The sequence below is a fragment of the Pseudomonas koreensis genome, from assembly GCF_012986595.1.
Taxonomy (GTDB): domain Bacteria; phylum Pseudomonadota; class Gammaproteobacteria; order Pseudomonadales; family Pseudomonadaceae; genus Aquipseudomonas; species Aquipseudomonas koreensis.
Map to the genome: position 1 here is coordinate 54,012 of NZ_JAAQYM010000009.1, position 57,121 is coordinate 111,132.

Below are 57,121 nucleotides of genomic sequence, written 5' to 3' on the forward strand. Positions count from 1 at the left end.
TGCCACAGGATCGGCCCGAGCTTTTCCTTGAGCTCCAGCACCCCGGACGCGAAGAAGTTCGCCAGCGGTTTTTCAATCTCGCGCAAGCGCCGCACGTGGGTGATGAAGCGCGGCGCCTTGACGCTGAACACAAAGTCGTCGGGCGTTTCGCTGTGCCACTGGGCGTAACGTTCGGGCCGCTGCAGGGCGTAGAACGATCCATTGATTTCGATGCTGTTGACCGCCCGTGAAGCGAACTGCAGTTCGCGCTTCTGGGTCAGTCCTTTCGGGTAGAAATCCCCGCGCCACGGAGCGTAGCGCCAGCCGGAAATACCGATGTGAATCGTTGCCATGCCGCCCTCCCGTAGTCAGTCCTCGTACAGCCTGTGTCTGTTGATGACTGTGGGCGGCTCGGGAAAGTTTCGGTGGCGTTACGGACGGTACAGGCTCAGGGGCATAACGGGGGGGGCATTTGATAGTTGTTGCTGTGTTGCGCCCTTGTGGTGAGGGAGCAAGCTCCCTCACCACAAGGGTTATTGAGGCAAAAACCGAACTTGTCCGCCATTCACCGATCAGTTCCTTACAGGTTCAGCCAAGAGGGATCGGAGTTTTGATCAAGTTCAGGATCGTCATTCTGCTGGGAGCGCTGCTGTTGCTCGGCGCCAACGAACTCGAAGCCGCCGCGCTGCCGGGCGTTCCGGCCACGGCTGAAGAGCCGGCCAAACCCGAGCCGATCGTGCAGGGTGGTTTGCTCGGTGCAATCAGTACGAGCATCGACGACGTGCAGGACAAACTCGATCTCAACGAACACCTGGTTGATGCCTGGCGTCTGCGGGCCGACCGCGCGGCGGACGAGGTCGACCGGCTGGTCAATCAACCGTCGGATCGCTCGGGCTGGAGCCTCGCCGGGGATTTCCTGATGTTGTCCGGTGTCTGGCTTGGCGCCTTTGCGCTGCTCACCGTGCTCGGCAGCCTGTTGGCCAAGCGTCTGAACCAGGGCCGCTGGCTGCGTACCCGCCAGCGCAGTCAGGACCTGCTTGGGTATCTGCTGCCGTACACGCTGCCGGCGCTGATCTGTCTGCCGCTGACGCTGTACGTCAGCCACTTTCTGCCAACCTCGGTGGGCCGCGCGCTGGCGCTGTGTCTGGCGTATGCCACCAGCAGCGGCATTTTCTCCACCTCGATGTTGTTGTGCGTGGTGGTGATGTTCAATGTAGGCCATAAGCGGCCCGCCGCGCGCATCATCCGTGACTACTGCCCGAAACCGCTGTTCCTGATCGGCTTCCTGGCCGCCCTCAGTGACGCGCTGACCAGCCCGCAGATCGCCCGGCAGTTTGGCGGCAACATCACCAGCAGCATCGCGGTGTTCACCGGGCTGATGGCTTCGATCATTTTCGGCCTGCTGGTGATTCGCCTGCGGCGGCCGGTGGCGCATCTGATCCGTAATCGACCGCTGGCGCAACGCCTGAAGCAGCCGTCATTGCAGGAGTCGCTGCGGATTTTTTCCGGGCTCTGGTACTGGCCGATCGTGCTGATGGTGCTGGTCTCGGCGGTCAATCTGATCGGCATCGGCGAGGACAACCAGAAGGCTCTGCGCTGCGCATTGTTGACCACGGTGTTGCTGATCGGCACGGTGTTTCTCAGCACGATTCTGCAGCACATATTCAAGTCACGAAAAGCCGAAGCGATCCAGCGCAGCAGCGCCTACAAGGAGCGCTTTCTCAGCCTGTTGCACGCCTTGCTGCGGATCGTCATGGCGATTGCCTTCATCGACATTCTCGGGCGGATCTGGGGTGTTTCGCTGCTCGATTTCGCCCAGAGCAGTACTGTTGGGCGGGCGATCAGTAACGCGCTGAGCAGCATCGGTCTGATCTTCCTGGTGACGTGGTTGTTGTGGGTGGTGCTCGACACGGCGATTCAGGAAGCGCTGAAACCACCGGTCAGTAAACGCTCGTCGCGCCAGCCCAGCACTCGGGTGAAAACCATCCTGCCGCTGTTGCGCAACGCGATCAAAATCATCCTGGTGGTGATTTGCTCAATCACCACCATGGCTAATCTGGGGATCAATGTCGCACCACTGCTGGCCGGTGCCGGGGTGGTCGGTCTGGCCATCGGTTTCGGTTCGCAGCAACTGGTGCAGGACGTGATCACCGGACTGTTCATCATCATTGAGGACACGCTGTCGATCGGCGACTGGGTGGTGCTCGACTCCGGGCACGCGGGCACGGTCGAGGGCTTGACCATTCGCACCCTGCGCCTGCGTGACGGCAAGGGCTTCGTGCACTCGGTGCCATTCGGCCAGATCAAGGCGGTCACCAACCAGTCGCGGCAGTTCGCCTACGCGTTTTTCTCGGTGCAGTTCACCTACGACACTGATGTCGACAAGGCCATCGAACTGATCCGCGAGACCGGCGATTCGATCCGCGAAGACCCGTTCCTCAAGTACAACCTGCAAGGGCCGCTGGATGTGTTCGGGGTGGACAAGATGGACTTGAACGGCGTGGTGCTGACCGCGCAGTTCCGCACGGTGTCAGGTGGGCAATATGCGGTGAGTCGGGCGTTCAACCAGCGCTTGAAAAAGCTTGTGGATAACAGCCCGGTGGTGCATTTCGCGCAGACTTATCCACAGCAGGTTTTGTTGCCCAAGCGGCAAGAAGAAACGCCTGTTGAGCATTCGGCGGCGGTGTTGCCGCAGGAGTCGCGGACCTAGCGCGCGATTGTGTATCGGAAGTACCGGCCTCATCGCGAGCAGGCTCACTCCTACATTTGGAATGCGTTTCCCCTGTAGGAGTGAGCCTGCTCGCGATAGCGCCAGTCCAGACGATATCAATGCCGGATCAGCTTGCCGCGCACCTGCTCCATCGCAACCTGATCCAGTTCCAGCCAGACCTGCTGCTTACCGGCAATCTCGGCCGCCACCGGCAGCCCGTCGCGATACACCAGCCGATTACTCGCCAGCGCCGGCACTTTCGCCCCTGGCAACAGCGTCCCGGCGAGGTTTAGCGGATCCACCCCGCACACCGCGATCAGACTGCCGTCATGTGGTCGGCGCCGTACATCACGCAGCAACGCAATCGCCTCGGGCAGAGCAAACTGTTCGCCTGCCAGGCCACTGACAAATCGTCCGCCGCGAATCTCGCCACGGGCCTCCAGTCGATGGAACGTGCGCAGCAATTCGCGCCAGCTCGGCAGCCAGTCCGCTTCGCGCTCCAGCAGACGCCAGAACACCACGCCGTAGCGGCGCAGCAAGGTCATGGCGACGTGTTCGAGGGTTTCCGGCGAAGGCGTCTTGCCGAGTTCCAATAGCGGCCCGCGCCGCAGCAACGCCCAGCGCCCGGCATCGTCCATGCCACCGACAAACGCCCCACGTCCGCGTCGACTGCTGCGCTGCTGGCGCTTGCTCGCCGGGGTGATCAGCGCACGCAGACCGGCGAAGCTGTCGGCGTTCACCAGGCCGGCGCCGACCAGTTCCTGCAAGGCGATTTCCAGCTCGGTGCGCAGCAGGTGCGCCTCATGGGTCAACTCATCGAAAAACAGCGCGCCGTGTTGAGTCAGTGCCGCGTAGACCTTTTGGGTTTTCGGTGAAAGCTCGCTGACCGGCGTCTGCTCGGCCAATCCACTCCACAACCCGACCTGGCTGCGTGGCAGCAGGACAATCGGCGTACTGCGCAGGGCCGTGCCGCTGACTTTCTGCCGGGCGCTGAGCCGCGTCCACACCAATCTGCCGTTGCGGCACAGGTCGTCCAGCCAACTCGGTGAATAGTCCTTCAGGCGCGCCCGCAGAATGTCGCTGTCCCACGCCGAGGCCGCCGCCGGGTAGCCTTCGAACTGGCCGACAATCACCGGCAACACCGCGCTGCCCTGACCACGCGTAGCGGGGGACAGATGCTGCCAGTCAAACAGGAAACGCATGAAATCCTGCAGCGCCACCGGCTCGATCTCCCGGCGCAAACGCTTGACCGTGTAACGATGGATGCGCGCCAGCAGATGCCGCTCGCACCATTCCTCAACCGTCGCGCCCGGGGTGAAGTGACCGCGCAGCACGTAGCCTTCGCGCTCCAGTTGCGCGAGGGCCTGTGCGACTTGTGTAGCGGGCAGCGCCAGCGGTTCGGCAATCGCGGGTAACGGCAGCGGGCCAAATGCGCCGAGCCGCGCGCGGAGCACTTCGACCAGCGCCTCATCGAAGGTCCACGACTCATTGAAGCCGGGCAACGCCTGCTGCGGTGGTTGCAGCGTGGCCTGTGGATAAAGCGCCAACAGGCAAGTCAGGCGCTCTCGCGCCAGCCACAACGAGCCAGGCTGTGGATGTGTAGTGAGTGTGAGGCCGTCTTCGCGAGCGGGCTCGCTCCCACAGTTGACTGTGTTCCAACTGGCGGAACGCGGTTGAATGTGGGAGCGAGCCTGCTCGCGAAGCTTTTCTTTTGCCGTTACTGGCGGAACGGCCAAGCGGCACGCGCGACCGCTCGCAGTCAGCGCGTCAAGCCATTCGCACCAGTGTTCGCCAGCCTGAACTTCAAGGTCGCTGATGCAGGCAAGGCTCATCAACGCCTCGTGCATTTCATCGACGTTGGTCGGCGTCGGCCACGCTTGCTCGCGCACCGCGCCGATGGCGTCGGCGTCCAGTGCTCCGAGATCGTCGGTGGATTGCGGATCGCTCCAGCGCCGGTTGATCACCGCTTGCGTGCGGCGTTCTTCCAGCGGTGCGTCGTCGAGAAAGGTGTAGGGCCGCGCGCTGAGGATTTCTGCCGCCAATGGCGAGGGCGCCGGCAGGTCGCGACTGATCAATCGCACCTCGCCGCGCTCCATGCGCCGCAGCAAATGCAGCCAGCCCTCGCTGTCCATGGCCTCGTGCAGGCAGTCATCGAGGGTTTGTTCCACCAGCGGATGTTCAGGGACTTCCCGTTCGCCGGCGAGGTTTTCCAGGCAGGCGATCTGGTCCGGGAACACGCTCGCGATCAAGTCTTCGCTTTTCATTCGCTGCAACTGCGGCGCGACTTTGCGCCCGCCGGTAAAGCGCGGCAACGCCAGCGCCACCCCGGCATTCCAGCGCCAGCGCACGCCGAACAACGGCGCGTCGAGAATCGCCTGAATCAGGAGGTGCTCGGCGCTGTTGCTGTGCAGGTAACGCCAGACGTCATCCAGTTCGAAACTGTGGCTGGTGGACAGCGACAGGACGATCGCATCTTCGCTGGCAGCGGCCTGCAGTTCGAAGTTGAAGGTGCGACAGAAACGCTTGCGCAGGGCCAGGCCCCAGGCGCGGTTGATGCGGCTGCCGAACGGCGAATGGATGATCAACTGGGTGCCGCCGGACTCGTCGAAAAACCGCTCCATCAGCAGCGTGTCCTGTGAGGGCAGGGCGCCGAGGGTCAGGCGTGCGCGGGCGAGATAGTCCACCAGTTGCTCGGCGCTGGCGCGGTTCAGGCCAAGGGTCGCGGTCAGCCAGTCGAGTGCCGGTTGCAGCTCGCCGGGACGGGCGCCAAGCAAGTCGTCGAGGGTCGCTTGCAGGCGCGCCACCGCCGAGGACAACTCATCGCTGCGCCCCGGGGCTTCGCCGAGCCAGAACGGTATGGTCGGTGGCTGCCCCTGCGCGTCCTCGACCCGCACCTTGCCGGCGTCCACCCGCAGGATCCGATAGGACGTGTTGCCGAGCTGAAACACGTCGCCGGCGATGCTTTCCACGGCGAAGTCTTCGTTGACGCTGCCGATGTTCAGGCCCTGGGGTTCCAGCAGCACGCTGTAGTCGGCGTTGTCGGGGATGGTGCCGCCGCTGGTGACCGCCGTCAGTTGCGAGCCACGCCGGCCCCGCAAGGTGCGGCTGACGGCGTCGCGGTGCAGATAGGCGCTGCGAATGCCCTGACGACCGCTGTAGCCTTCGGCGAGCATCGTCAGCAGCGCTTGATAGTGCTTTTCATCGAGATCGCGATAGGGCGAGGCTTGGCGAAACATTGCCAGCAACGCCTCTTCTGCCCATTCCTGACAACTGACTTCGGCAATGATCTGCTGCGCCAGAACATCCAGTGGCGCTTCGGGAATGTGCAGGGTGTCGAGTTCGCCACGGCGCACGCAGTCGAGCAGGGCGGCGCATTCGATCAAGTCATCGCGGGTGGTGGCGAACAAACGGCCCTTGGGCGTGCCGCCGACCTGGTGCCCGGAGCGGCCCACGCGTTGCAGGAATCCCGCGATGGAGCGCGGCGAGGAAATCTGGCAGACCAGATCGACTTCACCGATGTCGATGCCCAACTCCAGCGAGGCGGTGGCGATCAAGACTTGCAGCTCGCCGCGCTTGAGTCGCTGTTCGGCGTCGAGGCGGAATTCCTTGGCCAGACTGCCGTGGTGCGCGGCGACGGCGTGTTTGCCCAGACGCTCGCTGAGGTGACGGCTCAAGCGTTCGGCCAGTCGCCGGGTGTTGACGAAAATCAGCGTGGTGCGGTGTTCGCGGGCCAGCTCGGCGAGGCGGTCGTAGACCAGCTCCCAGACATCGTTGGCCATCACTGCCGACAACGGCACTGGCGGCACTTCGATGCCGAGGTCCCGTGGGCGGGCGTGGCCGATGTCGATGATCTCGCACGGCCGAGCGGTACCGACCAGAAACCGCGCCACGGCGTCGATGGGTTTTTGTGTGGCGGACAAACCGATGCGGGTCAGCGGTTCGGCGCACAGGGCCTGCAAGCGTTCGAGGCTCAGCGCCAGGTGACTGCCGCGTTTACCGGCGGCTATGGCGTGGATTTCGTCGATGATCACCGTGCGCGTACTGCCGAGCATTTTGCGCCCGGACTCGGAGCCGAGCAGCACGTACAGCGATTCCGGGGTGGTCACCAGAATGTGCGGCGCGCTTTTGCGCATGGCGGCGCGGTCTTTTTGCGGGGTGTCACCGGTGCGCACGGCGGTGGTGATCTGCAATTGCGGCAGGCCCATCTGGCGCAACTGCTCGGTGATCCCCGCCAGCGGGTTCTGCAGGTTGATGCGGATGTCGTTGGACAACGCCTTGAGCGGCGAAACGTAGACCACCAGGGTTTCGTCCGGCAGGCCGGCGGGGTTTTCCAAACCACGCTGGACCAGGTCGTCGAGTACGGCGAGGAACGCGGTTAGGGTTTTGCCGGAGCCCGTGGGCGCGGCGATCAGCGTCGAGCGGCGCTGGCGGATCAACGGCCATGCGCGCGCCTGGGCGGCGGTGACCGTCGGAAAGGTGCTGCTGAACCAGGCGCTGACGGCGGGGTGAAAGCCTGCCAGGGCCGCGTCCGTGGGGATGGGCAGATTCATGCTTAAGTTATGCGGGTGGGGGCGGCAAGATGCAAGTAACGCTGGGGATCTTGTCTGGCAGTTGCGGCCCCATCGCTGGCAAGCCAGCTCCCACAGTGATTTTTGTGATGCACGAGTTCGGCGATCAACGCTGAACCCTGCGGGAGCTGGCTTGCCAGCGATGAGGTCAGTTGCCACAGCCTAAATCCGGGGATCTACACTTTACGGGTGACGGTTGCGCACTAAACCCGCAAAATGCAACGATTCCGGCAATTATCGATGACGGTGCCACCAGCACCGTCGTTAAAGCCATCGTTCCAATCAGACTGGGCCTGCTGACTCTATGCGAATGCGCCTTATGTTACTGGGCGGCGGAAATGCCCTTGGGCAGGCGCTGATTCGCCTCGGTGCGGAGGAAGACATCGGTTTCCTCGCCCCCCGCCCGCCAGAAAACGGCTGGGATGCCGCGAGCCTGACGCAACTGCTCGACGACACCCGTCCGGATGCGTTGATCAACCTCGCCTATTATTTCGACTGGTTCCAGGCCGAAACCGTCAGCGAAAGCCGTCTGGCCGGCCAGGAACGTGCCATCGAGCGCCTGGCCGAACTGTGCCAGCACCACAACATCATTCTCGTGCAGCCGTCCAGTTACCGGGTGTTCGACGGTTCGCGGGCAACCGCCTACAGCGAAAAAGACGAGCCGGTGCCGCTGGGCCTGCGCGGTCAGGCGCTGTGGCGGATCGAGCAAAGTGTTCGCGCCACCTGCCCGCAACACGTGCTGGTGCGCTTCGGCTGGCTGCTCGATGACAGCCCTGAAGGCACCCTCGGGCGCTTCCTCGCCCGCGCCGAACAACCGGACGAATTGCTGATGGCCGATGATCGCCGGGGCAATCCGACCCCGGTGGATGACGCGGCGCGGGTGATCATTTCGGTGCTCAAGCAACTCGATTGTGCGGCGCCGCTGTGGGGCACCTACCATTACGCCGGCCACGAGGCGACCACACCGCTGGCGCTGGGCCAGGCGATTTTGACTGAAGCGCGCAATCTGCATGCGCTGGCGATCGAAGCCCCCACCGCCCAGGCGCACGCCGCGCGGCCGGACGCCGCCGAGGAACCGCAGCACGCGGTGCTCGCCTGCAAGAAAATTCTGCACACTTTCGGGATCAAACCGCGCGCCTGGCGTGCCGCACTCCCGGCTTTACTGGATAGGTTTTATCGTCATGGCTGAAGGCCCCGTTTTAATCACCGGTGGCGCCGGTTTCATCGGCTCGCACCTGACGGATGCGTTGCTCGCCACGGGCCATTCGGTGCGGATTCTCGATGATCTGTCGACCGGCAAACGCGCGAACCTTCCGTTGGACAACCCGAAGGTCGAGCTGATCGTCGGTGACGTTGCCGATGCCGCGCTGGTCGCGCACGCGATGCAGGGTTGCAGCGCGGTGGCGCATCTGGCGGCGGTGGCTTCGGTGCAGGCTTCGGTGGACGATCCGGTAAAGACGCACCAGAGCAATTTCATCGGCACCCTGAATGTCTGCGAAGCCATGCGCCTGGCCGGGGTCAAGCGCGTGCTCTACGCGTCGAGCGCAGCGGTGTACGGCAATAACGGCGAAGGTGAGTCGATCGACGAAGACACGCCAAAGGCCCCGCTGACCCCGTATGCCTCGGACAAACTGGCCGGCGAGCATTACTTCGACTTCTACCGTCGCCAGCATGGTCTGGAGCCGGTGATCTTCCGCTTCTTCAACATCTTCGGTCCACGCCAGGATCCGTCCTCGCCGTACTCCGGGGTCATCAGCATCTTCAGTGAGCGGGCGCAGAAAGGCTTGCCGATCACCGTGTTCGGCGATGGCGAGCAGACCCGCGATTTCCTCTACGTCGAAGATCTGGTCGATGTGCTGGTGCAGGCGATCGACAAGCCTGAAGTGGAGGTCGGCGCGATGAACGTCGGCTGGAATCAGGCGATGAACCTCAAGCAGATGCTGCAAGCGCTGCAAGAAGTGGTCGGCGAACTGCCTCCGGTCAGCTACGGTCCGGCGCGCTCCGGTGACATCCGTCATTCGCGGGCGAACAACCGGCGTTTGCTCGAGCGTTTCACCCTGCCGGAGCCGACGCCGATGCGCGTCGGGCTGGCGCGATTGCTCGGAAGGTGAGTTTGGGGCAGACGTGAAAAAGGCGCCTTTTTACAGGCGCCTTTTTCACGGCCGGAATTTGTCGCTAATCCTGTGGCGAGGGGATTTATCCCCGATCGATCACGAAGTGATCGTCGTCAGTTCCAAGCCTGCTCACCCAAAGCCTCATTCACCACCACGCGAATGTTCGAGTGTTGCTTAGAACTTGTAGCCCAGACCCACCATGTACACAAATGGATCGACATCAACATTCACTTTGGCACGGGTGCCCGGAGCCACGGCGTTGTTCTCGACGGTGGCGCGGGTGTTGATGTCGATGTAGCGCACCTGGGCGTTGAGCATGATGTTGTCGGTCAGCATGTAGTCGGCGCCGACCTGCCAGGCCAGACCCCAGGAGTTTTTCGCCTTGAAGTTGCTGAAGCCGTTGGACTGGGCTTCGCTGCCGACGTGCTCGTCGTAGATCCAGGTGTAGTTGATGCCGCCGCCGATGTACGGCTGGAATGGCGACGTCGCTTCCAGCGGGTAGTAGACGACGCTGAGGGTGGGCGGCAGGTGTTTCAGGGTGCCGAGTTTGCCGTTGGCGGCTGACAGCGCGGTGCCTTTGATCTTCACGTCATGCTCGAACGGGGACGCGGCCAGCAGCTCGATACCGATGTTGTTGGTCAGCATGTAGGCGAAGTTCAGACCCAGTTGGGTGTCGCTGCTCATGGTCGCCTTGCCGCCCAGGTTGGTGCCGCTCAGCGGACCCTGATCGACCTTGACGCTGGAGCTGTCGGCCTTCGGGTTGACGGTGATCGCACCGGCGCGAACGATGATGTCGCCGGCCTCGTGGGCGTGGGCGAGCGGGGCTGCGAGCGCGAGAGCAAACAGCGAAGCGCTGAGCAAGGACTTGTTCATGGGAGCTCCAAAAGGACGTTAAAAATGTCTGATGCCCTATGGTATGAAGCCAACTGATACGGTCTTTTGACTCAGCTCAATGAAACAGTGATGGCCCTGAAAGATCGCAGCCTTCGGCAGCTCCAACAGTTGAAATGCGATTCCCTGTAGGAGCTGCCGAAGGCTGCGATCTTTTTGACTTTAAAACTGCCGGAATTTACTCCGGCAGCTCATACACATAAATCTTGTCCGCCGCCATCTGATACCCGGCGTCGGCCAGTTCGCTGGTGGACGCCTTGACCTGCAACGGTCCCTCCACCCAGTACGGCTGATACAGCTCGTCGAGCTTCACCCCCAGCTCGCTTTTTACATGCACGATCTGATTCGACGGCGGTGGCGGCACGTGGATGCAGGCGCCGAAGTACGGCACCAACAGAAAGTCCGTGGTGCGCCCCTCTTCGTTGACTTCCAGCGGCACGATGTACCCCGGCAGGCGAATGTTCTGGCCGTCCAGGCTCTGCACCACTGGCGCATTCGGCATGTCCTGTTTTGCCGCTGGCGCCGACTCTGCCGAGAGCGCGTCGCCCATCTTCGACAGGTCGTGCAATGGCGTCATGTTCGGCACTTCCGGCGCGGCGTCCGGCGGGATCATCTCCGACCAGGTCAGGTCTTTCGGCGCCGCTGCCCACACAGGCAGGGCAACCAGCAACAGCAGCGCAAGCACGGCGCGGGGCATGGTGAACATCCTCATAAACGGATCGACAGGCCATCGGCCAGGGATTGGCGATACGCGCGCCAGGCCGGCACGCTGCCCATCAGCAGCGCGGCCGCCAGAATGCCACCGAGCAGCGTCCATTCATACTCGCTCGGCCACGCCAACGGCAGATACAGCCCGTAATTGGCCTGCACGTAACCCTGCGCCGCGGCGATACCGATGTACAGCAACGCCAGCCCGGCGATCACCCCGGTCAGCGCCAGAGCGAAGGCTTCCAGCACCAGCAGGCTTGCGATGTGCCACGGCCGCGCACCGACCGAACGCAGAATCGCCATCTCGCGGCGACGCTCGTTGAGGCTGGTGAGAATCGCCGTGAGCATGCCGATCAACCCGGTCAGCACCACGAACAGCGAGACCACGAACAGCGCTTTTTCCGCGGTGCTCATCAGGCTCCACAACTCCTGCAAAGCCACCCCCGGCAGGATCGCCAGCATTGGCTCGCCGCGGTATTCGTTGATTTCGCGTTGCAGGGCGAAAGTGGAAATCTTGCTGTTGAGGCCGAGCATGAACGCGGTGATCGCCTGGGGCGTCAGGTCCATGTTGCGCGCCTGGTCCGCCGTGATGCGCCCGTTGCCCCGGGCCGGCACGCCGTTGTGCCAGTCGATGTGAATCGCTTCCATGCCGCCGAGGCTGATGTGCAACGTGCGGTCCACCGGGGTGCCGGTGCGTTTGAGAATGCCGACCACGGTGAACGGTTTGTCGTCGTGCTTGACCAGGCTGATCGCTGCCACGCCGTGGGCCAGCACCAGTTGGTCGCCGAGCTTGTAGTGCAGCGCCTCGGCCACTTCGGCGCCGAGCACCACTTCGAATGGGTCGGTGGCAAACGCCCGACCATCAGCCAGTTCCAGGTGCTGCTGGCGACCGTACTGGTAATGCTCGAAATACGCCTCGGTGGTGCCCATCACCCGGTAACCGCGGTGCGAGTCACCGAGGGACATCGGGATCGCCCACTTCACTTTCGGGTTGCTGGCGAAGTGTTCGAAGCTGTCCCAGCGGATGTTGTTGGTGGCGTTGCCGATGCGGAACACCGAGTACAGCAGCAGGTTCACCGAACCTGAGCGAGCGCCGACGATCAGGTCGGTGCCGCTGATGGTGCTGGCGAAGCTGGCCTTGGCCTCGGTGCGCACGCGCTCGACGGCGAGCAGCAGGCACACCGACAAAGCAATGGCGAACGCGGTGAGCAGGGCGGTGAAGCGGCGGTTGGCCAGGCTGGCCATGGCCAGACGAAACAGATACATCTCAGACCTCGGCAGACGTGGCGGCGCGATTGAGCTCGGCCAGGGACAGGTGACGGTCGAACAGCGGCGCCAGGCTCTGGTCGTGGCTGACGAACAACAGGCTCGAGCCGGCCTCGCGGCATTCGGCGAACAGCAGGCGAATGAAGTTTTCCCGGGCGTCGTAATCCAGTGCCGAGGTCGGTTCGTCGGCGATCACCAGTTCCGGTTGGCCGATCAAGGCACGGGCGGCGGCGACCCGTTGCTGCTGACCGATCGACAGCGAGTCGGCACGACGACCGAGGAGGCTTTCGTCCTTCAGACCCAAGTGGGCAAGCAGGGTGGCGGCAGCCTGATCGACGCTGCCGTGACGCTGTTTCGCCCGTTCAGCGCGCAGTTTGGAGAAGTGGCAGGGCAACTCGACGTTCTCGCGCACCGAGAGAAACGGCAGCAGGTTGAACTGCTGGAAGATGTAGCCGGTGTGATCGACACGAAAGCGGTCGCGGGCGCCGGCACCGAGTTCGGTCAGCTCCTGGCCGAGCAGGCGAATGCTGCCGCGCCCGGGTTTCTGCACCCCGCCGAGCAGGCCGAGCAGGGTGGTCTTGCCACTGCCGCTGGGACCTTTGAGGAACAGGGTTTCGCCTGGTTCCAGGCGAAACGCCGGGATGTCCAGCAGCGGCGGGTGGCCGGGCCAGTTGAAGCCCAGGTCGGACAGTTCGATGAGTGCTTGGGTCATGGCGCCAGTTTCAAGAGTTGAACACAAACCCCTGTAGGAGCTGCCGAAGGCTGCGATCTTTTGATCTTGCTTCTAAAAAGATCAGGATCAAAAGGTCGCAGCCTTCGGCAGCTCCTACAGGAGATTTTCAGACAATCAGAATTTCAGGGCAGCCGCCTTGGCCGTGACTTCCGTACCTTGCTGGCCGCTCGGGCCGATCAGTTGTACCTGAATTTTCTGGGTCGCCGGGAAGGTATTGAAGATGTTCGCCAAGTCGAGCGTCTTCAGAGCACCCGGGGCTGCGCAGCTGAATTGATAGTGCGCGTGGATTTCGCTGTGATCGTGGTGATGCTCGTGACCGTCCTTGTCCGCTTCATCGTCGTCGTGATCTTCGGCGGCCGGCTTGTCGCCGAACAGCGGGCTTTCCAGTTCCTGGCTGGCTACTTTGCAACCCGCGGCGGCGGGCAGGTTGAACAGCGCCAGCGGGTTCTCCAGTTTCGTGCGAGCGGCCACGACCTTGGCTTTGTCGGCGTCGGTGGTGGCGGCGTGTTCGAAGCCGACCAGGTTCATCGCCGGGCTTTCCAGTTCCAGCTCCAGGGTCTGGCCGTCGAGTGCGGCGTTCAAGCGGCCAACGCCATGCTCATGGGCGCCGAGGCTGCCGTGCTCGTGGTCATGATCGTGCTCATCGGCGGCGTGGGCGATGGCCAGCGGCAACAGGGCAAACGGCAAAGCGAGCAGCAGACGACGCATGGCGGTCTCCGGAAAGTAAAGTGAAGAGTTTGTTATGTAATCTTATAACGAAAGTCCGCAGAGTTTGCCCGCCTGCTTGGCGTTGCACAAGTCCCGTGGGAGCATGCAGGTCAGAAATGTGCAGGAGCGAAGCAGATGTTGCGGATACGCGGAACCGTCGGCGCGATGCCGGTGGATTTGACGGTGGAACTGGATGACAGCGATTGGGCGAAGCTCGGCGCAGCGCTGGGGGCGCAGTCGCAGAGCGAGCAGTCGCCAGCGGCATCGCTGACGCCAACAGCGAAACCGCAGAATCAGGACGATGCCGTGTGGCAAGTTGCGCAGGACCTGTTGCGCAAGGCCGGACAGCTCAGCGGGCCGGACCTGCTGGAGCAGCTTGAGGGTTTGACCGGCAGCGCGGCAGCGGGCAAACGGCTGCTGGTGCGCTTGCGCCACAGCTCGCAAGTGAAAGTGGCGAGCGGCGGCGATACGCCGCTCTACAGCTGGATCGAGTGAGCCGCAAACGATCGCAGCCTGCGGCAGCTCCTACATGGGGCGATGCGTCACCCGTTTTGCGGATGAACACGGAGCCTGTAGGAGCTGCCGCAGGCTGCGATCTTTTGATCTTAATAAAGCGCAGCGAACACTTTACGGCGGTAAGCGGTCACCAGCGGATGATCGTTGCCCAGCAGTTCGAACACCTGCAGCAGAGTCTTGTGCGGCAAGCCTTCGCCGTAGCTGCGATTGCGGATGAACAGCTTGAGCAAGGCCTCCAGCGCCGCCTCGTATTGCTGACGCGCCAGTTGCTGGATCGCCAGTTGATACACCGCTTCGTCGTCCTGTGGGTTCTGTGCCAGACGCGCCTTGAGGTCAGCGGCATCCGGCAGGTCACGGGCCAGGCCGAGGAACTTGATCTGCGCCTTGGCACCGGCCAGTGAAGCCTTGTGCTCATCGCTCTTGACTGCGTCGAGTACGGTTTGCGCTTCGCCCAGTTCGCCGCGCTCGGTCAGGCAGCGGGCGTACAGGATCAGCGCCTTGGCGTTGCTGTTGTCTTCGTTGAGCATCACCACCAGCGCCGCTTCGGCATCGGCGTAACGGCCATCGTCAAACAGCGCTTGCGCCTGTTCGAACGGGTCGGCGGCGGCCGGTGGCGGCATCTGTACATGCGGTTCGAGCAGGGCGCGCACGGCGGATTCCGGTTGTGCACCGGCAAAACCGTCGACCGGTTGACCGTCCTTGAACAGCACTACGGTCGGCAGGCTGCGAATGCCGAAGCGGGCCACGATGTCCTGCTCGATGTCGCAGTTGACCTTGGCCAGCAGCAGCTCGCCCTGATAGCTCTCGGCAATGCCTTGCAGCATCGGCATCAACGCCTTGCACGGCGCACACCACTCGGCCCAGAAATCCACCAGCACCGGTTTGTTGAAAGAAGCTTCGATCACCGACTGGTCGAAATCGGCAGTCGTGGCGTCGAAGATGTACGGCGTTTGCTGACTCATGGGGGATCTCGTAAAAGCGTGGATGGGGCAACTATACGGCTTGGCGGGGTGTGGCCGGAAGCGGTGCAGGTTTGAGCATTGTGTCGCCTGGCAGGACGCTTTCGCGAGCAGGCTCGCTCCCACATTGGATCTATGGCGTTCACCAACCCCTTGTGGGAGCGAGCCTGCTCGCGAAGCTTCTAGTCACGCCGCGCATGGTAAAGGCTGACATGTCTGAATTCTTCCGGCTCCGCCAGATCCGGCAAAGTCATCGCCTCAAGCATTTCGATGCGCTGATACAACGGATGACGAAAATCGCGAACCCGCGAATCCGCCACCAGCGCCTCGCGGCCACGGCTGAGAAACGCATCGAGCAGCGGCAGGTTCTCGCGGTCGTAGAGCACGTCCGCCACCAGAATCAGATCGAAGCGATCAGCCTCGGCGAAGAAGTCCGTCGAATAGCTCATCTGCAGATCATTGAGTTCAGCATTGGCCCGGCAAGCGGCAATTGCCAGTGGATCGAAATCACAGGCCACCACTTCCAGCGCCCCGGCCTTCACCGCAGCAATCCCGGCAATCCCGGAGCCGGCGCCGAAATCCAGAACCCGTTTGCCACGCACCCATTCCGGGAATTCGGCCAGATACCGCGCCACCGCCAGACCGCTGGCCCAGCAAAAGCTCCAGTAAGGCGGCTCATGGAGGATGCGCCGGGTTTCGTCGGGGCTGAACTCGCGGTGCATGTTGTCGCCGTCGATCAGCCACAGCTGCAAGTCGGTGCCCGGCAATGCACAGGCCTTGAGCCGGGCATCACCGAGCAATTCACCCAGCGCGTGTTGCAGGTCGAGCGGTGCCGTCATGGTGCTTTGACAAATTGCAGCTGGCCCAGCGCCTGAGTGGTTGGCTGAGTGATGGTTTGCGACGGCAGGTGCAGGATCAACTGGCCCGACTGCGTGGCACGACCGCGCAACTCAACCCGCGCACCGGCCGGAAAAGCGTCCGGGTTGAAGCGCAGGCGAAACGGCAGGATCTGGTTGTTGCCGATCAGGCTGGAACTGGCGAGCAGGTGTTGCGGGCGCGACTTCTCGTCGATCACCAGCAGCGCCAGTTCGACTTCGGCCCCGGCCGGCACGCCTTGCAAGGTGCCGCTCAGCTCCCGTTGATAAGCTGGCAGCGGTCCAAGGTCGGCTGCCTCTTTGGCTTTTTTCTGCGCCTGTTGCGGCGCCGGTCCTGGCGTCGGCGGCTGCGGCTTGGGTTTATCGCTGCCGCAGGCCACCAGCAGGGCGAAAAGACTGAGCAAAACGAGCGGTCGTAGCGGCATTGGCAGCTCCAGCAAAATGAAATCCATGGATCAAACGATCATGGCAGTCTGTATACCGCAAACCCTATGGCTTGTCTTGCCACCGGGATGCGCTACCATGGCCCTCCCTTTTTTTGTTGCCAGCCACCATGCACTGTCCCTTCTGCGGTGCCAACGACACCAAGGTCATCGACTCGCGTCTGGTCGCCGAGGGCGAACAGGTGCGCCGCCGGCGTGAATGCCTGGCCTGCGGCGAACGTTTCACGACGTTCGAGACGGCCGAACTGGTGTTGCCGCGCCTGATCAAAACCGACGGCAGCCGCCAACCGTTCGACGAAGAAAAACTCCGCGCCGGCATGCAACGCGCCCTGGAGAAACGTCCGGTGAGCGTCGAGCGCCTCGAATCCTCTCTGGTTCACATCAAGCACAAGCTGCGCGCCACCGGCGAGCGCGAGGTCAAATCCCTCGTGGTCGGCGAACTGGTGATGGCCGAACTGCAAAAGCTCGATGAAGTGGCCTACATCCGTTTCGCTTCGGTGTATCGCCGCTTCCAGGACCTCAACGAGTTCCGCGAAGAGATCGACCGCCTCGCCCGCGAACCGGTGAAAGAATGACCCGCGCCGCCGAGCAGGCCATCCTCGACGCTCACTTCATGGCCCGCGCGCTGGAACTGGCGCGCAAGGGCCACTACACCACGCACCCCAATCCTCGCGTTGGCTGCGTGATCGTACGCGATGGGCAGATTGTCGGCGAAGGCTTTCATGAGCGGGCCGGCGAACCCCACGCTGAAGTCCATGCCTTGCGCGCTGCCGGTGAACTGGCCCGGGGCGCGACGGCTTACGTCACCCTTGAGCCGTGCAGCCACCATGGTCGTACGCCGCCGTGCGCCGACGCGCTGGTGAATGCCGGGCTGGGCCGGGTGGTTGCGGCGATGCGTGATCCGAACCCGCAAGTTGCCGGGCGAGGCTTGCAGCGTCTGGCCGATGCCGGGATCGCGACTGAAAGCGGTGTGCTGGAGGCTGAGGCGCGCAAACTCAATCAAGGTTTCCTTAAGCGTATGGAACATGGCCTGCCGTTCGTGCGGGTCAAGTTGGCCATGAGCCTCGACGGTCGCACGGCGATGGACAGCGGCGAGAGCCAATGGATCACCGGCCCGGCCGCCCGTTCGGCGGTGCAGCGGCTGCGCGCCCAGGCCAGCGTGGTGCTGACCGGTGCCGACACGGTGCTGGCCGATGGCGCTCGCTTGACCGTGCGCGCCGACGAGTTGGGCCTGGATGCCGAGCAAACTGCCTTGGCCATGAGCCGTCCCCCGCTGCGGGTGCTGATCGACGGGCGCCTGCGGGTGCCGTTGGATGCGCCGTTCTTCAAGGCCGGTCCGGCGCTGGTCGCCACCTGCATGGCGGTCGAAGAGCAATACGCCAACGGCCCGGAATGCCTGATCGTGCCGGGTGATGACGGTCAGGTCGATCTGCATCAACTGCTGATCGAACTGGCCGGCCGTGGCGTCAATGAAGTGCTGGTCGAGGCCGGGCCACGACTGGCCGGCGCCTTTGCCCAGCTCGGTCTGGTCGACGAGTTCGTGATCTTCATTGCCGGCAAGTTCCTCGGCTCCTCGGCACGGCCGTTGCTGGACTGGCCGTTGGCCTATATGAAGGACGCTGCGGAGCTGAAAATCACTGAAATCCGCGCGGTTGGCGATGACTGGCGAGTCACTGCGACGCCGGTCCGTTCGGCGAGCGTATAATTCCCGGCCATCGCCTTAGCGCTGGCTTCGTTCTCAAGGAGAACCCCATGTTTACCGGCATCATCGAATCCATCGGCAGTATCCGTGCACTGACCCCCAAGGGCGGTGATGTACGGGTGCACGTCGCAACCGGCAAGCTCGACCTGAGCGATGTCAAGCTCGGCGACAGCATCGCCGTCAACGGCGTGTGCCTGACCGCCGTTGAACTGCCGGGCGACGGCTTTGCCGCCGACGTCAGCCGCGAAACACTGGACTGCACCGCCATGAATGACCTGAAAAGCGGCAGCCCGGTCAATCTGGAAAAAGCCCTGACCCCGACCACCCGTCTCGGCGGGCATCTGGTCAGCGGCCACGTCGACGGTGTCGGCGAAGTGGTGTCGCGCAGCGACAATGCCCGCGCCGTGGAATTTCGCATCCGCGCGCCGAAAGAACTGGCCAAATACATCGCCCATAAAGGTTCGGTCACCGTCGACGGCACCAGCCTGACCGTGAACGCGGTCGATGGCGCCGAGTTCCTGCTGACGATCATTCCGCACACCCTGAGCGAAACCATCATGGCGTCCTACAAGCCAGGTCGTCGGGTGAATCTGGAAGTCGACTTGCTGGCGCGTTATCTGGAGCGTTTGCTCTTGGGCGACAAGGCCGCAGAGCCGAGCGCTGGCGGCACGATCACTGAAAGCTTTCTGGCCGCCAACGGCTACCTCAAATCCTGACTGAAGGGGGTGCCTTGTGGCGCTCAATAGCATCGAAGAACTGGTTGAAGACATCCGCCAAGGCAAGATGGTCATCCTCATGGATGACGAAGACCGCGAGAACGAAGGCGACCTGATCATGGCCGCCGAATGCTGCCAGGCCGAGCACATCAACTTCATGGCCAAGCACGCCCGTGGCCTGATCTGCATGCCGATGAGCCGCGAGCGCTGCGAGCTGTTGAAGCTGCCACTGATGGCCCCACGCAACGGTTCCGGTTTCGGCACCAAGTTCACCGTGTCGATCGAAGCCGCCGAAGGCGTCACCACCGGGATCTCCGCCGCCGACCGTGCGCGCACCGTGCAAGCGGCCGCCGCCAGAGACGCCAAGGCTGAAGACATCGTCAGCCCGGGGCACATCTTCCCGCTGATGGCTCAGGCCGGCGGCACCCTCGCGCGCGCCGGCCACACCGAAGCCGCGTGCGACCTGGCGCGCATGGCCGGTTTCGAGCCGAGCGGCGTGATCTGCGAAGTGATGAACGACGACGGCACCATGTCCCGCCGCGCCGAACTGGAAGCTTTCGCTGCCGAACACAACATCAAGATCGGCACCATTGCCGACCTGATTCACTACCGGATGATCCACGAACGTACCGTTCAGCGGATTGCCGAGCAGCCGCTGGACAGCGAACTGGGCCAATTCAACCTGGTGACCTATCGTGATTCGGTGGAAGGTGACGTGCACATGGCCCTCACGCTGGGCACCGTTTGCGCCGAAGAGCCGACCCTGGTTCGCGTGCACAACATGGACCCGCTGCGCGACCTGTTGATGGTCAAGCAACCGGGCCGCTGGAGCCTGCGCGCCGCCATGGCCGCGGTGGCCGAGGCCGGCAGCGGTGTGGTGCTGTTGCTTGGTCACCCGCTGGACGGCGACGTGCTGCTGGCGCACATCCGCGAAACCGGTGAGCAGGCAGCGCCGAAAAAACCGACCACCTACAGCATCGTCGGTGCCGGTTCGCAGATCCTGCGTGACCTCGGTGTACGCAAAATGCGCCTGATGTCGGCACCGATGAAATTTAATGCGATATCCGGTTTCGATCTGGAAGTTGTAGAATACGTGCCCTCCGAATAATGACCGGTCGTTTTCGGCATTGTTGACATGGATTCTTGTGGTGAGGGGATTCATCCCCGACGGCTGCGCAGCAGCCCCTGTTTTGGGACTGCTACGCAGTCCATCGGGGATAAATCCCCTCGCCACAGCTAATATCACTGAGGGATGCGTACGAGACGCGTCCCGGCTCTTTAAGAGAACTGACGAATGACCCTGAAGACCATCGAAGGTACCTTCATCGCCCCTAAAGGCCGCTACGCTCTGGTAGTGGGCCGTTTCAACAGCTTCGTGGTTGAAAGCCTGGTCAGCGGTGCAGTTGATGCCCTGGTTCGCCACGGCGTGAGCGAAAGCGACATCACCATCATCCGCGCACCTGGCGCCTTCGAAATCCCGCTGGTTGCGCAGAAAGTCGCCCAGAAAGGTGAATTCGCAGCCATCATCGCCCTCGGCGCGGTCATTCGTGGCGGCACCCCGCACTTCGAATACGTGGCAGGCGAGTGCACCAAGGGCCTGGCCCAGGTGTCCATGGAATTCGGCGTACCGGTCGCTTTCGGCGTCCTGACCGTCGATTCCATCGAGCAAGCCATCGAGCGTTCCGGCACCAAGGCCGGCAACAAAGGTGCTGAAGCTGCCCTGTCCGCTCTGGAAATGGTCAGCCTGCTGGCGCAGTTGGAGGCCAAGTGATTAGCGACGATAGCGATCGTTTCAACCCGCGCGATCCGAAACCTGCGGATGCCGGCAAGCCATCGAAAAGCGTCAAGCGTCGTGAAGCCCGTCAGCTCGCGACTCAGGCTCTGTACCAATTGCACATGGCCAAGCAGTCGCTGAACGAGATCGAAGCGCAGTTCCGCGTTGATAACGATTTCACCGATGTCGATGGCGCGTATTTCCGCGAAATCCTGCACGGGGTTCCGGCAAGCCGCACCGAAATCGACAACGCCCTCAAGCCTTGCCTGGACATCGAAATCGAAGAGCTGGACCCGGTTGAACTGGCGGTTCTGCGCCTGTCCACCTGGGAACTGCTCAAGCGCGTCGATGTGCCGTACCGCGTTGTGATCAACGAAGGTATTGAGCTGGCGAAAGTCTTCGGTTCGACCGACGGCCACAAGTTCGTCAACGGCGTACTCGACAAGCTGGCTCCGCGCCTGCGTGAAGCTGAAGTCAAGGCGTTCAAGCGCTGATCAGCGCTTGATATCGCAATGGGCGAGTTTGAGCTGATCCGCAATTTCTTCGCCGCCGCGCCTTGTGCGCAGGGCGGCGAGGGCGTTGCACTGGGGATCGGCGACGACTGCGCCTTGCTGGCGGTTCCCCCCGGGGAACAGTTGGCGATCTCCACCGATACGCTGGTGGCCGGCGTGCATTTCGCCGATCCCTGCGATCCGTTTCTGCTCGGTCAGCGCTCGCTGGCCGTCGCGGTCAGCGATCTGGCCGCCATGGGCGCCACGCCCGTTGCCTTTACCCTTGCCCTGACTGTGCCGACGGTGACTGCCGATTGGCTGCAAGCCTATGCCCGCGGTTTGAACCGTATGGCGCAGAGCTGCGGCATTGCGCTGGTCGGCGGCGACACCACCCGTGGGCCGTTGAGCCTGACGGTCACGGTGTTCGGTCGGGTTCCGGCCGGCCAGGCGTTGACCCGCAGCGGTGCGCAAGCGGGGGATCTGCTGTGCGTCGGCGGCGAGTTGGGCAATGCCGCTGGCGCCTTGCCGCTGGTGCTCGGCCAGCGTGAAGCCGAAGCGGAGATCGCCCAGCCCTTGCTCGATCATTACTGGTCGCCACAGCCACAGTTGGCCCTCGGTCAGGCATTGCGTGGCAAAGCCACTTCGGCGCTGGATATCTCCGATGGTCTGCTCGCCGACTGCGGACATATCGCGCTGGCGTCGCAGATGCGCCTAGAAGTTGAACGCGAGCGCGTACCGCTGTCGAACGCTTTAGTGGCGTTTCTCGGCCAGCGCGGCGCGGAGCGTGCGGCATTGAGCGGCGGCGATGACTACGTGCTGGCCTTCACGCTACCGTCCGTCGAGTTGCCGGCGCTGCTGGCCGATGGCTGGCCGATCCATGTGATCGGGCGGGTGACGCAGGGCCAGGGTGTGGTGCTGCTGGATCGCGAAGGACACGACATCACCCCGCAAATCCGGGGCTATCAACATTTTCAGGAGACACCGTGACAGATCACCCGAAACAGGTTCCGGCCGAATTCGTTCCGCCGTCGGTCTGGCGCAATCCCTGGCATTTTCTCGCGTTCGGCTTCGGTTCCGGCACCTTGCCGAAAGCGCCGGGCACGTGGGGTTCGTTAGTTGCGCTACCCTTTATCCCGTTATGGCAGATGTTGCCCGACTGGGGTTACTGGCTGATGCTTGGCATCACCATGCTGTTCGGCTTCTGGCTGTGCGGCAAGGTTGCCGATGATCTGCGGGTACACGACCACGAAGGCATCGTCTGGGACGAGATGGTCGGAATGTGGATCACCTTGTGGCTGGTGCCGGAAGGCTGGTACTGGTTGCTTGCCGGGTTCCTGATGTTCCGCTTCTTCGACATTCTCAAGCCGTGGCCGATTCGCTGGATCGACCGGCACGTCCACGGTGGCGTCGGGATCATGCTCGACGACGTGCTGGCCGGTGTGTTCGCCTGGCTGGCGATGCAGGGGCTGGTGTGGATTTTCGCCTGATCCGGATTGTCCGGCTTCAGTGAGGAGACTAAGGATGGCTCGACGCTGGCTGGCGCTGGTGTTTTTTACCTTGCTGGGCACTGTCGCCAGTGCGCAGGAAGCCGCGCCGACGCCTGCGGTCATCCATCTGGCCAGCGAAGACTGGGAAGACTACACCGCCGCCGACGGCCATGGCCTGGGCTGGGACGTGCTGCGCAAGGTGTTCGAGCCGGCCGGGGTGAAGCTGGATATCCGCACCGAGCCTTATACGCGCTCCGTCGGTCTGGCCGAGCGCGGCGAAGTCGATGCCTGCGTCGGTTCGTATAAAGACGAGGCCAGCGACCTGCTGTACCCGCGCTGGAACTTCGACACCGACCACATCTACGCCCTGGGCCTTGCCAGCAACCCGGCACCGACGCCGGAAACCCTGGGTAGCTATCGATTGGCATGGGTGCGTGGCTACGACTATCAGAATTATTTGCCCAATGTGAAAAGCTACAACGAGGTCATTCGGCGCACCGGGATCCTGTCGATGCTGACCCACAACCGCGCTGACTATTACATCGATGCGCAGACCGAAATCGATTACGTGGTCGGCCGGGCCAAGGATCCGACGCAGTTTCGCAAGACCCACATCGCCGAACTGCCGCTGTATCTGTGCTTCGCCGACACGCCGCAGGCACGGACGTTGATGGCGCTGTTCGACAAGCGCATGGAACAGTTGGTGAAGAGCGGCGAACTGAAGCCGGTGTTCGAAAAGTGGAAGCAGCCGTATCCATTCGAGTCGAACTGAGTACAGATCTTGTGTCCAGCACTGCCCCCCTGTGGGAGCGAGCCTGCTCGCGAAAGCGCTGGGTCAGGCAACACAGAGATTGAATCTGCCGACGCCTTCGCGAGCAGGCTCGCTCCCACAGGGATCTGCAATGGCCGGGTGTTATCAAACTTTTTGATCGTTATGCCCGATAATTCAGCCTAAGCGCCTGCAGGAACCTGCTGTTACAATGCCGGCCTGCGAATCTTCAGACTTTTTAGATCAGGAGCACACCGGTGCCTGTCGTTTTTGTCGCCGCTTCCAAGCTGCCAACGCCTTTTGCGCAATTCACCATGCACGGTTTTCTCGATGAAGCCACCGGCCGCGAGCACGTTGTGCTGAGCCTGGGTGATTTCGCCGACGGTGCCCCGGTCCTCGGCCGGTTGCACTCCGAGTGTCTGACCGGCGACGCCCTGTTCAGCCAGCGCTGCGATTGCGGCTCGCAACTCGAAGCGGCCCTCAAGGCCATCGCCCGTGAAGGCCGTGGCGTGCTGCTGTACCTGCGTCAGGAAGGGCGCGGCATCGGTCTGCTGAACAAGATTCGCGCCTACGAGTTGCAGGACGGCGGTGCCGACACTGTTGAAGCCAACGAGCGTCTGGGCTTTGCTGCCGACCAGCGCGACTACGCCATGTGCCTGCCGATGCTTGAGCACCTGGGCGTGAAGTCCCTGCGTCTGATGACCAACAACCCGCGCAAGGTCAAAGCCTTGACCGACATGAACATCGTCGTCGCCGAACGCGTTCCGCTGCACACCGGCCACAACCCGCACAACAAACTGTACCTGGCGACCAAGGCCAGCAAGCTCGACCACATGATGGGCAACGAGCATCAGGGCGAGGTAGACCGCGCGTGACTCGCGGTCAGGTGCGACGCCGTCTGGCAGTCGACTGGTGGAAATACCTGGCGCTGGCACTGGTGCCGCTGTTCGTTCTCAACGGCCTGTTCGGCCAGGGCGAAGGCATTCTGCCGGTGCTGGCCATGCCAATGTTCATCGCCGGCGTGGCCTCGATGTTTGTCAGCCTGAAGTTTTTCGGCCGCTACAAGCACGCGCTGATCGCCACGCAGAAAGCCCTCGATACCCCTGATGAACCGGCGGCCTGGATTGCGTTGGCGGCCCAGCGTCGTCATGCATTCCTCGCGGCGGCATTGCCGGCGTGGATCGGTGCACTGGCGGTGTTCGTCGGCCTCGAAGCGGTGCCGTTGATGCTGTTGGCGCTGTCCACAGCCGTGCTGTTCTACCTCTATCGCATTCCGCGTCAGCTCGGCTGATGCGTCGTCTGTGGCTGGCGGTTCTGCTGCTGGCCTGCGCCGGCCCGGTGCTGGCGAGCCTGCGGGTGGTGAGCCTCGCGCCTTCTCTGTCTGAAATCGCCGTTGAGCTGGATTCGGCTGACCTCTTGGTCGGTGTGCTGGATGCTGGCGAGCGTCCTGCTGCGCTCAAGGATGTGCCGTCAGTGGGGCGCTACGGTCAATTGGACATGGAGCGACTGCTCAGCCTCAAGCCCGATTTATTGCTGCTGTGGCCCGGCAGTGTCGGCCCGGCGCAACGCGACCAACTCAAACAGCTGAACATTCCGACTTACGTGGCCGAACCGCACAATCTCGAACAGCTGTCTGCGCAGATTGAAGCGATTGCCAGTCAATTGCGGCGGCCTGAGCGTGGGCTGAAACTGGCTGCTGAGCTGCGCGAGAAACTCAATGACTTGCGCCAGCGCTATCGCCGGGACACGCCGTTGAACGTCTTCTACCAAGTCTGGGACAAGCCGTTGTACACCGTCGGTGGCGGGCAGATCATCAGCGATGCGCTTGAAGTGTGCGGTGCACGCAACGTGTTCGCCGACCTGAGCCTGCCGGCGCCGCAGGTCAGTATCGAAGCGGTGTTGCAACGCAATCCCGAGGTGATTCTGGCCGGCGATCAGGCCCAGCTTGATGCGTGGAAAGCGTGGCCGCAGGTGGCGGCAGTGGGGCATGGGCAGTTGCTGTTGGTCAGCGACAAAGGCCTGGAACGTCCGAGCGGGCAGATGATCGAAGCCACCGCCAAACTGTGTAAGCTCATTCAGCCACAACGCTAATCTTGTGGCGAGGGAGCTTGCTCCCGCTGGGCTGCGCAGCAGCACCAAAACCTGTCACTCAAATCTGCCTGCCACGCCGAGCAAGCCGGATTACGACTGCTGCGCAGCCGGGCGGGAGCAAGCTCCCTCGCCACAGTTGATCAAGGTTTACCTTAGAGCCCCGGTGTCCAGGTCACGCCAAACGCCCACGCCCGACCTTCCTCGCGATAGCCATACTGACTGCCGTCATAGCTGTACAACGCGCGGCTGTAACCCTTGTCCAGCAGGTTATCCAGCTTCAGGTCCAGCTTGATCTCGCGGTTCAGCGCCCAACTGCTGCGCAATCCGACGGTGCCGTAGCCACCTAGCGGCTGGGTGTTGTTCAAATCGTCGTAACTGCCGCTGACCAATTGCCAGCTGGCGCCCAGCCCCAACCGGTCGAACTGGCGATCCAGATCCCAACTGGCCGTACGCCGCGCGCGACGGGCCAGGGTATGCCCGGTGTCGCGATCACGCGGGTCGATGAGCGCCACGCCGAGGTTGCTCTGCCAGCCGAACAGTTCCTGCTTCAGCGCCGCTTCGAAGCCGTTGATCCGGGCCGAGGCAACGTTTTCCGGGCGTGAGTGGCTGCCGAAGATGATCGCGTCTTCCAGGTCCGTGCGATAAATCGACGCTTCGAGACGGCTGGTGTCGCTCAACTGGCTGCGCCATTGCAGCTCGTAGCTTTTCGAGGTTTCCGGTTTCAGGTCCGGGTTGCTGAAATCCGGGTAGTACAGGTCGTTGAAGGTCGGCGCGCGGAAGCCTTCGCTGTAGCTCAGCAGCAGATCGTTGTCCGGGTTCAGCGGCAGGTTAAAGGTGCCGCTCCAAGTGTTCTGGCTGCCGAACTGCTGGTTGTCGTCGTGGCGCAGGCCCAGTTCTGTGGAGAAGCTGTCGGCCTGATAGCGATGCTGGATGAACGCGGCGCGGTTCCAGCGGCTGTCTTCGTTGAACGCGGTGCTGCTGTTGACCCGGTCTTGGTACCAGTCGCCGCCAAGGATCAGGCTGTTGCGCGCATCCAGGGTCAGGTCGTTCTGCCAGTTCAGCGAGTCGCGGTAGGTGTTGAACACCGTGCGCTCGTCGCTGAGTTTGTCGAGGGTCTTCTCGCGGTTCTCGCTGTGGCCGAGCTCGATGCGGGTTTTCCAGGTTTCGTTGACCCGGGCATCGACGTAGCTGCTGACACTGTTGACGTTGAAGTCGCTGTAGGGCTGCTGCTGCACCGACTCGAAGGTGTTCGTGTCGAAGCGGCCAAAGGGGTTGTCGAACTCGCTCTTGCCACGGTTATCCAGCAGATTGGCGCCGATCTCAACGTCATCGGTCAGCGCATGGCTGAGGCTCAGGCTGACGGATTTGTTGCGGTAGGCATCGTGATCGCTGTCGCTGGGGTAGGACTCGTGAGTGCGGTCGAGGCCGGCGGTGTCATCCAGGCTGGCGCCAAGGTTGAAGCGGGTTTTGTCATCGCCACCGGACAGGCCAAGGCTGCGCTCCCAGGTCTGGTTGCTGCCGAAACCGACGTGCAGACGTGGCTGCAGGCCTTGCTCGTTGCCGCGGCGGGTGAAGATCTGAATCACCCCGCCAATCGCATCGCTGCCATAAATCACCGAACGCGAACCGCGCAGCACTTCAACGCGCTCGATCTGGTCGATGTTCAGGTGCTGCAGGTTGCTGTCGCCGGAGGTCGAGCTGCCGATGCGCTGCCCATCGAGCAGCACCAGACTCTGCGCAGACTGCGTGCCGCGAATGTAGATCCCCGGCAGGCTGCCGCGCCCACCGGCCTGCGCCACTTGCACGCCTGGCACCCGCTGCACCAGATCGGTGACGCTGCTCGGTTGCAGGCGGTCGATGTCTTCGCGAGTGAACACGGTGTTGGCCGCGCTGCTGTCATTGCGCGCCTCGACCTGGCGATTGGCGCTGATCAGCGTGTCCGGCAGCTTCAGGGCTTCGTCGCGTTCGAAGGTGTCAGCGAGGGCGCTGGCGGCTGGCAGCAGGAGGAAGGGCAGGGCGAGGCGCGGGAGGTTCATGACAATCCATGGTTTATGCAAAAACCTGTAGGAGCTGCCGAAGGCTGCGATCTTTTGCTTTTGAGAAAGGTCTGGAGCTGCCGACGATCACGATCAAAAGATCGCAGCCTTCGGCAGCTCCTACAGGGGGGAGTGTCAGCGGTTGAGCAACGCCAGACGCTCACGAATCGACGCCTCGATTCCGGCCTCGTCCAGTCCGCATTCGGCCAGCATTTGCGCTGGTTTCGCATGCTCGACATAAATGTCCGGCAAGCCCAGGTGCAGCATCGACTTGAGGATGTTCTCGCGTGCCAGGAACTCGCTGACCGCGCCACCGGCGCCGCCCATGATCGCGTTCTCTTCGATGGTCACCAGCAGCTCGTGGCTGCCGGCGATCTCGCGCACCAGCTGTTCATCCAGCGGTTTGACGAAACGCATGTCGACCACGGTCGCATCCAGCTTCTCGGCGACTTTCAGTGCTTCGGTCAGTTGCACGCCGAACACCAGCAGCGCGACGTTGCTGCCCTGACGACGAACGATGCCCTTGCCGATTTCAATCGGTTCGAGGTCTTTGTCGATGGTCGCGTTCGGGCCGGTGCCGCGAGGGTAACGCACTGCCGCCGGGCCGTTGTACAGGTGACCGGTGGTGAGCATCTTGCGCAGTTCGTTTTCGTCGCTCGGGGTCATGATGACCATGCCCGGGATGCAGCGCAGGTACGACAGGTCGAAGCTACCGGCGTGGGTCGGGCCGTCTTCGCCCACCAGACCGGCACGGTCGATGGCGAATAGTACGTCGAGGTTCTGCACCGCGACGTCGTGCACCAACTGGTCGTAACCGCGTTGCAGGAACGTCGAGTAGATCGCCACTACCGGTTTGGCGCCTTCGCAGGCCATGCCGGCGGCGAACGTCACGGCGTGCTGCTCGGCAATCGCCACGTCGAAGTAGCGCAGCGGGAAGCGTTCGCTGAACGCCACCAGGTCCGAGCCTTCCTTCATCGCCGGGGTGATGCCTACCAGACGCGGGTCAGCCGCGGCCATGTCGCACAGCCATTCACCGAACACCGCCGAATACTTCGGCCCGCCGGCCTTTTTCGGCGCAGCGGCCGGGGCGTCGAGCGGTTCGAGCTTGGTGATCGCGTGATAACCAATCGGGTCGACTTCCGCCGGGGCGAAGCCTTTGCCTTTCTTGGTGACGATGTGCAGGAACTGCGGGCCCTTCAGATCGCGCATGTTGCGCAGGGTGGCGATCAGAGTCGGCAGGTCGTGGCCGTCGATCGGGCCGATGTAGTTCCAGCCCAGCTCTTCGAACAGGGTGCCGGGAACCAGCATGCCTTTTGCGTATTCTTCGGTGCGGCGAGCGATTTCCCAGGCACCGGGCAGGCGCGACAGGACTTTCTTGCTGCCTTCACGCATGCTCGCGTAAGTGCGGCTGGAAAGGATTTTCGCCAGATAATTCGACAGGCCACCGACATTGCGCGAGATCGACATGTCGTTGTCGTTGAGGATCACCAGCATGTTGGCGTTGACTTCCGGCGCGTGGTTCAACGCCTCGAAGGCCATGCCGGCGGTCAGCGCGCCGTCACCGATCACGGCAATCGCCTTGCGATCGCTGTTTTGCAGACGGGCGGCAATCGCCATGCCCAGCGCTGCGCTGATCGAGGTGCTGGAGTGGCCGACGCCAAAGGTGTCGTACTCGCTCTCGGCGCGACGCGGGAAGGCGGCGATGCCGTCCTTCTGGCGCAGGGTTTCCATGCGCTGACGACGACCGGTGAGGATCTTGTGCGGATACGCCTGATGACCGACGTCCCACACCAGCCGGTCATCCGGGGTGTCGAAGACGTAATGCAACGCGATGGTCAGCTCGATGACGCCCAAGCCGGCACCGAAATGCCCACCGGTCTGGCCGACCGTGTAGAGCAATTCCAGGCGCAACTCATCGGCCAGGGTTTCCAGCTCGGCTTCGCCTAACCGGCGCAGGCCGTCCGGCGTGTTCGCGCGGTCGAGCAGGGGCGTGGTCGGGCGCTTGCGGGGAATCTCATGAAACGTCGTGGGCATCAGGCGAATCGTTATAGGTATAAAAGATGCGGCAGTTTACCTGATGCATCGCCCCCTGCCCACGCGTTGGTCTTTTTTGGCAGGTTGGCGTTCAGTTACGCCGCTCGACGATATACCGGGCCAGGTCGCGCAAAGGCTCTGCTGCCGCGTCAAACGGTCGCAGCGCGTGCAGCGCCTGATCGCGCAGCTCCAGGGCGTAGGCCTTGGCTGCGTCCAGCCCCAGCAGGGCCGGGTAGGTTGGCTTGTCGCGGGCGATGTCGGCGCCTTGGCGTTTGCCGAGGGTTTCGGTATCGCTTTCGACGTCGAGAATGTCGTCCTGGACCTGGAATGCCAGACCAATGGCCTGTGCATAAATCTGCAGGGCCTTGAGTTCATCTTGCTCGGCACGGCCGCTGGCCAGGGCACCGAGCTTGACGCTGACTTCGATCAGCGCGCCGGTCTTGTGCCGGTGCATCTGCTCCAGCGCTTGCTGGTCAAGCTTGAGGCCGACCGAACCGAGGTCGATGGCCTGACCGCCGACCATGCCCGCCGGGCCTGCCGCATGCGCCAGCGCCGTGACCTGTTGCAGGCGGATGTCGGCGTCGAGGTTGCTCAGGCGCGGGTCGAGCAGAGCGCTGAAGGCCAGGCTCTGCAAACCGTCACCGGCGAGGATCGCGCAGGCTTCGTCGAATTTCTTGTGGGTGGTTGGCTGGCCGCGACGCAGGTCGTCGTCGTCCATCGCCGGCAAATCGTCGTGCACCAGCGAATAGGCGTGGATCAACTCCACCGCACAGGCTGCGCCGTTGGCCTGCTCGGCCTTGCCGCCGAGCGCTTCGCACGCCGCGTAGGCCAGCAGCGGACGTACGCGTTTGCCGCCGATCATCACGCTGTAGTGCATCGCCTCATACAGACGCGACAGCTCTGGCAACGGTGCTTTGAAGAGGATTTCCAGTGCCGCATTGACCCGCGCCTGGCTGGTCGCCGAATACGCTGCAATCATTCTGGCTGTTCCGCGTCGAAGGGTTCCTCGGCGAGTTCGCCATCGCGCTCCAGCAGCACTTGCACCTTCTGCTCGGCCTGGGCCAGCGCTGCCTGGCAGTCACGGGTCAGACCGATGCCCTGCTCGAAAGCGATCAGCGAGTCTTCCAGCGACAATTCACCGTTCTCCAGACGCTCGACCAATGTTTGCAGGTCGGCGAGGGACTGTTCGAAATCCAGTGCAGCTTTTTTGCGGGCCATGGCGGCGATTTCCGGTTGACGTTAAACCGGCGCGACACTAGCAGATAGGGGGTTTATGGGCAAATGAGCGGGACTTGCGCAGGCATCGCCAAGGGCCGCAAAAACTTCTGTGGCGAGGGAGCTTGCTCCCGCTGGGTTGCGCAGCAACCCCAAAACCAGCCACCGCGATTCAACAGTTGAAGCGCGTCGGGTGGTCGGGGCCTGCTGCGCAGTCCAGCGGGAGCAAGCTCCCTCGCCACAGAATTTGTGGAGCTTCATGAGCGCTATTCGGCTCATGCCCCACAGACCTGCGTGATTCTCACCGCAAATCCAGATGTATCTGATTGTTAAAAAACTGCCGAATCGCTAATCTTCGCGCCTTCTACGACCCGGTAGTCACGGGTCTTTCAGACGAACCGCAGTTTCCACCGCTGTGAAGTACCGAGGATCGGGTGCAAGGTTTCGTTCAGGCATGGCAGGAGGCATTACATGCGTTCATTTCTTTGGCTGCTGATCGGCCTGGCCTGCGCACCGGCGCTGCTGGCGGCGCCGAGCGCTGAACTGTCGGAACCGTCCGGCGGCTGGCGTTACCACGGCCTGCTCGATCGCACGGAAAACCCGCAAGTCGCTTACCCCACGCCGCCGATTGATCGCGGCATTCAGCGCAATCGCACGATGATCCAGGGCCAGCTCAAGGCCATCGGCAATCAGCGCGGGCCGCACACGCTGGCGGTCAACGGCAATCCATTGAATCTGTATACCGACGATGACGGGCGCTTCGCCCGGCCGTATGCGTTCGGCGCCGGTTCCAACAGTGTCGAAGTGCGCAGCGCCGAGGGCCAGTCGCTCAAGCGTGTGCAGTTCTATGAAGCGAATAACCTGCGCACCCCGGCGAAGATCCGTGTGGTGCTTGGCTGGGACGATCCCAAGGCCGAGCTCGACCTGCACATCATTACGCCCGACGGCCAGCATGCGTTCTTCGCCCACACGGCGCTGACCAACGGCGGTGGTCTGGACCCGGATGGGGTCGATGGCCCCGGCCCGGAAATGTTCACCATGACTGCGCCGCTGCATGGCACTTATCTGGTTTACGTCAACTATTGGGGCAACTTCGGCGACGGCGGCTATAACTTCGAGGAGGCCAGCAATCAGAACGAGGTCATCACCTCGCAAATCACGCTGGTACTCAACGAAAACACGGTCGACGAAAAACGCGAAACATTCATCGTGCCCCTGCGGGCGATCGGTGATCTGCTGCTGGTCAAGACTTTCAACTATTAAGCATCCCGCACCACGGATGAACTTCGGGTTTTGTGAACATGAGTGATAACGCTGCTTCTCCGGCCGTCCCGACACCTGCCGGCCAACCTTCCCGGCGCTGGCCGGCGCTGCTGATCGGCCTGGCTCTGGTGGCCGGGGTGGCCGGTGGTCTCGGCTGGCTGCTGCACAAGCCCAAGGTGCCGGCGGCAGCGCTGGCCAGCGACAAGCTCGGCCTGAGCCGTCCTGACGCGCTGCTGGAAACCCGCTCCCTGAGCCAGTTGCCCAAGGACCTGCTGACGGTGCCGTTCCTCAAGGCCACGCTCACCGAGGATTTCGTCTTCTATTACGAAACCCACGCCGACCGCCTCGGCCTGATCGGCAGCCTGCGGCGGATCATCTACGAGCATGACCTGAAGCTGCAGGACAGCCTGATCGAGCAGCTTTTCGATCAACCGGCGGACGTCGCGTTGTGGCGCGGTGCGGATGGCCGGCTCAAGGATTTCCTGCTGGTGATGGATCGCGGCGGACTGGCGAAACTGCTGGAGCCGCTGGCGAAAGTGGCGCTGGACGATTCGCAGCTCAGCGTTTTCGGCAGCCTCAAGGTCGGCAACGACGAGGTGCCGCTGTACCAGCTCAGCTACAACGCCAGCAAATCGCTGCTGTTCGCTTCGCGCGGCGACAAACTGGTGGTGCTGTCCAATCCGAACAAGTATTACGACCCGGCCAATGGCGAGTCCGAAGAGTCTGGGCATGTATCGCCGCAAGCGCTGGCGGCCCTGCTCAACGGCGACAAACTGTTCCCCGAAGCCTTCGGTCTGCCGGCCAAGGCGCCGGAGATCAAACAGCGTCTGTCGGTGAATTCCAGTGTGCTCGCCATGGGCTATCAACGTTTCATCCCGAACTTCGCCGGGCTGCGCTTCGACATGGACGACAAGGGCTGGCACAGCTTCCTCGCCATGGATGAGCTGGATAACCAGCCGGACTTCGATTTCAAACCGGTGTGGCAAGCCATGCCGCTGGGCGCCAGTGCCTGCGTGACCTTGCCGGTGGCGGCCGAACCGCAGAAGCCATTGTTGGTGAAACTTGGCGCGGATGAGGCGGTGGCGCAGAAACTCACCGAGCACGTCGCCGGTGCGGCTGGCCTGTGCTGGTACGCCGACTCACGGCTGTACACGCCATTGCTGGTCGCCAGCCTGAAGGACGAGGACAGCAGCAAGCTCGACGGCGACCTGGGCACCTTGTTCGGTTCGATGGTTGGCGCCTACGAGTCGAATGTCGACGAACACGCGTTCCCAGTGGTCGAGAAGCAGGAAGGCCAGAGCCATGTCTGGCAGCGTCAGGTCAGCTCCAATTTCGGCCCTTACGCCGCCAAGACTGCCGAGAATCCGGATGCGATCAGCGGCAAGGCATTCATGAAAGTCAGCCTCGCCCGTCACGGTTCGACGCTGCTGTTTTCCCTCGACGACAAACTGGTCGACAAGGCGCTGGGCACGCTCGACAAACGCTTCCCGCCGATGGCCGACGTACTGCCCAAAGACGTGCTGATGCCGATCTACTTCGGTCCGGATTCGATGGCGCAACTGATGCAGCAGGAAACCCTCGACAGCCTGCCGCAGGACATGGAGCCGGTGTTCTACAACGCGGCGCAAACCTACCTGATCCCGAAACTGCGCACCCTCGGTGGCTACGGCAAATATGCCCTGACCCTGCCCGAAGGCAGCGAGCCTGACGGCCACTGGCAATGGCTGCCGCTGGAATGGAAAGCGCTGTGACCGCATTGATCCGCAGCCTCGGCCTGCTCGCGCTGTTGCTCAGCGCGGGTGCCCGAGCCGTCGAGGCGCCTGCACTGGATCCGGCGCAATCCCAGGTGTTCCGCGCCTGGTTCGTGCGCATCGCTCAGGAGCAACTGAGTCAAGGCCCGAGCCCGCGCTGGTATCAGCAGGACTGCGCCGGGCTGGTGCGTTTCGCCGCCAACGAAGCGCTGAAGGTTCACGACGACAAGTGGCTGCGCAGCAATGGCCTGTCCAATCGCTACCTGCCGCCAGAGCTGACGCTCAGCGATGAGCAGCGCAAGCTCGCCCAGCAATGGCAGCAGGGCGGCGGCAAGGTCGGGCCGTACGTCAACGCGATCAAACTGATTCAGTTCAACAGCCATCTGGTCAGCCGCGACGTGTCTCAGGCACGCCCCGGCGACCTGATGTTTTTCGATCAGGGCGACGACCAGCACCTGATGATCTGGATGGGCCGCTACATCGCCTATCACACCGGCACGACCACCCCCACTGACAACGGCATGCGTTCGGCAAGCCTGCAGCAACTCATGACATGGAAGGACACCCGATGGATACCCGACGCAGCCAACCCCAACTTCATCGGCGTCTATCGACTGAACTTTCTCTCCCAATGACCGGTGCCCGCATGCTGCGACTCTGCGCTCGAATTCCCCTGCTGCTGGCGCTGTTGCTGCCATTGGCGACCGTCAACGCTGAAGATTCGGTGGAGCCGAGCGGCTACACGCCGGTCTCCGGTGAAAGCTTCTTCTTGCTGGCCGACAGCAGTTTCGCCGCGGACGAACAGGCGATGGTCCGTCTCGAAGCGCCGGGCCGCGATTACCGCCGCTTCCGCATGGAGCCGTATGGCGGCGCGGACATTCGCGTATATCGCATCGACAAGCCGCTGGATTTCCTCAAGCGCCAGAAAAACCTGCACCGCGTGGTCAGCGACGGCCAGTTCAAAGGCGAAGGCCTGTCCAACACCCTCGCGTACCTGTGGGACAACTGGTACCGCAAATCGCGGCGGGTTATGCAGCGCGCGTTCTCCTACGAGTCGCGCAAACAGGTCACCGAGGAAGTGCCGGAGCTGAAGATGGGCAACGCCATCGCCGCGCCGACCCCGTACGACGCACAGCCGCAATTTGCGTTGATCCCGGGCCTGCCGGTGGTCAGTCAGTTCCGCTATCCGCTGTGGCAAGCGAAACCGATCCAGCCGCCGGCCGGGGTCAATCTGGCCGGGTCCTCCAGTGAGTTCGTCAGCGTCGCCCCGGGTAACGTCTACATCCCGCTGGGCAACCTGAAGCCGGGCTTGTACCTGGTCGAAGCGCTGATCGGCAAATACCGCGCGACCACCATGGTGTTCGTCTCCAACACCGTGGCGGTGAGCAAGATTGCCGGCGATGAATTGCTGGTGTGGGCGGCGCGCAAACACGAGGGCAGTTCGGTGCCCAAGGTCAACGTGCTGTGGACCGACGGCCTCGGCGTGATGAGCAGCGGCGCCACCGATGCCGATGGTCTGCTGCGCCTGAAGCACGTCAGCCCCGAGCGTTCGTTCGTGATTGGCGAGGACGAAGAGGGCGGGGTGTTCGTCTCCGAGAACTTCTATTACGACAGCGAAATCTACGACACCAAGCTCTACGCATTCACCGACCGGCCGCTGTATCGCCCGGGGGATTGGGTGTCGCTGAAGATTGTCGGTCGCGAGTTCAAGAATGCGCGGGATTCGGTGATGCCGGGCGCCGCCGACGTCACGGTCAGCGTGCTCGACGCCACCGGCACCGAGCTGCAACACCTCGACCTGAAACTCGATTCCAAGGCCGGTACTCAGGGCCGCTTCCAGTTGCCGGACAACGCCGTGGCCGGTGGTTACGAGATTCGTTTCAACTACAAGGATCAGGCCTACAGCAGCGCCTTCCGCGTCGCTGAATACATCAAGCCGCACTTCGAAATCGCGCTGAATCTGGCCAAGCAGGATTACCGTACCGGCGAGCCGGTCAAAGGCAGTCTGGTGCTGCTGTACCCGGACGGCAAACCGGTGGCCAACGCCAAACTGACCCTGAGCCTGCGTGCCCAGCAACTGTCGATGGTCGACAACGAGCTGCAATACCTCGGGCAATTCCCGGTGGAGCTGACCAGCACCGAACTGACTACCGACAGCAAGGGCAACGCGACCCTCGACCTGCCGGCGGCGGATAAACCGAGCCGCTACATGCTCACCGTGTTCGCCAGTGATGGCGCGGCGTATCGGGTCAAGACCACCAAGGAAATCCTCATCGACCGTGGCGCGGCGAGCTTCCGCCTGAGTGCGCCGCAGCGCTTCAGTGCAGTCAACGACAAGGTCGCGTTCAGCTACGCCAACGAAGGTGGCAGCGAGCAGAGCAAAGCGGTCACCCCGAGCAGCTACAGCTGGGTACGTCTGGAAGATCAAAGCACTGGCGAGGGTAAACTTTCGGCCAGCGATAAAGGCTTCAGTCTGGCCTTCGAGCGTCCGGGGACTTACAACCTGACGCTGAAAGATCAGCACGGTCGCGTCCTCGGCGCCACCGGCCATTCGGTCACCGGCGAGGGGGTCAAAGCGGTGCCGGGCACCGTGGAAATCGTCCTCGACAAGCCCGAGTACAAGGCCGGCGATGAAGCGCTGGCGCTGATCACGTTCCCGGAACCGGTCAGCGATGCACTGCTGTCACTGGAACGCGACAAGGTCGAAGCCACCGCGCTGCTGGCCAAGGGCGGCGACTGGCTGAAACTGGAAAAACTCAGCGACACCCAATACCGCGCGCGCATCCCGGTGAAGGACAACTTCGCGCCGAATCTGACCTTCTCCGTGCTGTACACCAAGGGCGGTCAGTACAGCTTCCAGAACGCCGGGATCAAGGTGATTGCCCCGCAAATCGACGTGGCGATCAGCACCGACAAAGCGGTGTATCTGCCGGGCGATACCGTCACGGTTGATCTGACTACGCAGTTCGCCGGCAAAGCGGTACCGGCGCACCTGACCGTCAGCGTCGTCGATGAAATGGTCTACGCGCTGCAACCGGAAGTTGCGCCGACCATCGACCAGTTCTTCTACCACCCGCGGCGCAACAACGTGCGCACCAGCGCCAGCCTGTCGTTCATCAGTTACGACGTCGCGTTGCCGGGCAGCCCGGGTGCACCGGGCAAGGCCAACCGCAGCGAGCGCGGAGTGAAAGTGCTGGAGCGTCCGCGTCGCGAAGACGTCGACACCGCCGCATGGCAGCCTGAGCTGTTGACCGGTGCTGATGGCAAAACCCGTTTCACCTTCAAGATGCCGGACTCGCTGACCCGCTGGCGCATCACCGCGCGGGCCATCGCCGATGACGGTCAGGTCGGGCAGAAGAAGCAGTTCGTCCGCTCGGAAAAACCGCTGTATCTGAAATGGAGCGGGCCGAGCAAATTCCGTAAGGGCGACCAGCCACAACTCGGTGTGTTTGCCTTCAGCCAGGCCGAAAAACCGGTCAAGGCGGAACTGGTCACGCATTACGCGGGTGCCGAACAACGCCTGCCGGTGACTTTGAATAACGGCATCAACTACGTGCCGCTGCCAGCGTTCGCCCTGGCCTCGGGCGAGTGGACTGCCGAACTGGTGCAGGACGGTAAAACGGCTGACGCTCTGGCCGTACGCCTGAGCGCCACCGGTGACGGCTGGCAAGTGACGCAAACCCAAAGCCTCGACGTCGCCAGCGGCGACACCCCGTTGAGCCTGCCGCCAGACGCCACCGACATTCGCCTGCGCCTGGATGACAGTCCGCAGGCGCTGTTCCGTTCGGCCCTCGATGATCTGCTGAGCTACCCGTACGGCGGCGTCGAGCAGACGGCGAGCCGTTTGCTGCCGCTGAGCATCGCTTATCCGTCGCTGGCGTCGAGCCCGCAGATCCGCGATCGCTTGCGTCTGATCATGCAGAACAGCCGCCTGCGTCTGGTGCAAATGGCCGGGCCGTCGGCGAGCTTCACCTGGTGGGGCTTCGACGGTGAGCCGGACGCGTTCCTCACCGCCTACGCCTATTACGCCGACTGGAACGCCAGTCAGGTGCTGGAACTGACCCTGCCGCCGGAACACTGGCAGCGAGTGCTGGAGGTTTACGCCAAGCAAGCGCCGAACACGCCGCTGCTGCAACGGGCGCTGATCCTGTCGTTCGCCAAGCAGATGCACCTGCCGGTGAACACCTTGCTCAGCGGCTTGATGGATGACCTGGCGAAGGCCGGTGAGGGCAACGCCGAAACCCTGATGGACGACGGCGAAGACAGCCTGGTGATGAGCGACCCGGATTCGGCGCTCGGTCTGGCGGCGGCGCGGGTGCTGACCGCGTCGCTGGCGACCCAGTCGAAAGTCGCGTTGCCGGAAGCGTTCAATCGTCAGGTCGGCGCGGCGCAACAGCGTCTGGCGGTCAGTTCGCAGCCGTTTGCCGAAGCGCTGAACCTGTCGCTGCAGCCGTTTGATCAGGCGCGCGCGACGGCGTTGTTGCAACGTCTGCTGCCACAGCAATCGACCCTCGAACGTGCACTGGCGCTGAGCTGGTTGCAACGCAGCATCGCCCAGGCGTCGCCCACCATCGCGCTGATGCCGGGTGAAGGCTGGAAGAAAAACTACGGCGCAACCGGCGAGATGTTCTGGACGTGGCAGGGCGCGACACCGGTGCCGAGCGTGTTGTCGGTGTCCGGCACGCAGGAGCGTCCGCTGCGCGCGGCGTTGAGCTTCCAGACCCAGCAACCGGCGGTCGATCCAATGGCCGTGACCATCACCCGGCGCCTGTCGCGACTGGTGCCGGGCGACGAAGCCTTCACCTTCAAGCTGGAGCCGGTGGGCACCAAGCCGCTGTCCAGCGACAGTCTGTACCTGGACGAAGTGATCCTCACCAGCAAGGCGCCGAAACCGCTGCGCTACGGCATGCTTGAAGTGCCGCTGCCACCGGGCGCCGATGTCGAGCGCACCACCTGGGGCGTCAAGTTGCAGGGCAAGGACGGCACCGAACCGACCGCGCTGGAGAAGGCGCGCTTCGAGCCGGGTCAACTGGCGTACGCGGTGCCGGTGGATGCACTGAGCGGCGAATTGCGTCTGCGTCATCTGGTGCGTTTCTCGCAGAAGGGCCAGTTCAACCTGCCGCCGGTGCGTTTCACTCAGGTCTACGCACCGCAGCATCAGGCCCAGGAAGCGAAAGCCGCCCTCGGTCAGGTCACGGTCAACTGACATGAGCCGGCCGCTGCTGTGGCTGCTGATGTGTGTGATTCCTGCGCTGGCGACGGCGCAGGATGAGCCACTGCGCGTGGCGTACAAGGGTGAGTTGCTGTCGTTGAATCACACACAACTGATTGCCCGCGAGCCCTTGCCGTCGACGCTGGATACGCCGCTGGGCAGTCTTTGGAAGCTGTTTGTCTACGCGTGGCTGGTCGATACCGGTGCGCGCGAGCCGGCGTATGAATGTCGCGGACAGTCCAAGGAAGAAGTCTATTGCTGCTCGGCGGGGGGCAAGATCGAGCGTGATCAGGCGTTGGTCAAATCCTGCGGGCTGTACTTTGAACCGGCGCGACTGGGCATTTCTTCTGCCGATTGGCGCACGTATTGGCAGGCGCGGCAGGCGCCGTCGTGGCTGCTGGATTTGCCCTCTGTGCAACCGGCCACAAGGGTTTCGGTGGCTGAGTTATTGGGCGTTTTGTCTGTGCTGCCGGCGCAGGAACCGATGCGCCGCGTGTTGCTCGACGTCGTGTTGAATGCGGCGGACGGCAATGTCGTCGGCGAACTCGGTGGTCGCTTGCGGGTGAAGACCTGGAGCTGGCTTGGCGATCAGGATCCGCAATCGCGCCAGGGTGGTTTCGCCGGTTGGACGGCGGACGGCTCGCCGATCTGGGCCGGTGGACGTGGCACCAGTCAGATGGTTCTGCGGCATTACGGCCAAGCGTTGGCGACTGTGCTGCCAGCGGCATGGCCGGCGGAGGCGGGGCGCTGCGTCGAGGTCGGGCTGTTCTCGCGCTATCCCGTCACCCGCGTGCTGGCGGGTGACCGGGTCGTAACTTCCGGCCCGTTACAGGGTGACTACCGCGTCGAATTCGCCAACGGCAATGCGCTGGATATCCACAGCGCCGGCGAACTGTTTCTGCTCAACGACAAACTCGTCGCCAGACTGGATCGCGAAGAATACGTCGCCCGGGTGCTGGAGCGCGAAGCCAAACCCGAGCCGGCCGAAGCCGCCAAAGCTCTGGCCGTGGCGATCCGCACTTATCTGCTGCAAAACGCCACGCGCAACGGCGATTGCCTGAGCATCGACGACAGCAGCACTCGCCAGCGCGTCGCCCCACGTCCTGCTTCGACCGAGTCGCGCAACATCGCCGCATGGACCGCCGATCTGGTGTTGGCCGGCAGCACCGTCACCTATCACTCCGATCAGCCCGGCCCGGACAAACTCGCCTGGCAACAAGCGGTCGAGCAAGCCAACGCCGGTCAGCGTTACGACGCGATTCTGCTGCACGCCTATCCGCGCGCCAGCCTCAGCCGCTGGGACAACCCGGTCGCTTCCTGCGAAGCGCTGCCCGCCGCCCAGGACTGGCTGCAAAAGCAGCGTCGCGGCTGGCGTCCGACGCTGGAAAGCGAAACCGGCTACAACGAAGTCAGCACCTTCGCCGTGTGCAAACTGGCGTTCGGCCGCCCGTTCGTCGACCGCGAGCGGCAGCGCATTTACGTGCGCGGCGTGCTGACCCTGCAGGATCGCCTCGACCTGACTCACGAATATCTGCACCTGGCCTTTGAAGCTCATCCCAACGGCCAGGATGAAACCTACATTGAAGGGCTCGCCCGTCACCTCTTGCTGGAATAGACCATGACACTCCGTTATCCACAGGTCTTGCTGTTGCTCTGCGCGTTCAATGCATTGCCGATGGCAATGGCCGCCGACAGCGTCAAACTCGACACCCCGGTCGGTGGCTGGCGCACCGGCGCGCCCGAGGGCGAAGGCGAAAACTTCCGTCAGACTGTCAACTACCCGGCCTCCTCGGTCAACACCCCGGTCGGCCAGGCCAACACCGCGCGCATCAGCGGCGAAATCAAAGCCACCCCCAAGAGCAAGGAACCCGGTCGGCTGATCGTCAACGGCGTCAGCATGCCGCTGAAAATCGACGACAGCGGTCGCTTCGATCGCCCGTTCTCCTTCCCCAACGGCAGCAACAGCGTCGAAGTGCGCAGCCCCGACGGTCAGCAACGCCACCGCACGCAGTTCCTCAACGCCAGCGGCGGCGCCACCCCGGCCAAACTGCGCGTGCTGCTGTCGTGGGACAGCGACGGCACCGACCTCGACCTGCACCTGATCACCCCCGACGGCGCCCACATCTGGTACGGCGACCGCATCGCGCCCAACGGCGCAGCGCTCGACGTCGACGTCACCACCGGCTATGGCCCGGAAATCTTCGCCATGCCGGCGCCGATCAAGGGCCAGTATCTGGTGTACGTGAACTACTTCGGCGGTGGCTATCGTGGGGATGACGAAGGTGGGGAAGAAGCGGTGAAGCCGCTGACCACGGCGCAGGTGACGGTGATTACTGAGGAAGGCACGCCGAGCGAGAAGATGGAGACGTTTGTGGTGCCGATGCGGGCGGTGGGTGAGTTGACGTTGGTGAAGTCGTTCAGTTATCCCTGAGCAGGGACCTGCTCAGGGTTGCACTAGAAACCGGGCGGAATATAACCGGGCACGAACGGCACGTTGATGCACTTGCCGTGAATGATCTTTCCGTCCTCGATCCTGAACAGCACGATCTTTTTCGCCTTGTTGACGGTAGCTTCCAGTTTGCAATCCGAGCTGTGGCCGACGGTCTCGTAGTACTCGGTGTACACCATGCCGTTGCCGGTGTGATTCATTGAAGTACCGGCCGCTTCTGTGGTGGTCCAGCTGGACGATTTATACCAGGTGAGCACAGCCAGATTCTCACCGTTGGCAGCGGTTTGTTTTTTCATCGAGTCGGGTTTGCCGAACAGATCGAGCGCTTCCTGAACATCGCGTCCTTCCCAGCGCGACTGTGCAATCAAGTGGCAGCCATTGATCAGTAAAACGGCGGGCGTTATTAGCAGCGCCAATAACGTTTTAGTCCATTGGTTCATCGTGATTCCCGCCATTTACTTGTTGCCCAAGATGGAGTCGAGGTTATCCATCATCTGGCCTTTTTCCTGAATCGGCGCGAGCTTGAAGAACATCTGCTGCAAGCCCTGAATCATCTGCAGATACTCCATCTTGCCCAGCGCGATCATGTCCTTTTTATTGGGTGAGCAAACAAACTCGCTGGCGCGCTGCACCCAGAACTCCTTCGGCTGCTGCCATTGGTCATTAACTTTCAGGTTGCGCATCATGTAGGCGATGCGATCTACGGACTGGCCGTTGAGAATTCGGACCTTGTTCGTTGAACACTGAACTTCGAGGTTGTAGGCATCGATCATCGGTTTGCCGGGCTCTTCATACACCAACGTCACGGCGACCAACTTGGCCCCCTTGGTATGCTTCGACGGCACGACCGAAGTGCTGTCGGCGATATACATGATGTTTTTTTGGGGTATGCCATTGCCGTAAATGATCCACCAGTCACCAACGAGCTTCTGCTCCTCTGCCAAGGCTGAAGTGGTAGCGGTCAGGAGTGCGGTCAGTAGAACAACGGATTGTTTGAGTTTTAAAAACGACGACATGGTGCTGCTCCATTCCTTGGCGCTTTTGTAATGCACAAAAACAGAATGGAAATTTAGTGGTGAGGGTGGGCGCGGGGCAATTAGGGCGGATGTGCTAATGGCTTATTGCAATGCCTGAAGGGCGGGCATTGTCCGGTTAATTTGCCGAAAGACTCAGCTGCATCATGCCGCCGTGGTTGGCCAGCGGCCGCTCACGGGATTCGCGATACCCATCGGGATTTGCCACTGGGGGGCAAGTATTGGGTCGAGCTCGTCGAGATAAATGTGCTTTCAGGCGGGCATTAAAAAGCCGGCTTGTGGCCGGCTTCTCGGGGACTGGCTTGGTTTATTTTTGGTAAACCGCGCCAGCCTTCAAAACGTACACCCGGATCTGCGTCCGGCTGTGGGACTTGGTCAGACGTTGGTCTGCCGCGTCGGGCGTCATCTGGGCCGCGGGAGCGGGGGATGCGCAAATGTGGGGCGCAGGATACTGAGTTTTGTGGGGGATTCCCAGCCTCAACTGCGGAATAGAGCCGCTGCGGTGGTCGATATTTGTAATTTGTACTGATTTTCGGGGCCTCTTCGCGAGCAGGCTCGCTCCCACAGGGTTTGGTGCAGGGTTGAAGATCCGTATCCGATCAGAGAAACGGCACCACCGGTCGGCGTTTGCCCAGGGTCGACCACCAGAATACCCAGCCCAGAATGTGTATCCGCTGCTCATCGATCTGCGCCGCGCGGAAGATTTCGTCCGGGTGTTCGGCGCTGTTGTGGCTGCGCAGGCGCAGGGCGTTGCCGGGCATGCGGTGCAGGTATTTGATGCGTAGCATGCCGTCGTGTTCGATGGCGTAGATTTCGCCGTCGACGACCTGGGTCAGGCCGCGGTCGATGCCGACGATGGAGCCGTCTTCGATGCGTTCGCCCATGCTGTTGCCGATCATGTGCGCGCAGATGGCGTCGGTGTGGCGGATTTCCAGTTGGTCGAGGTGGGCGCGGGGCAGGCGGATGGTTTGTTCGGGGTCGAGGATGACGTGGGTTTTGCCGGCGCCGTTGGTGATCGGTGTTTCCTTGAAAAACGGCAATTCGATGTCCTTGGGATCGATGACCGTGTAGACGCCGCGGATGGCCTCGGCATCGAAAGTGTCGCCGTTGCTGGCGGGTGTTTGCAGGCGCGGAGACTCTTTGGTGCCTTCGCCGGTTTTCAGCCACTCGCTGTTGACCGACAACAGGCGCGAGACCTCTTCCATGCGATACGCGGGTACGCCCCGGGTGTACCAGTTATGAATGTTTTGGGCTTCCGTGCCCCAGAACTTTGCGAATCCCGTGGTGGTGATGTTCGCTGCTTCCAGGAGTGCCTTGAATCTTGGACCGCTAGTGTTCTTTCTCATAAACACCGAGTCTACGGCCGTGCTAGAGCGGTTTGAATAAACTGGGTGTTCAAAAAAGCTCTGTATTTTGCGACCGGATGTAAGACGTGCTTGTGGGAAATTACACACCTTAAAACTTTTATGTAGTCCGCCATAAACACGTTGTTTAAGACGACTTTTCCCAGGCACAAAAAACCCCGGATCAACCGGGGTTTTCTTCAAGCGTCATGCAGCCAGCAGGTGCTTAGCCCTTGTAGGCGGCAACCGACTTGGTGATCGCAGCACGAGCGGCGTCAGCGCCGTCCCAGCCTTCGATCTTGACCCATTTGCCTTTTTCGAGATCTTTGTAGTTCGCAAAGAAGTGCTCGATCTGCTGGATCAGCAGTGGTGGCAGGTCGGTGTATTCCTTCACGTCGACGTACAGCTGGGACAGCTTGTCGTGTGGGACTGCGATGACTTTGGCATCGCCGCCGCCGTCGTCGGTCATGTTCAGGATGCCGACTGGACGTGCGCGGATCACCGAGCCTGGAGCAACCGGGTAAGGGGTCACAACCAGCACGTCGAGGGGATCACCGTCGTCAGCCAGAGTGTTCGGGATGTAACCGTAGTTGGCCGGGTAGAACATTGGGGTGGCCATGAAACGGTCAACGAACAGGCAATCGCTGTCTTTGTCGATTTCGTATTTGATCGGCGCGTGGTTGGCCGGGATCTCGATCGCGACGTAGATGTCGTTCGGCAGGTCTTTGCCAGCCGGAATCTTGCTGTAGCTCATTGGGCGTTGCCCCCGTAGTTTGACCAAAAACACTTGGCCGGATTGACCAAAAAGTGGCGGCGATTATAGGCACATTCCTACGCCGACGCCACGTACCAGAAGTCGTGCAGCGCTTAGTCGTGCGCCTGATAGACCGGGTCTGTGGCCTGAAGTTGCCGCAGCCGGCCCAACGGATCCTGCCGGTAGAAAAGCTTCAGTTGCAAGTAGACCTGTGGATAAGCCTCGTGCAGCAGATCCGGGGCGCTGAAGAAGTATTCGCTGGTGACTGCAAAGAACTCGGCAGGGTTTTCGGCCGCGTACGGGTCAATGGCGGTTTCGACGTCGGGGTGGCGGTCGAGCTGGTGGTTGAGGTCGTCGTAGGCGTGTTGCATGACCTCGGCCCAGTCGCTGACGCGCATGTCGGCGTGCAGCGGCGGCAGGCCGTTGGCGTCGCCGTTGAGCATGTCGAGCTTGTGCGCCAGCTCGTGGATCACCAGGTTGTAGCCTTCCCAGCCACCACTTGCCATTACCCCGGGCCAGGCGAGGATCACCGGACCCTGTTGCCAGGCCTCGCCGCTGTGCTCGCCGTCCCACTCGTGTTCGACCCCGCTGGCATCGCGATGGCGTTGCGGGCTGAGGAAGTCGTCGGGGTAGAGGATGATTTCGTGAAAGCCCTGATACCAGTTCAGATCGCCGAGATTGAGCAGCGGCAACTGGGCCTGCGCGGCGAGCAGGAGGCGTTGCTCCTGATGCAGTTCGACGCCGGGCAGGGCGGTCAGGTGTTTGTCTTCGAGAAACAACACGCAGGCTTCACGCAGCCACTGGTCCTCGGCGGCAGTGATGCCGTCAAGGAAGCTCAGGTGGTGGCGCACCCGTTGCCACAGGTCGTCGGCAATCGGGTGCCTGGCCAGGATGCGCCGGCGACGCCAGGCGCTCAGTGACCACATCGGATCAGTGGGTTTCGGCTTTGGCGCCGCCGAAACGGCTGCGCACCACACCGATGATCATCGGGATCAGCGACAGCAGGATGATGCCGACGACCAGCAGCGACAGGTTCTTCTTGATGAACGGCACGTTGCCGAAGAAGTAACCCAGGGTCACCAGACCGCCGACCCAGAGGATGGTGCCGAACACGCTGAACGCGAAGAAGCGCGGATACGGCATTTTCCCGACGCCGGCGACGAACGGGGCAAACGTGCGGATGATCGGCAGGAATCGCGCCAGGGTCACGGTTTTACCGCCGTGCTTGTCGTAGAAGTCGTGGGTTTTCTGCAGGTAGTCGCGACGGAAGATTTTCGAATTCGGGTTACTGAAGAGTTTTTCCCCGGCTGTTCGTCCGATCACGTAGTTGGTGCTGTCGCCGAGGATGGCCGCGAGCATCAACAGACCGCCCAACAGGACCGGATCCATGCCACCGCCCGCCGCAACGGCACCGGCAATGAACAGCAACGAATCGCCCGGCAGGAACGGCATCACCACCAGACCGGTTTCACAGAAGATGACAGCGAACAGAATCGCGTAGATCCACGGCCCGTAGTTGGTGACCAGCAAATCGAGGTACACATCGAGATGCAGGATAAGGTCGAGCGGGTTGAAATCCATGGGGGCACCTGTGGTGACGGCCCGACTCGGCAGGCCTGTGCGGATGATTCGGGTGTAAGCCTACAGCGGGGTGTAGTTTTTCTTACAAGCCGGAAAGCTCGGGATTATACGGTCTGAGAGGTGAAAAGCGCGTTGGTTTTGTAGCGGGGGATGTCGGGGTGTGAATATTTGTCAGGCGGGCGTCGAGCTTGATGAGGGCGGTAACACTCGGTCGAGCGTCAGGCAAAAGCAAAAGCAAAAAGATCGCAGCCTTCGGCAGCTCCTACATTTGGAATGCGTTGCCCTGTAGGAGCTGCCGCAGGCTGCGATCTTTTGATTTCAGAGCTCGTCGCTGATCGGCAACACGTAGTTCTTGAACTCGGTGTCTTCCTTGAAGCCGATGGATTCGTAGGTTTTCTGCGCCACTTCGTTGTTGCTGCTGGTGGAGACGCGCATGCGTACGGCCTGGGTTTCCTTGGCCATTTTCTTCGCGGTGCGGATCAGGTTGTCGGCCACCAGCTGCCGGCGGGCGTCTTCGGCGACATAGATGTCGTTGAGGATCCACACGCGTTTGAGCGACAGCGAGGAAAAACTTGGATACAGCTGGCAGAAGCCCATCAGCTTCTTGTCGTCATCGTCGGCCAGGGCCAGGTAAATCACCGACTCCTTGCGGCGCAGGCGTTTTTCGAGAAACGCGCGGGAGGAATCCGGGTAAGGCAGGGAACCGTAGAACTCGCGATATTTGACGAACAACGGGGTCAGCAAATCCAGATGTTCGAGGGTCGCTTGAATAATCCGCATGATAGGTCTCGTCTTCAAGTGGCTGTCTTCAACTGCTCTGACGGCGATGGGAAACCCTGGCGGCCGTGCATCGATCCTGCCTGAAAGCAGCGCAGAAACGCAATGCGGAAACGGTTCAGGTTGTCGACGGGCCCAGTAGGAAGTTTCCCTTCATGTCCGCCCCGGCGTCCGACTCCAGCGTCTGAACCTGTGCTTCGTCCTTCAGATTGACCCCCGACAACTGGCGCCGGCAGGCCTCGCGCATCAGATACAGCAAGCGATGCGCCGCCATACCGTAACTCAAGCCCTCAAGCCGCACGTTGGAGATGCAATTGCGGTAGGCATCGGTCAGCCCGATTTTTGGATTGTAGGTGAAATATAAACCGAGGCTGTCGGGCGAACTCAGGCCCGGACGCTCGCCGATCAGCATCACCACCATTTTTGCGCCGAGCAACTGACCGATTTCATCACCGACGGCAACCCGGCCCTGTTCCACCAGCACCACGGGTGCAATCGACCAGCCGTCGGCGCTCATCTGCTCCTCCAGGCGAGTCAGAAACGGCACGGTATGCCGATGCACGGCCAGCGCCGACAAGCCGTCCGCCACCACAATCGCCAGATCCACCTCGCCGGGGTGCGCTTGCGCGTAATCGCGCAGGCGCTGCGCCGAGTCTTCGCTGAGTTTGCGCCCCAGATCCGGGCGTTGCAGATAGCTGTTGCGATCCGTTGCCGCGCTGTGCAGCAACAGGCTCTCGCGCCCGCGCTCGCTCAATTGCGCGCTGAGCCCGGCGTGATCGAACGGCAGATGCACCGCATCCCGCGCCTGGGCGTGGGCGAACTGGAAATCCAGCTGGGCGCTGGTCGGCAGGCTGGTGCCGGTGCGGCCGAGGGCGATGCGCGCCGGGGTCAGGCGGCGCAGCTCCAGCCAAGGGTTTTGCGGGTCGACAGGCGGTTTTTCCATAACACTCATCCCAGTTGCGCCAGCGCCTGGCGAAAGGCCGGCGGCAGGTTGTTGCCAAAGCGAACCTTGCCGTCCGCCTGGGTGAAGATGCCCATGTTCGCCAGCCATTGTTCGAACTCCGGCGCCGGTTTCAGGCCCAGGGTCTGGCGCGCGTAGAGCGCGTCGTGGAACGAGGTGGTCTGGTAGTTGAGCATGATGTCGTCGGAGCCGGGGATGCCCATGATGAAGTTGATCCCGGCTACACCGAGCAACGTCAGCAGGGTGTCCATGTCGTCCTGATCGGCCTCGGCATGGTTGGTGTAGCAGATGTCGCACCCCATCGGCACGCCGAGCAACTTGCCGCAGAAATGGTCCTCGAGGCCGGCGCGGATGATCTGTTTGCCGTTATAGAGGTATTCCGGGCCGATGAAACCGACCACGGTATTCACCAGAAACGGCTTGAAATGCCGTGCCACAGCGTAGGCCCGGGTTTCGCAGGTCTGCTGGTCGACACCGTGGTGGGCGTTGGCCGACAGTGCGCTGCCCTGGCCGGTCTCGAAATACATCAGGTTTTGCCCAAGAGTGCCGCGTTTGAGGCTCAGCCCCGCGTCGTAGCCTTCCTGTAAGACATTCAGGTTGATGCCGAAACTGGCGTTGGCCGCTTCGGTGCCGGCGATCGACTGGAACACCAGGTCCAGCGGCACGCCACGGTTGATCGCTTCGATCGAGGTGGTGACGTGGGTCAGCACGCAGGCCTGGGTCGGGATGTCATAGCGCTGGATGATCGCGTCGAGCATTTCCAGCATCGCGCAGATCGAGGCAATGCTGTCGGTGGCCGGGTTGATGCCGATCATCGCGTCGCCATTGCCGTAGAGCAGGCCGTCGAGAATGCTCGCGGCGATGCCGGACGGCTCGTCGGTCGGATGGTTGGGTTGCAAGCGGGTCGACAGGCGGCCGCGCAGGCCGAGGGTGCCGCGAAATTGTGTGACCACGCGGATCTTCTGCGCCACCAGCACCAGATCCTGCACGCGCATGATCTTCGACACGGCGGCGACCATTTCCGGGGTCAGGCCGGGGGCGAGGGCGCGCAGGCTGGTTTCGTCGGCCGCCTCGCTGAGCAGCCAGTCGCGGAAACCGCCGACGGTGAGGTGGCTGACCACGGCAAAGGCCTGTTTGTCGTGGGTGTCGATGATCAGTCGGGTGACTTCATCGGTTTCGTAGGGAATCAGCGCTTCCTGCAAGAAATGCGTGAGCGGGATGTCGGCCAGCGCCATTTGTGCGGCCACGCGTTCGCCGTCATTGAGCGCGGCGACGCCGGCCAGGAAATCCCCGGAGCGCGCCGGGCTGGCCTTGGCCATGACGTCCTTGAGGCTGTCGAAGCGATAGGTCTGGGCGCCGACGGAATGGGCAAATGCGGCCATGGGCGGTGTCCTCCAATAATTACTGCAATCTGCTTACATAGGGTTGAACCTTTGTGGGAGCGAGCCTGCTCGCGAATACGGACTGACATTCAAACATTTGTCGACTGACACTCCGCTTTCGCGAGCAGGCTCGCTCCCACATTGGATCTCCATGCACTTCAATAATGCCGGCACTGGGCGAAAGGCCCGGTGCCGGTGCAACTAGATCCCTTCGAGCATAGCGTCTGCCGGGGCTTCGGCGCGTTGTTTGGCGGTCAGCTGGAAGTACAGATAACCAGCGGCCATGAAGCCCAGGAACACGCAACCGATCAGCGTGTTGAACCACGCCATCGCCACCAGGCACACCACCGCCAGGAACAGCGCAATCGCCGGCACCACCGGGTAGCCCGGGGCGCGGAAGGTGCGTTCCAGGTTCGGTTCGGTTTTGCGCAGTTTGAACAGGCTGAGCATGCTGATGATGTACATCACGATCGCGCCGAACACCGACATGGTGATCATCGCTGCGGTCAGGGTCATGCCTTGCAGATTGACCAGACCGTCGCTGTAAATTGCCGCGATGCCGATCACGCCGCCGGCCAGAATGGCCCGGTGCGGGGTCTGGAAGCGCGACAGCTTGGCCAGGCTTTTCGGCAGGTAACCGGCGCGGGCGAGGGCGAAGAACTGTCGCGAGTAGCCGAGGATGATGCCGTGGAAACTCGCCACCAGGCCGAACAGGCCGATCCACACCAGCATGTGCATCCACGAGGAATTGTTGCCGACCACTGCTTTCATCGCCTGTGGCAGCGGATCGTTGATGTTCGACAGCTGGCGCCAGTCGCCGACACCGCCGGCCATCACCATCACACCGATGGCGAGGAACACCAGGGTCAGAATGCCGCTGACGTAAGCCTTGGGAATCGTGCGCTTCGGGTCCTTGGCTTCTTCGGCCGCCATGGCAGCGCCTTCGATGGCGAGGAAGAACCAGATCGCGAACGGGATCGCCGCGAAGATTCCGGGGATCGAACCCAGGGTGAATTCGTTGGCACCCGACCAGCCGTTGAGCACGAAGTTGCTGAAGCTGAAGCCCGGCGCGACCACGCCCATGAACACCAGCAGCTCGGCGACCGCGAGCACGGTGACCACCAGTTCAAAGGTCGCGGCGATGCTGACGCCGAGGATGTTCAGGGTCATGAACACAAAGTACGCGCCGACCGCCGCGATCTTCGGATCAAGTTCCGGGTACTGCACGTTGAGGTAGGCGCCGATTGCCATGGCGATGGCCGGTGGGGCAAAGACGAATTCGATCAGGGTGGCGATACCGGCAATCAACCCGCCTTTTTCGCCAAACGCCCGACGACTGTAGGCAAACGGCCCGCCCGCGTGTGGAATCGCGGTGGTCAGTTCGGTGAAACTGAAAATGAAGCAGGTGTACATGGTCGCGACCATCAGCGCCGTGACCAGAAATCCGAGCGTGCCCGCGGTGCCCCAGCCGTAACTCCAGCCGAAGTATTCGCCGGAAATCACCAGGCCGACGGCAATGCCCCAGAGGTGCAGGGTGCCGAGTGTGGGTTTGAGCTGTGTGGTGGAAGTCATAAGTCCTCTCTGTTTTTTATTGTTCGATCTGTTGGACTTTCGGGTGCAATGGGTTGGGTGGATGGCGGCTGTTCACGCAGCGGCGTTTTACGTGCAAATCCTGAATGACGGGTACGCAAGGGCCGTGCCAGAGCGGCCAAGCCTTGGGGTCGTGTCATAAAGGACGCCAATCGCGAGCAGGCTCACTCCTACAAAAGGAATGCGGTGCAATTGTAGGAGCGAGCCTGCTCGCGATAGCGGTCGATAAGGCGACACAGAATCATCTGTGTCGCCCTCAGGTTTTAGAAGAAGCCCAGCGGATTGATGTCGTAGCTCACCAGCAGGTTTTTGGTCTGCTGGTAGTGGTCGAGCATCATCTTGTGGGTTTCACGGCCGACGCCGGACTTCTTGTACCCGCCGAACGCGGCGTGTGCCGGGTACAGGTGGTAGCAGTTGGTCCACACTCGACCGGCCTTGATCGCCCGGCCCATGCGGTAGGCGCGGTTGATGTCGCGGGTCCACAGCCCGGCACCGAGGCCGAACTCAGTGTCGTTGGCGATTGCCAGGGCTTCGGCTTCGTCCTTGAAGGTGGTGATGCTCACCACCGGGCCGAAGATTTCTTCCTGGAACACGCGCATCTTGTTGGTGCCCTTGAGCAGGGTCGGCTGGATGTAATAGCCGGTCGCCAGATTGCCCTCGAGTTTTTCCACCTTGCCACCGGTCAGCAGCTCGGCGCCTTCGCCCTTGGCGATTTCCAGGTACGACAGGATCTTGTCGAATTGCTGCTCGGACGCCTGCGCGCCAACCATGGTGTCGGTGTCGAGCGGGTCGCCGCGTTTGATCTGCAGGACTTTCTTCATCACCACTTGCATGAATTCGTCGTAGATCGACTCCTGCACCAGCGCGCGGGACGGGCAGGTGCACACTTCGCCCTGGTTGAAGAACGCGAGCACCAGGCCTTCGGCAGCTTTTTCGATGAAGGTCGGTTCGGCCTGCATGATGTCTTCGAAGAAGATGTTCGGCGATTTGCCGCCCAGCTCCACGGTGGACGGAATGATGTTCTCGGCCGCGCATTTCATGATGTGCGAGCCGACCGGGGTCGAGCCGGTGAAGGCGATCTTGGCGATGCGTTTGCTGGTGGCCAGTGCTTCGCCGGCTTCTTTGCCGAAGCCTTGCACCACGTTGAGCACGCCCGGTGGCAGCAGGTCACCGATCAGCTCCATCAGCACGCAGATGCCCAGCGGAGTTTGCTCGGCCGGCTTGAGCACCACGCAGTTACCAGCGGCCAGGGCCGGGGCGAGTTTCCACGCGGCCATCAGCAGCGGAAAGTTCCACGGGATGATCTGGCCGACCACGCCCAGTGGTTCATGGATGTGATAGGCCACGGTGTTTCCGTCGATTTCGGCCGCGCTGCCTTCCTGGGCGCGCAGGCACCCGGCGAAGTAGCGGAAATGGTCGGCAGCCAGCGGAATGTCGGCGTTGAGGGTTTCGCGGATGGCTTTGCCGTTGTCCCAGGTTTCGGTGATCGCCAGCAGTTCGAGGTTCTGTTCGATGCGGTCGGCGATTTTCAGCAGGATCAGCGAGCGCGCCTGCACGGAGGTCGCGCCCCACGCGTCGGCAGCGGCGTGGGCAGCGTCCAGTGCCTTGTCGATGTCTTCGGCAGTGGAGCGGGGGAATTCGGCAATCGGTTGGCCATTCACTGGCGAGGTATTGGTGAAGTACTGACCTTTGACAGGCGCGACGAACTCGCCGCCGATGTAGTTACCGTACTTGCTCTTGAACGAGACTTTGGCGCCTTCAGTACCGGGGTGAGCGTAACGCATGATGATGTTCTCCTTGGCTTTGTACTTATTAGAGAAACGCGCAGGTGCGCTTGCTATAAGCGTAGAGCAAAGGTCGGGCCACTGCCGCGCAGGGCAGGCAAATCAATGCTTTGCGTGTTTTCTGTCGGACGGGCGGGCGGCGCCTGTGATGGTTTCGGTACAGAGGGGGTGACAGTTTGTACCGCTTTTGGCACAGCCTGTGACTGACCGGTCTTGCCAGCATTGCAATGCCGGCCTGCCTGGAGGATCCTCAGCCAACAGAAACCCTGTAGGAGCTGCCGCAGGCTGCGATCTTTTGATTTTGCTTTCACAGATCAAGATCAAAAGATCGCAGCCTGCGGCAGCTCCTACACGAGGTTTGCGTCGACCTTTCGGGGAGAATAATAAGAAATGCACGACAACCATTTGAGTCGCCATGCCCAACAGGTGCTCACCGTGACTCAGGGCAAACCGCACCTGCACGGGCCCGGTGCCGACCCGTCGATTGCGCGGTCGTGGCTGCGCTGTCTTGAGGACTATCACCTCGACCCGGCTCTGACCATGGCGCCCACCGTGCTCGAACACGGGCGCGTTCTCGAAAGCCGCGAGCGCCTGCAACAGGTGTTGCAGATTGCCGGCAATGAAATGAGCAGCCTGCACCAACAGCTGTCCGGCGCCGGCCATGCGGTGCTGCTGACCGACGCGCGCGGGGTGATCCTCAACTGCGTCACTGCGCCTGCCGAACGCAAGATTTTCGAACGTGCCGGCCTCTGGCTCGGCGCCGACTGGAGCGAGGCCTGTGAAGGCACCAACGGCATCGGCACCTGCCTGGTCGAGCGCCAGGCGCTGACCATCCATCAAGACGAACACTTTCGCGGCCGCCACACCGGCCTGACCTGCTCGGCGAGCCCGGTGTTCGATCCGCACGGCGAATTGCTCGCGGTGCTCGACGTGTCCTCGGCGCGCCACGACGTTTCGCGGCAGAGCCAGTTCCACACCATGGCGCTGGTCAATCTGTCGGCGAAAATGATTGAGAGCTGCTATTTCCTGCGTTGCTTCGATAACCAGTGGTTGCTGCGTTTTCACTTGCAGGCCGAATCCGTCGGCTTGTTCAGCGAAGGGCTGCTGGCGTTTGACGGGGAAGGGCGGATCAGCGCGGTCAACCAGAGCGCGTTGAACCTGCTGGGGCATATTCGCGGTGGCTTGTTGGGCAAACCGGTGGAAGCGTTTTTCGATTGCTCGCTGGACGAACTGCTCAGTCGCGCCAGCGCCAATGCCAGTGCCAGTTGGCCGCTGCGCACCCGCGACGGGCGGCACCTGTTTGCCTTGCTGCGCGGTGAGTCGCGCAAACCGGCGCCGATCATGCCGGCCGCGGTCGTGGTCAAGCCGCAACCGCTGGCGGGCATTTGCCTTGGTGACGCGGCGCTGCAAGCGGATTTCCGCAAGGCGCTGCGGGTGTTCGAACGCGACGTGCCGCTGCTGGTCAACGGCGAAACCGGTTCCGGTAAAGAAGCCTTCGCCAAGGCTGTGCATCACGCCAGCCAGCGCGCTAACCGAGCCTTTGTGGCGCTCAACTGCGCGGCGATCCCCGAGAGCCTGATCGAGAGCGAACTGTTCGGTTATCGCGGTGGCAGTTTCACCGGCGCGCGCAAGGACGGCATGCGTGGCAAGTTACAGCAGGCCGATGGCGGCACGTTGTTCCTCGATGAAATCGGCGACATGCCGCTGGCGCTGCAGACCCGTTTGTTGCGGGTGCTGGAAGACCGCCAGGTGGTGCCGATTGGTGGCGAGCCGGAAGCGGTCAACGTGCGAATCATCAGCGCCACCCACCGCAATCTGCTGGAACGGGTCGAAGACGGCAGTTTTCGTGAAGATCTGTATTACCGGCTCAATGGCCTGGAGGTCGCGCTACCGGCGTTACGCGAACGTAGCGACAAGTCGCAGTTGCTGGATTTCCTGCTGGCCGAAGAGGCGGGTGGGGAAGTGATCGTGATCGACGAACCGGCGCGCCAGGCGTTGCTGGCCTTCAACTGGCCGGGCAACGTGCGGCAGTTGCGCAATGTCCTGCGTACGCTGGCAGCGTTGTGCGATGACGGACGGATCGGGCTGGAGGATTTGCCGGCGATGATTCGTCAGGTACGGCCGCCGCTGGAGCTGAAAACGGCTGAGTCCGAGCATCCGCTGGAGGACGCCGAACGTTTGGCGTTGCTCACTGCGCTGGAGCAGACCCGTTGGCACATGACTCACACCGCCGAGCAACTGGGTGTGAGCCGCAACACCCTCTACAGAAAGCTGCGCAAACACGGCATCGCCCGAACCGGATAAATCCCCCTGTAGGAGCTGCCGAAGGCTGCGATCTTTTGATCTTGTTCTTTATAGGATCAAAAGATCGCAGCCTCGTTGCACTCGTCAGCTCCTACAGGTGGGGTAGTGATCGTGGTCGTGGGTGATGGTGATCAGCTAAAGAGTGCGATTTTCCCCACCCTACGCTAACCTGCGGCCATGTTTTACGAGGTCGACTATGCACATTCATATTCTGGGTATCTGCGGGACTTTCATGGGCTCGATGGCGGTTCTGGCCAAAGAGCTGGGCCATCACGTGACCGGCTCCGACGCCAACGTCTATCCGCCGATGAGCACGCAGCTTGAGGCCCAGGGCATTCAACTGACCCAAGGCTACGACCCGGCCCAGCTCGATCCGGCACCGGATCTGGTGGTGATCGGCAACGCCATGTCCCGCGGCAACCCGGCGGTGGAATATGTGCTGAACAAAGGCTTGCCGTACGTCTCCGGCCCGCAGTGGCTGGCGGATCACGTGCTGCAAGGGCGCTGGGTGCTGGCGGTGGCCGGTACGCACGGCAAGACCACCACCAGCAGCATGCTCGCCTGGGTGCTGGAACACGCCGGCATGAGCCCGGGCTTTCTGATCGGCGGTGTACCGCAGAATTTCTCGGTGTCTGCGCGACTGGGCGGCACACCGTTCTTCGTGATCGAGGCTGACGAATACGACAGCGCGTTCTTCGACAAACGTTCGAAATTCGTCCATTACCGCCCGCGTACCGCGATCCTCAATAACCTTGAGTTCGATCACGCGGACATCTTCCCCGATCTGCCAGCGATCGAGCGACAGTTCCATCACCTGGTGCGCACCATTCCGAGCGAAGGTCTGGTGATTCATCCGACCACCGAACCGGCTTTGCAGCGCGTGATCGAAATGGGCTGCTGGACCCCGGTGCAAACCACCGGCGTGGGCGGTCAGTGGCAGGTCAAGTTGCTCAAGGATGACGGTTCGGCATTCGAAGTGATGTTCGACGGCGTGTCCCAAGGCACCGTCGAATGGGAGCTGACCGGTCAACACAACGTCGCCAACGCCTTGGCTGCTCTGGCGGCGGCGCGGCATGTCGGTGTGGTGCCATCGATGGGCATCGCCGGGTTGAGCGCGTTCAAGAACGTCAAACGCCGGATGGAGAAAGTCGCCGAAGTGCGCGGTATTACCATCTATGACGACTTCGCCCACCACCCGACCGCCATTGCCACCACCCTCGACGGCCTGCGCAAACGCATCGGCGATGCGCCGCTGATCGCGATCATCGAGCCGCGCTCCAATTCGATGAAGCTCGGCGCGCACCGCGATGGCTTGCCGGACAGTGTGGTCGATGCCGACCAGGTGATCTGGTACGCGCCGGCCAACCTCGGTTGGGATCTGGCCGGCACCGCCGCGTTGTGCACGGTGCCGTCGATCGTCAGCGATTCGCTCGAAGGCATCATCGAGCGCGTGAAGAGCCAGGCCCAGCCCGGCACCCACGTGGTGATCATGAGCAACGGCGGCTTCGGCGGCCTGCATGGCAAACTCGCCGAGGCGCTGAAATGAACACTCCTTCCCAGTACGGTGGCCCGGAGCGCATCACGCTGGCGATGACCGGCGCGTCCGGCGCGCAGTACGGTTTGCGCCTGCTCGATTGTCTGGTGCGGGAAGATCGCGAGGTGCACTTCCTGATCTCCAAGGCCGCGCAACTGGTGATGGCCACCGAGACTGACGTCTCGCTGCCGGCCAAACCGCAGATGATGCAGGCGTTCCTCACCGAGTACACCGGAGCGGCCGCCGGGCAGATTCGTGTGTACGGCAAGGAAGACTGGATGTCGCCGGTGGCCTCGGGCTCCGGCGCGCCGGCGGCGATGGTCGTGGTGCCGTGCTCCACCGGCACCTTGTCGGCAATTGCCACGGGCGCCTGCAACAACCTGATCGAACGCGCCGCCGATGTCACGTTGAAGGAGCGTCGCCAGTTGATTCTGGTGCCGCGCGAGGCGCCGTATTCAAGCATTCACCTGGAGCACATGCTCAAGCTGTCGAACATGGGCGTGACCATCCTGCCGGCCTCGCCGGGTTTCTATCACCAGCCACAGACCATCGACGACCTGATCGATTTCGTCGTGGCGCGGATTCTCAATCTGTTGGGGATTCCTCAGGACATGCTG

The 57,121-nt window shown here is 62.3% G+C and carries 50 protein-coding genes (2 of these 50 only partly in view); 25 read left to right on the forward strand and 25 right to left on the reverse strand.

Annotated elements, in window-relative coordinates; translation table 11 throughout:
* Nucleotides 1-332, reverse strand: the beginning of a protein-coding gene (locus HBN98_RS25740) for a DUF72 domain-containing protein (RefSeq protein ID WP_083367785.1). Its footprint begins 595 nt before the window's first position; only the first 332 of its 927 coding nucleotides appear in the window; it begins with the start codon at nt 330-332; its stop codon lies off the left edge, out of view.
* Between the two features lie 257 nt (nt 333-589).
* Here HBN98_RS25740 and HBN98_RS25745 point away from each other — a divergent pair, with 257 nt between their 5' ends.
* On the forward strand, nt 590-2,689 hold the full coding sequence (locus tag HBN98_RS25745) for a mechanosensitive ion channel family protein (RefSeq protein WP_083367786.1): 2,100 nt from the start codon (nt 590-592) through the stop codon (nt 2,687-2,689).
* 116 nt (nt 2,690-2,805) lie between these two features.
* On the opposite strand, the gene HBN98_RS25750 is transcribed toward HBN98_RS25745, so the two are convergent.
* A complete protein-coding gene (locus HBN98_RS25750) occupies nt 2,806-7,239 on the reverse strand; it encodes a DEAD/DEAH box helicase (protein WP_083367787.1) in 4,434 nt (1,477 codons plus the stop codon).
* A 322-nt stretch (nt 7,240-7,561) separates the two neighbouring features.
* Between HBN98_RS25750 and HBN98_RS25755 the strand changes: the two genes are divergently transcribed.
* Nucleotides 7,562-8,446, forward strand: coding sequence for a sugar nucleotide-binding protein (locus tag HBN98_RS25755; RefSeq protein ID WP_064589444.1), 885 nt, complete (start codon nt 7,562-7,564; stop codon nt 8,444-8,446).
* Complete coding sequence (locus HBN98_RS25760; protein WP_083367788.1) at nt 8,439-9,368, forward strand: NAD-dependent epimerase/dehydratase family protein; 930 nt, start codon at nt 8,439-8,441, stop codon at nt 9,366-9,368. Before HBN98_RS25755 ends, HBN98_RS25760 begins: the two co-directional genes overlap by 8 nt.
* A gap of 177 nt (nt 9,369-9,545) precedes the next feature.
* Here the strand turns inward: HBN98_RS25760 and HBN98_RS25765 are convergent, their stop codons facing one another.
* From HBN98_RS25765 to HBN98_RS25785, 5 genes are all read right to left on the reverse strand, one after another.
* Entirely contained in the window at nt 9,546-10,244 is a 699-nt protein-coding gene (locus tag HBN98_RS25765; protein ID WP_064589442.1) for an OmpW/AlkL family protein, read from the reverse strand.
* Nucleotides 10,245-10,440: 196 nt separating this feature from the next.
* Nucleotides 10,441-10,959, reverse strand: a complete 519-nt coding sequence (locus tag HBN98_RS25770) for a DUF3299 domain-containing protein (protein WP_047296927.1) — start codon at nt 10,957-10,959, stop codon at nt 10,441-10,443.
* Between the two features lie 11 nt (nt 10,960-10,970).
* A complete protein-coding gene (locus HBN98_RS25775; protein WP_064589441.1) occupies nt 10,971-12,236 on the reverse strand; it encodes an ABC transporter permease in 1,266 nt (421 codons plus the stop codon).
* A 1-nt stretch (nt 12,237) separates the two neighbouring features.
* Complete coding sequence (locus tag HBN98_RS25780) at nt 12,238-12,948, reverse strand: ABC transporter ATP-binding protein (protein WP_064589440.1); 711 nt, start codon at nt 12,946-12,948, stop codon at nt 12,238-12,240.
* Between the two features lie 135 nt (nt 12,949-13,083).
* Nucleotides 13,084-13,677 carry a DUF2796 domain-containing protein gene (locus HBN98_RS25785; RefSeq protein ID WP_083367789.1) on the reverse strand — a complete coding sequence of 198 codons (594 nt, stop codon included), beginning with the start codon at nt 13,675-13,677 and terminating at the stop codon, nt 13,084-13,086.
* A 135-nt stretch (nt 13,678-13,812) separates the two neighbouring features.
* Here HBN98_RS25785 and HBN98_RS25790 point away from each other — a divergent pair, with 135 nt between their 5' ends.
* Nucleotides 13,813-14,172, forward strand: coding sequence for a hypothetical protein (locus HBN98_RS25790; RefSeq protein WP_083367790.1), 360 nt, complete (start codon nt 13,813-13,815; stop codon nt 14,170-14,172).
* Nucleotides 14,173-14,282: 110 nt separating this feature from the next.
* On the opposite strand, the gene trxA is transcribed toward HBN98_RS25790, so the two are convergent.
* The 3 genes from trxA to HBN98_RS25805 all read right to left on the reverse strand — a co-directional run bounded on the left by trxA (nt 14,283) and on the right by HBN98_RS25805 (nt 16,452).
* On the reverse strand, nt 14,283-15,155 hold the full coding sequence (gene trxA / locus HBN98_RS25795) for a thioredoxin (RefSeq protein WP_083367791.1): 873 nt from the start codon (nt 15,153-15,155) through the stop codon (nt 14,283-14,285).
* A 179-nt stretch (nt 15,156-15,334) separates the two neighbouring features.
* Nucleotides 15,335-15,991: a class I SAM-dependent methyltransferase gene (locus HBN98_RS25800; RefSeq protein ID WP_083367792.1), complete on the reverse strand. Its 657-nt coding sequence runs from the start codon at nt 15,989-15,991 to the stop codon at nt 15,335-15,337.
* Nucleotides 15,988-16,452, reverse strand: coding sequence for a YbaY family lipoprotein (locus HBN98_RS25805; RefSeq protein ID WP_083369396.1), 465 nt, complete (start codon nt 16,450-16,452; stop codon nt 15,988-15,990). The genes HBN98_RS25800 and HBN98_RS25805 overlap by 4 nt, the downstream gene beginning before the upstream one ends.
* Nucleotides 16,453-16,580: 128 nt before the next feature.
* Between HBN98_RS25805 and nrdR the strand changes: the two genes are divergently transcribed.
* The 12 genes from nrdR (at nt 16,581) to HBN98_RS25865 (ending at nt 25,500) form a co-directional block, all read left to right on the forward strand.
* Nucleotides 16,581-17,045: a transcriptional regulator NrdR gene (gene nrdR / locus HBN98_RS25810; RefSeq protein ID WP_003228656.1), complete on the forward strand. Its 465-nt coding sequence runs from the start codon at nt 16,581-16,583 to the stop codon at nt 17,043-17,045.
* Nucleotides 17,042-18,175: a bifunctional diaminohydroxyphosphoribosylaminopyrimidine deaminase/5-amino-6-(5-phosphoribosylamino)uracil reductase RibD gene (gene ribD, locus HBN98_RS25815; protein ID WP_083367793.1), complete on the forward strand. Its 1,134-nt coding sequence runs from the start codon at nt 17,042-17,044 to the stop codon at nt 18,173-18,175. The genes nrdR and ribD overlap by 4 nt, the downstream gene beginning before the upstream one ends.
* Before the next feature lie 47 nt (nt 18,176-18,222).
* Nucleotides 18,223-18,888: a riboflavin synthase gene (locus tag HBN98_RS25820; protein ID WP_083367794.1), complete on the forward strand. Its 666-nt coding sequence runs from the start codon at nt 18,223-18,225 to the stop codon at nt 18,886-18,888.
* A 16-nt stretch (nt 18,889-18,904) separates the two neighbouring features.
* The gene (ribBA, locus tag HBN98_RS25825; protein WP_083367795.1) at nt 18,905-19,996 is read left to right on the forward strand and encodes a bifunctional 3,4-dihydroxy-2-butanone-4-phosphate synthase/GTP cyclohydrolase II; all 1,092 of its coding nucleotides are present in this window, start codon (nt 18,905-18,907) and stop codon (nt 19,994-19,996) included.
* Between the two features lie 186 nt (nt 19,997-20,182).
* Nucleotides 20,183-20,659, forward strand: a complete 477-nt coding sequence (gene ribH / locus HBN98_RS25830; RefSeq protein ID WP_003228649.1) for a 6,7-dimethyl-8-ribityllumazine synthase — start codon at nt 20,183-20,185, stop codon at nt 20,657-20,659.
* Entirely contained in the window at nt 20,656-21,156 is a 501-nt protein-coding gene (nusB, locus tag HBN98_RS25835) for a transcription antitermination factor NusB (RefSeq protein ID WP_083367796.1), read from the forward strand. The genes ribH and nusB overlap by 4 nt, the downstream gene beginning before the upstream one ends.
* An 18-nt stretch (nt 21,157-21,174) precedes the next feature.
* Nucleotides 21,175-22,140 (forward strand): thiamine-phosphate kinase, encoded by a 966-nt coding sequence (thiL, locus tag HBN98_RS25840; protein WP_083367797.1) that lies wholly within the window; start codon nt 21,175-21,177, stop codon nt 22,138-22,140.
* Nucleotides 22,137-22,640: a phosphatidylglycerophosphatase A family protein gene (locus tag HBN98_RS25845; RefSeq protein ID WP_003228639.1), complete on the forward strand. Its 504-nt coding sequence runs from the start codon at nt 22,137-22,139 to the stop codon at nt 22,638-22,640. The genes thiL and HBN98_RS25845 overlap by 4 nt, the downstream gene beginning before the upstream one ends.
* Before the next feature lie 34 nt (nt 22,641-22,674).
* Nucleotides 22,675-23,412, forward strand: a complete 738-nt coding sequence (locus HBN98_RS25850; protein WP_083367798.1) for a substrate-binding periplasmic protein — start codon at nt 22,675-22,677, stop codon at nt 23,410-23,412.
* Between the two features lie 254 nt (nt 23,413-23,666).
* The gene (gene ribA / locus HBN98_RS25855) at nt 23,667-24,284 is read left to right on the forward strand and encodes a GTP cyclohydrolase II (protein ID WP_064589430.1); all 618 of its coding nucleotides are present in this window, start codon (nt 23,667-23,669) and stop codon (nt 24,282-24,284) included.
* Nucleotides 24,281-24,700: an MFS transporter gene (locus tag HBN98_RS25860; RefSeq protein WP_083367799.1), complete on the forward strand. Its 420-nt coding sequence runs from the start codon at nt 24,281-24,283 to the stop codon at nt 24,698-24,700. Before ribA ends, HBN98_RS25860 begins: the two co-directional genes overlap by 4 nt.
* Nucleotides 24,700-25,500 (forward strand): cobalamin-binding protein, encoded by an 801-nt coding sequence (locus HBN98_RS25865; protein ID WP_083367800.1) that lies wholly within the window; start codon nt 24,700-24,702, stop codon nt 25,498-25,500. Before HBN98_RS25860 ends, HBN98_RS25865 begins: the two co-directional genes overlap by 1 nt.
* 152 nt (nt 25,501-25,652) lie before the next feature.
* On the opposite strand, the gene HBN98_RS25870 is transcribed toward HBN98_RS25865, so the two are convergent.
* The 4 genes from HBN98_RS25870 to HBN98_RS25885 all read right to left on the reverse strand — a co-directional run bounded on the left by HBN98_RS25870 (nt 25,653) and on the right by HBN98_RS25885 (nt 30,788).
* Complete coding sequence (locus HBN98_RS25870) at nt 25,653-27,536, reverse strand: TonB-dependent receptor domain-containing protein (RefSeq protein ID WP_083367801.1); 1,884 nt, start codon at nt 27,534-27,536, stop codon at nt 25,653-25,655.
* A gap of 135 nt (nt 27,537-27,671) precedes the next feature.
* Nucleotides 27,672-29,570, reverse strand: coding sequence for a 1-deoxy-D-xylulose-5-phosphate synthase (gene dxs, locus HBN98_RS25875; protein ID WP_064589426.1), 1,899 nt, complete (start codon nt 29,568-29,570; stop codon nt 27,672-27,674).
* 91 nt (nt 29,571-29,661) lie between these two features.
* A complete protein-coding gene (gene ispA / locus HBN98_RS25880; RefSeq protein ID WP_064589425.1) occupies nt 29,662-30,549 on the reverse strand; it encodes a (2E,6E)-farnesyl diphosphate synthase in 888 nt (295 codons plus the stop codon).
* Nucleotides 30,546-30,788 (reverse strand): exodeoxyribonuclease VII small subunit, encoded by a 243-nt coding sequence (locus HBN98_RS25885; RefSeq protein ID WP_083367802.1) that lies wholly within the window; start codon nt 30,786-30,788, stop codon nt 30,546-30,548. The genes ispA and HBN98_RS25885 overlap by 4 nt, the downstream gene beginning before the upstream one ends.
* A gap of 468 nt (nt 30,789-31,256) precedes the next feature.
* On the opposite strand from HBN98_RS25885, the gene HBN98_RS25890 reads away from it, so the two are divergent.
* From HBN98_RS25890 to HBN98_RS25915, 6 genes are read left to right on the forward strand one after another with little or no spacing between them, the layout of a single operon-like run.
* Entirely contained in the window at nt 31,257-32,048 is a 792-nt protein-coding gene (locus HBN98_RS25890) for a YfaP family protein (protein WP_083367803.1), read from the forward strand.
* A 38-nt stretch (nt 32,049-32,086) separates the two neighbouring features.
* Nucleotides 32,087-33,799 (forward strand): DUF2138 domain-containing protein, encoded by a 1,713-nt coding sequence (locus HBN98_RS25895; RefSeq protein ID WP_083367804.1) that lies wholly within the window; start codon nt 32,087-32,089, stop codon nt 33,797-33,799.
* The gene (locus HBN98_RS25900; protein WP_064589422.1) at nt 33,784-34,434 is read left to right on the forward strand and encodes a DUF1175 domain-containing protein; all 651 of its coding nucleotides are present in this window, start codon (nt 33,784-33,786) and stop codon (nt 34,432-34,434) included. Before HBN98_RS25895 ends, HBN98_RS25900 begins: the two co-directional genes overlap by 16 nt.
* On the forward strand, nt 34,431-39,005 hold the full coding sequence (locus tag HBN98_RS25905) for an alpha-2-macroglobulin family protein (RefSeq protein ID WP_083367805.1): 4,575 nt from the start codon (nt 34,431-34,433) through the stop codon (nt 39,003-39,005). Before HBN98_RS25900 ends, HBN98_RS25905 begins: the two co-directional genes overlap by 4 nt.
* 1 nt (nt 39,006) lies before the next feature.
* Nucleotides 39,007-40,626, forward strand: a complete 1,620-nt coding sequence (locus tag HBN98_RS25910; protein WP_083367806.1) for a DUF2300 domain-containing protein — start codon at nt 39,007-39,009, stop codon at nt 40,624-40,626.
* A 3-nt stretch (nt 40,627-40,629) separates the two neighbouring features.
* Nucleotides 40,630-41,442, forward strand: coding sequence for a YfaP family protein (locus HBN98_RS25915; protein ID WP_083367807.1), 813 nt, complete (start codon nt 40,630-40,632; stop codon nt 41,440-41,442).
* Between the two features lie 23 nt (nt 41,443-41,465).
* Here the strand turns inward: HBN98_RS25915 and HBN98_RS25920 are convergent, their stop codons facing one another.
* The 11 genes from HBN98_RS25920 to exaC all read right to left on the reverse strand — a co-directional run bounded on the left by HBN98_RS25920 (nt 41,466) and on the right by exaC (nt 52,666).
* Nucleotides 41,466-41,900: a hypothetical protein gene (locus tag HBN98_RS25920; protein ID WP_083367808.1), complete on the reverse strand. Its 435-nt coding sequence runs from the start codon at nt 41,898-41,900 to the stop codon at nt 41,466-41,468.
* 15 nt (nt 41,901-41,915) lie between these two features.
* Nucleotides 41,916-42,476, reverse strand: a complete 561-nt coding sequence (locus HBN98_RS25925) for a hypothetical protein (RefSeq protein WP_083367809.1) — start codon at nt 42,474-42,476, stop codon at nt 41,916-41,918.
* Nucleotides 42,477-43,093: 617 nt separating this feature from the next.
* Nucleotides 43,094-43,840 carry a S24 family peptidase gene (locus tag HBN98_RS25930; protein WP_083367810.1) on the reverse strand — a complete coding sequence of 249 codons (747 nt, stop codon included), beginning with the start codon at nt 43,838-43,840 and terminating at the stop codon, nt 43,094-43,096.
* A gap of 223 nt (nt 43,841-44,063) precedes the next feature.
* Nucleotides 44,064-44,591 (reverse strand): inorganic diphosphatase, encoded by a 528-nt coding sequence (gene ppa, locus HBN98_RS25935; RefSeq protein ID WP_003228599.1) that lies wholly within the window; start codon nt 44,589-44,591, stop codon nt 44,064-44,066.
* A 113-nt stretch (nt 44,592-44,704) separates the two neighbouring features.
* The gene (locus tag HBN98_RS25940) at nt 44,705-45,517 is read right to left on the reverse strand and encodes a M90 family metallopeptidase (protein WP_064589417.1); all 813 of its coding nucleotides are present in this window, start codon (nt 45,515-45,517) and stop codon (nt 44,705-44,707) included.
* Between the two features lie 4 nt (nt 45,518-45,521).
* On the reverse strand, nt 45,522-46,172 hold the full coding sequence (locus HBN98_RS25945; protein WP_007968152.1) for a DedA family protein: 651 nt from the start codon (nt 46,170-46,172) through the stop codon (nt 45,522-45,524).
* Between the two features lie 318 nt (nt 46,173-46,490).
* A complete protein-coding gene (locus HBN98_RS25950) occupies nt 46,491-46,952 on the reverse strand; it encodes a GNAT family N-acetyltransferase (RefSeq protein WP_003228592.1) in 462 nt (153 codons plus the stop codon).
* Nucleotides 46,953-47,067: 115 nt separating this feature from the next.
* Complete coding sequence (eutC, locus tag HBN98_RS25955) at nt 47,068-47,892, reverse strand: ethanolamine ammonia-lyase subunit EutC (protein ID WP_083367811.1); 825 nt, start codon at nt 47,890-47,892, stop codon at nt 47,068-47,070.
* A 5-nt stretch (nt 47,893-47,897) separates the two neighbouring features.
* The gene (locus tag HBN98_RS25960) at nt 47,898-49,292 is read right to left on the reverse strand and encodes an ethanolamine ammonia-lyase subunit EutB (protein ID WP_083367812.1); all 1,395 of its coding nucleotides are present in this window, start codon (nt 49,290-49,292) and stop codon (nt 47,898-47,900) included.
* A 201-nt stretch (nt 49,293-49,493) separates the two neighbouring features.
* A complete protein-coding gene (gene eat, locus HBN98_RS25965) occupies nt 49,494-50,864 on the reverse strand; it encodes an ethanolamine permease (protein WP_064589414.1) in 1,371 nt (456 codons plus the stop codon).
* Nucleotides 50,865-51,145: 281 nt separating this feature from the next.
* Entirely contained in the window at nt 51,146-52,666 is a 1,521-nt protein-coding gene (gene exaC, locus HBN98_RS25970) for an acetaldehyde dehydrogenase ExaC (RefSeq protein ID WP_025108675.1), read from the reverse strand.
* Nucleotides 52,667-53,056: 390 nt separating this feature from the next.
* Here exaC and HBN98_RS25975 point away from each other — a divergent pair, with 390 nt between their 5' ends.
* The 3 genes from HBN98_RS25975 to ubiX form a co-directional block, all read left to right on the forward strand.
* On the forward strand, nt 53,057-54,970 hold the full coding sequence (locus HBN98_RS25975; RefSeq protein WP_083367813.1) for a sigma-54-dependent Fis family transcriptional regulator: 1,914 nt from the start codon (nt 53,057-53,059) through the stop codon (nt 54,968-54,970).
* Between the two features lie 196 nt (nt 54,971-55,166).
* Entirely contained in the window at nt 55,167-56,516 is a 1,350-nt protein-coding gene (gene mpl, locus HBN98_RS25980; protein WP_083367814.1) for a UDP-N-acetylmuramate:L-alanyl-gamma-D-glutamyl-meso-diaminopimelate ligase, read from the forward strand.
* Nucleotides 56,513-57,121, forward strand: partial view of a flavin prenyltransferase UbiX gene (gene ubiX, locus HBN98_RS25985; RefSeq protein ID WP_064589411.1) — the 5' portion only. 39 nt of this gene lie beyond the right edge of the window; the window shows 609 of its 648 coding nt (coding positions 1-609); it begins with the start codon at nt 56,513-56,515; the stop codon falls past the right edge of the window. The genes mpl and ubiX overlap by 4 nt, the downstream gene beginning before the upstream one ends.

Bases quoted from the DNA above. Each gene is read 5' to 3' on its own strand.
- HBN98_RS25750 (WP_083367787.1), bottom strand. From the start codon at position 7,239: ATGAATCTGCCCATCCCCACGGACGCGGCCCTGGCAGGCTTTCACCCC.
- HBN98_RS25755 (WP_064589444.1), top strand. From the start codon at position 7,562: ATGCGAATGCGCCTTATGTTACTGGGCGGCGGAAATGCCCTTGGGCAG.
- HBN98_RS25760 (WP_083367788.1), top strand. From the start codon at position 8,439: ATGGCTGAAGGCCCCGTTTTAATCACCGGTGGCGCCGGTTTCATCGGC.
- HBN98_RS25765 (WP_064589442.1), bottom strand. From the start codon at position 10,244: ATGAACAAGTCCTTGCTCAGCGCTTCGCTGTTTGCTCTCGCGCTCGCA.
- HBN98_RS25770 (WP_047296927.1), bottom strand. From the start codon at position 10,959: ATGCCCCGCGCCGTGCTTGCGCTGCTGTTGCTGGTTGCCCTGCCTGTG.
- HBN98_RS25775 (WP_064589441.1), bottom strand. From the start codon at position 12,236: ATGTATCTGTTTCGTCTGGCCATGGCCAGCCTGGCCAACCGCCGCTTC.
- HBN98_RS25780 (WP_064589440.1), bottom strand. From the start codon at position 12,948: ATGACCCAAGCACTCATCGAACTGTCCGACCTGGGCTTCAACTGGCCC.
- HBN98_RS25785 (WP_083367789.1), bottom strand. From the start codon at position 13,677: ATGCGTCGTCTGCTGCTCGCTTTGCCGTTTGCCCTGTTGCCGCTGGCC.
- HBN98_RS25790 (WP_083367790.1), top strand. From the start codon at position 13,813: ATGTTGCGGATACGCGGAACCGTCGGCGCGATGCCGGTGGATTTGACG.
- trxA (WP_083367791.1), bottom strand. From the start codon at position 15,155: ATGAGTCAGCAAACGCCGTACATCTTCGACGCCACGACTGCCGATTTC.
- HBN98_RS25800 (WP_083367792.1), bottom strand. From the start codon at position 15,991: ATGACGGCACCGCTCGACCTGCAACACGCGCTGGGTGAATTGCTCGGT.
- HBN98_RS25805 (WP_083369396.1), bottom strand. From the start codon at position 16,452: ATGCCGCTACGACCGCTCGTTTTGCTCAGTCTTTTCGCCCTGCTGGTG.
- nrdR (WP_003228656.1), top strand. From the start codon at position 16,581: ATGCACTGTCCCTTCTGCGGTGCCAACGACACCAAGGTCATCGACTCG.
- ribD (WP_083367793.1), top strand. From the start codon at position 17,042: ATGACCCGCGCCGCCGAGCAGGCCATCCTCGACGCTCACTTCATGGCC.
- HBN98_RS25820 (WP_083367794.1), top strand. From the start codon at position 18,223: ATGTTTACCGGCATCATCGAATCCATCGGCAGTATCCGTGCACTGACC.
- ribH (WP_003228649.1), top strand. From the start codon at position 20,183: ATGACCCTGAAGACCATCGAAGGTACCTTCATCGCCCCTAAAGGCCGC.
- thiL (WP_083367797.1), top strand. From the start codon at position 21,175: ATGGGCGAGTTTGAGCTGATCCGCAATTTCTTCGCCGCCGCGCCTTGT.
- HBN98_RS25850 (WP_083367798.1), top strand. From the start codon at position 22,675: ATGGCTCGACGCTGGCTGGCGCTGGTGTTTTTTACCTTGCTGGGCACT.
- HBN98_RS25865 (WP_083367800.1), top strand. From the start codon at position 24,700: ATGCGTCGTCTGTGGCTGGCGGTTCTGCTGCTGGCCTGCGCCGGCCCG.
- HBN98_RS25870 (WP_083367801.1), bottom strand. From the start codon at position 27,536: ATGAACCTCCCGCGCCTCGCCCTGCCCTTCCTCCTGCTGCCAGCCGCC.
- dxs (WP_064589426.1), bottom strand. From the start codon at position 29,570: ATGCCCACGACGTTTCATGAGATTCCCCGCAAGCGCCCGACCACGCCC.
- ispA (WP_064589425.1), bottom strand. From the start codon at position 30,549: ATGATTGCAGCGTATTCGGCGACCAGCCAGGCGCGGGTCAATGCGGCA.
- HBN98_RS25885 (WP_083367802.1), bottom strand. From the start codon at position 30,788: ATGGCCCGCAAAAAAGCTGCACTGGATTTCGAACAGTCCCTCGCCGAC.
- HBN98_RS25890 (WP_083367803.1), top strand. From the start codon at position 31,257: ATGCGTTCATTTCTTTGGCTGCTGATCGGCCTGGCCTGCGCACCGGCG.
- HBN98_RS25895 (WP_083367804.1), top strand. From the start codon at position 32,087: ATGAGTGATAACGCTGCTTCTCCGGCCGTCCCGACACCTGCCGGCCAA.
- HBN98_RS25900 (WP_064589422.1), top strand. From the start codon at position 33,784: ATGGAAAGCGCTGTGACCGCATTGATCCGCAGCCTCGGCCTGCTCGCG.
- HBN98_RS25905 (WP_083367805.1), top strand. From the start codon at position 34,431: ATGACCGGTGCCCGCATGCTGCGACTCTGCGCTCGAATTCCCCTGCTG.
- HBN98_RS25910 (WP_083367806.1), top strand. From the start codon at position 39,007: ATGAGCCGGCCGCTGCTGTGGCTGCTGATGTGTGTGATTCCTGCGCTG.
- HBN98_RS25915 (WP_083367807.1), top strand. From the start codon at position 40,630: ATGACACTCCGTTATCCACAGGTCTTGCTGTTGCTCTGCGCGTTCAAT.
- HBN98_RS25920 (WP_083367808.1), bottom strand. From the start codon at position 41,900: ATGAACCAATGGACTAAAACGTTATTGGCGCTGCTAATAACGCCCGCC.
- HBN98_RS25925 (WP_083367809.1), bottom strand. From the start codon at position 42,476: ATGTCGTCGTTTTTAAAACTCAAACAATCCGTTGTTCTACTGACCGCA.
- HBN98_RS25930 (WP_083367810.1), bottom strand. From the start codon at position 43,840: ATGAGAAAGAACACTAGCGGTCCAAGATTCAAGGCACTCCTGGAAGCA.
- ppa (WP_003228599.1), bottom strand. From the start codon at position 44,591: ATGAGCTACAGCAAGATTCCGGCTGGCAAAGACCTGCCGAACGACATC.
- HBN98_RS25940 (WP_064589417.1), bottom strand. From the start codon at position 45,517: ATGTGGTCACTGAGCGCCTGGCGTCGCCGGCGCATCCTGGCCAGGCAC.
- HBN98_RS25945 (WP_007968152.1), bottom strand. From the start codon at position 46,172: ATGGATTTCAACCCGCTCGACCTTATCCTGCATCTCGATGTGTACCTC.
- HBN98_RS25950 (WP_003228592.1), bottom strand. From the start codon at position 46,952: ATGCGGATTATTCAAGCGACCCTCGAACATCTGGATTTGCTGACCCCG.
- eutC (WP_083367811.1), bottom strand. From the start codon at position 47,892: ATGGAAAAACCGCCTGTCGACCCGCAAAACCCTTGGCTGGAGCTGCGC.
- HBN98_RS25960 (WP_083367812.1), bottom strand. From the start codon at position 49,292: ATGGCCGCATTTGCCCATTCCGTCGGCGCCCAGACCTATCGCTTCGAC.
- eat (WP_064589414.1), bottom strand. From the start codon at position 50,864: ATGACTTCCACCACACAGCTCAAACCCACACTCGGCACCCTGCACCTC.
- exaC (WP_025108675.1), bottom strand. From the start codon at position 52,666: ATGCGTTACGCTCACCCCGGTACTGAAGGCGCCAAAGTCTCGTTCAAG.
- HBN98_RS25975 (WP_083367813.1), top strand. From the start codon at position 53,057: ATGCACGACAACCATTTGAGTCGCCATGCCCAACAGGTGCTCACCGTG.
- mpl (WP_083367814.1), top strand. From the start codon at position 55,167: ATGCACATTCATATTCTGGGTATCTGCGGGACTTTCATGGGCTCGATG.